Annotated in this window: 51 protein-coding genes and 1 tRNA gene; 17 read left to right on the forward strand and 35 right to left on the reverse strand. The window is 44.5% G+C overall.

The features are described from left to right. The coding region (locus BV372_RS06900) for a transposase (RefSeq protein WP_086685272.1) at positions 1 to 745 on the reverse strand (745 nt) is incomplete at its 3' end. A 244-nt stretch (positions 746 to 989) separates the two neighbouring features. On the opposite strand from BV372_RS06900, the gene BV372_RS06905 reads away from it, so the two are divergent. The 3 genes from BV372_RS06905 (at position 990) to BV372_RS06915 (ending at position 3,599) form a co-directional block, all read left to right on the forward strand. Continuing rightward, positions 990 to 1,868, forward strand: a complete 879-nt coding sequence (locus BV372_RS06905; protein ID WP_086685138.1) for an STM4011 family radical SAM protein — start codon at positions 990 to 992, stop codon at positions 1,866 to 1,868. Positions 1,869 to 2,235: 367 nt separating this feature from the next. Then, positions 2,236 to 2,586 carry a helix-turn-helix transcriptional regulator gene (locus BV372_RS06910; RefSeq protein ID WP_086685141.1) on the forward strand — a complete coding sequence of 117 codons (351 nt, stop codon included), beginning with the start codon at positions 2,236 to 2,238 and terminating at the stop codon, positions 2,584 to 2,586. Between the two features lie 29 nt (positions 2,587 to 2,615). Beyond that, complete coding sequence (locus BV372_RS06915; RefSeq protein ID WP_086685144.1) at positions 2,616 to 3,599, forward strand: SRPBCC family protein; 984 nt, start codon at positions 2,616 to 2,618, stop codon at positions 3,597 to 3,599. Positions 3,600 to 3,851: 252 nt separating this feature from the next. On the opposite strand, the gene BV372_RS06920 is transcribed toward BV372_RS06915, so the two are convergent. From BV372_RS06920 to BV372_RS06965, 10 genes are all read right to left on the reverse strand, one after another. Continuing rightward, positions 3,852 to 5,051, reverse strand: coding sequence for a DUF4159 domain-containing protein (locus tag BV372_RS06920; RefSeq protein ID WP_086685147.1), 1,200 nt, complete (start codon positions 5,049 to 5,051; stop codon positions 3,852 to 3,854). A 75-nt stretch (positions 5,052 to 5,126) separates the two neighbouring features. Next, positions 5,127 to 6,161 (reverse strand): phage tail protein, encoded by a 1,035-nt coding sequence (locus tag BV372_RS06925; protein ID WP_086685150.1) that lies wholly within the window; start codon positions 6,159 to 6,161, stop codon positions 5,127 to 5,129. 11 nt (positions 6,162 to 6,172) lie between these two features. Further along, complete coding sequence (locus tag BV372_RS06930) at positions 6,173 to 8,371, reverse strand: putative baseplate assembly protein (protein ID WP_086685155.1); 2,199 nt, start codon at positions 8,369 to 8,371, stop codon at positions 6,173 to 6,175. Between the two features lie 2 nt (positions 8,372 to 8,373). Further along, positions 8,374 to 8,781: a GPW/gp25 family protein gene (locus BV372_RS06935; protein WP_086685158.1), complete on the reverse strand. Its 408-nt coding sequence runs from the start codon at positions 8,779 to 8,781 to the stop codon at positions 8,374 to 8,376. A 177-nt stretch (positions 8,782 to 8,958) separates the two neighbouring features. Continuing rightward, positions 8,959 to 9,471 carry a PAAR domain-containing protein gene (locus tag BV372_RS36075; protein ID WP_179198003.1) on the reverse strand — a complete coding sequence of 171 codons (513 nt, stop codon included), beginning with the start codon at positions 9,469 to 9,471 and terminating at the stop codon, positions 8,959 to 8,961. 45 nt (positions 9,472 to 9,516) lie between these two features. Next, on the reverse strand, positions 9,517 to 11,262 hold the full coding sequence (locus BV372_RS06945; RefSeq protein ID WP_086685161.1) for a VgrG-related protein: 1,746 nt from the start codon (positions 11,260 to 11,262) through the stop codon (positions 9,517 to 9,519). A 198-nt stretch (positions 11,263 to 11,460) separates the two neighbouring features. Beyond that, entirely contained in the window at positions 11,461 to 12,003 is a 543-nt protein-coding gene (locus BV372_RS06950; protein WP_086685164.1) for a hypothetical protein, read from the reverse strand. Positions 12,004 to 12,205: 202 nt separating this feature from the next. Beyond that, entirely contained in the window at positions 12,206 to 15,331 is a 3,126-nt protein-coding gene (locus BV372_RS06955) for a hypothetical protein (RefSeq protein WP_086685167.1), read from the reverse strand. Positions 15,332 to 15,354: 23 nt separating this feature from the next. Further along, complete coding sequence (locus tag BV372_RS06960; protein ID WP_086685170.1) at positions 15,355 to 15,879, reverse strand: phage tail protein; 525 nt, start codon at positions 15,877 to 15,879, stop codon at positions 15,355 to 15,357. Next, positions 15,879 to 16,118, reverse strand: coding sequence for a hypothetical protein (locus tag BV372_RS06965; protein WP_086685173.1), 240 nt, complete (start codon positions 16,116 to 16,118; stop codon positions 15,879 to 15,881). The genes BV372_RS06960 and BV372_RS06965 overlap by 1 nt, the downstream gene beginning before the upstream one ends. A gap of 125 nt (positions 16,119 to 16,243) precedes the next feature. Between BV372_RS06965 and BV372_RS36080 the strand changes: the two genes are divergently transcribed. Together BV372_RS36080 and BV372_RS06970 are read left to right on the forward strand one after the other, a co-directional pair. Then, on the forward strand, positions 16,244 to 16,390 hold the full coding sequence (locus BV372_RS36080; RefSeq protein WP_179198004.1) for a hypothetical protein: 147 nt from the start codon (positions 16,244 to 16,246) through the stop codon (positions 16,388 to 16,390). 102 nt (positions 16,391 to 16,492) lie between these two features. Continuing rightward, a complete protein-coding gene (locus BV372_RS06970; RefSeq protein WP_086685176.1) occupies positions 16,493 to 17,212 on the forward strand; it encodes a DUF4157 domain-containing protein in 720 nt (239 codons plus the stop codon). Between the two features lie 41 nt (positions 17,213 to 17,253). Here the strand turns inward: BV372_RS06970 and BV372_RS06975 are convergent, their stop codons facing one another. From BV372_RS06975 to BV372_RS06985, 3 genes are all read right to left on the reverse strand, one after another. Beyond that, the gene (locus BV372_RS06975; RefSeq protein ID WP_086685179.1) at positions 17,254 to 18,462 is read right to left on the reverse strand and encodes a chromate transporter; all 1,209 of its coding nucleotides are present in this window, start codon (positions 18,460 to 18,462) and stop codon (positions 17,254 to 17,256) included. Positions 18,463 to 18,594: 132 nt separating this feature from the next. Continuing rightward, a complete protein-coding gene (locus tag BV372_RS06980; protein ID WP_256973105.1) occupies positions 18,595 to 19,311 on the reverse strand; it encodes a Crp/Fnr family transcriptional regulator in 717 nt (238 codons plus the stop codon). An 81-nt stretch (positions 19,312 to 19,392) separates the two neighbouring features. Then, a complete protein-coding gene (locus BV372_RS06985) occupies positions 19,393 to 20,904 on the reverse strand; it encodes an FAD-dependent oxidoreductase (RefSeq protein WP_086685185.1) in 1,512 nt (503 codons plus the stop codon). A 312-nt stretch (positions 20,905 to 21,216) separates the two neighbouring features. Here BV372_RS06985 and BV372_RS06990 point away from each other — a divergent pair, with 312 nt between their 5' ends. The 3 genes from BV372_RS06990 to BV372_RS06995 all read left to right on the forward strand — a co-directional run bounded on the left by BV372_RS06990 (position 21,217) and on the right by BV372_RS06995 (position 22,987). Further along, positions 21,217 to 22,119 (forward strand): class I SAM-dependent methyltransferase, encoded by a 903-nt coding sequence (locus BV372_RS06990; protein ID WP_086685187.1) that lies wholly within the window; start codon positions 21,217 to 21,219, stop codon positions 22,117 to 22,119. A 147-nt stretch (positions 22,120 to 22,266) separates the two neighbouring features. Further along, positions 22,267 to 22,464 carry a hypothetical protein gene (locus BV372_RS35055; RefSeq protein ID WP_143844998.1) on the forward strand — a complete coding sequence of 66 codons (198 nt, stop codon included), beginning with the start codon at positions 22,267 to 22,269 and terminating at the stop codon, positions 22,462 to 22,464. Between the two features lie 169 nt (positions 22,465 to 22,633). Then, entirely contained in the window at positions 22,634 to 22,987 is a 354-nt protein-coding gene (locus BV372_RS06995; RefSeq protein WP_143845000.1) for a hypothetical protein, read from the forward strand. A gap of 2 nt (positions 22,988 to 22,989) precedes the next feature. Here BV372_RS06995 and BV372_RS07000 read toward each other — a convergent pair whose 3' ends face one another. The 5 genes from BV372_RS07000 to gorA all read right to left on the reverse strand — a co-directional run bounded on the left by BV372_RS07000 (position 22,990) and on the right by gorA (position 27,485). After that, a complete protein-coding gene (locus BV372_RS07000) occupies positions 22,990 to 23,325 on the reverse strand; it encodes a XisI protein (protein WP_086685193.1) in 336 nt (111 codons plus the stop codon). Continuing rightward, the gene (locus tag BV372_RS07005; RefSeq protein ID WP_086685195.1) at positions 23,313 to 23,729 is read right to left on the reverse strand and encodes a XisH family protein; all 417 of its coding nucleotides are present in this window, start codon (positions 23,727 to 23,729) and stop codon (positions 23,313 to 23,315) included. The genes BV372_RS07000 and BV372_RS07005 overlap by 13 nt, the downstream gene beginning before the upstream one ends. A gap of 13 nt (positions 23,730 to 23,742) precedes the next feature. Next, entirely contained in the window at positions 23,743 to 25,029 is a 1,287-nt protein-coding gene (locus BV372_RS07010) for a glycosyltransferase family 2 protein (protein ID WP_086685198.1), read from the reverse strand. 8 nt (positions 25,030 to 25,037) lie between these two features. Further along, positions 25,038 to 25,676 carry a nuclear transport factor 2 family protein gene (locus tag BV372_RS07015; protein WP_086685201.1) on the reverse strand — a complete coding sequence of 213 codons (639 nt, stop codon included), beginning with the start codon at positions 25,674 to 25,676 and terminating at the stop codon, positions 25,038 to 25,040. A 423-nt stretch (positions 25,677 to 26,099) separates the two neighbouring features. Then, a complete protein-coding gene (gene gorA / locus BV372_RS07020; RefSeq protein ID WP_086685204.1) occupies positions 26,100 to 27,485 on the reverse strand; it encodes a glutathione-disulfide reductase in 1,386 nt (461 codons plus the stop codon). A 297-nt stretch (positions 27,486 to 27,782) separates the two neighbouring features. On the opposite strand from gorA, the gene BV372_RS07025 reads away from it, so the two are divergent. After that, entirely contained in the window at positions 27,783 to 28,799 is a 1,017-nt protein-coding gene (locus tag BV372_RS07025) for a carboxylesterase (RefSeq protein WP_086685207.1), read from the forward strand. 159 nt (positions 28,800 to 28,958) lie between these two features. Here BV372_RS07025 and BV372_RS07030 read toward each other — a convergent pair whose 3' ends face one another. After that, the gene (locus tag BV372_RS07030) at positions 28,959 to 30,182 is read right to left on the reverse strand and encodes a lipopolysaccharide assembly protein LapB (protein WP_086685211.1); all 1,224 of its coding nucleotides are present in this window, start codon (positions 30,180 to 30,182) and stop codon (positions 28,959 to 28,961) included. Positions 30,183 to 30,495: 313 nt separating this feature from the next. On the opposite strand from BV372_RS07030, the gene BV372_RS07035 reads away from it, so the two are divergent. From BV372_RS07035 to BV372_RS07060, 6 genes are all read left to right on the forward strand, one after another. Beyond that, a complete protein-coding gene (locus BV372_RS07035; RefSeq protein ID WP_086685214.1) occupies positions 30,496 to 31,086 on the forward strand; it encodes a chromophore lyase CpcT/CpeT in 591 nt (196 codons plus the stop codon). A gap of 281 nt (positions 31,087 to 31,367) precedes the next feature. Continuing rightward, positions 31,368 to 31,439: transfer RNA gene (locus tag BV372_RS07040), tRNA-Cys, on the forward strand. A 233-nt stretch (positions 31,440 to 31,672) separates the two neighbouring features. Beyond that, the gene (locus BV372_RS07045) at positions 31,673 to 32,911 is read left to right on the forward strand and encodes a site-specific integrase (protein ID WP_086685217.1); all 1,239 of its coding nucleotides are present in this window, start codon (positions 31,673 to 31,675) and stop codon (positions 32,909 to 32,911) included. Positions 32,912 to 33,799: 888 nt separating this feature from the next. Next, positions 33,800 to 34,276: a hypothetical protein gene (locus BV372_RS07050; protein WP_086685220.1), complete on the forward strand. Its 477-nt coding sequence runs from the start codon at positions 33,800 to 33,802 to the stop codon at positions 34,274 to 34,276. Positions 34,277 to 34,315: 39 nt separating this feature from the next. Then, on the forward strand, positions 34,316 to 34,525 hold the full coding sequence (locus BV372_RS07055) for a hypothetical protein (protein ID WP_086685223.1): 210 nt from the start codon (positions 34,316 to 34,318) through the stop codon (positions 34,523 to 34,525). Beyond that, positions 34,518 to 34,721, forward strand: coding sequence for a hypothetical protein (locus BV372_RS07060; RefSeq protein WP_086685226.1), 204 nt, complete (start codon positions 34,518 to 34,520; stop codon positions 34,719 to 34,721). Before BV372_RS07055 ends, BV372_RS07060 begins: the two co-directional genes overlap by 8 nt. A 275-nt stretch (positions 34,722 to 34,996) precedes the next feature. Here the strand turns inward: BV372_RS07060 and BV372_RS07065 are convergent, their stop codons facing one another. Then, positions 34,997 to 35,533 (reverse strand): hypothetical protein, encoded by a 537-nt coding sequence (locus tag BV372_RS07065; RefSeq protein WP_086685229.1) that lies wholly within the window; start codon positions 35,531 to 35,533, stop codon positions 34,997 to 34,999. A gap of 545 nt (positions 35,534 to 36,078) precedes the next feature. On the opposite strand from BV372_RS07065, the gene BV372_RS07070 reads away from it, so the two are divergent. Both BV372_RS07070 and BV372_RS07075 read left to right on the forward strand, forming a co-directional pair. Further along, on the forward strand, positions 36,079 to 36,219 hold the full coding sequence (locus BV372_RS07070) for a PIN domain-containing protein (RefSeq protein ID WP_373270749.1): 141 nt from the start codon (positions 36,079 to 36,081) through the stop codon (positions 36,217 to 36,219). A 181-nt stretch (positions 36,220 to 36,400) separates the two neighbouring features. Continuing rightward, positions 36,401 to 37,039: a histidine phosphatase family protein gene (locus BV372_RS07075; protein ID WP_086685232.1), complete on the forward strand. Its 639-nt coding sequence runs from the start codon at positions 36,401 to 36,403 to the stop codon at positions 37,037 to 37,039. 244 nt (positions 37,040 to 37,283) lie between these two features. Here the strand turns inward: BV372_RS07075 and BV372_RS07080 are convergent, their stop codons facing one another. The 14 genes from BV372_RS07080 to BV372_RS07145 form a co-directional block, all read right to left on the reverse strand. Continuing rightward, complete coding sequence (locus BV372_RS07080; RefSeq protein WP_086685235.1) at positions 37,284 to 37,928, reverse strand: HAD family phosphatase; 645 nt, start codon at positions 37,926 to 37,928, stop codon at positions 37,284 to 37,286. A gap of 41 nt (positions 37,929 to 37,969) precedes the next feature. Next, a complete protein-coding gene (locus tag BV372_RS07085) occupies positions 37,970 to 38,278 on the reverse strand; it encodes an HAD-IA family hydrolase (RefSeq protein WP_086685238.1) in 309 nt (102 codons plus the stop codon). Between the two features lie 153 nt (positions 38,279 to 38,431). Further along, on the reverse strand, positions 38,432 to 39,808 hold the full coding sequence (locus BV372_RS07090; RefSeq protein WP_086685240.1) for an NAD(P)/FAD-dependent oxidoreductase: 1,377 nt from the start codon (positions 39,806 to 39,808) through the stop codon (positions 38,432 to 38,434). A gap of 90 nt (positions 39,809 to 39,898) precedes the next feature. Then, a complete protein-coding gene (locus BV372_RS07095; RefSeq protein ID WP_179198005.1) occupies positions 39,899 to 40,105 on the reverse strand; it encodes a hypothetical protein in 207 nt (68 codons plus the stop codon). 315 nt (positions 40,106 to 40,420) lie between these two features. Continuing rightward, on the reverse strand, positions 40,421 to 41,821 hold the full coding sequence (locus BV372_RS07100) for an epoxide hydrolase family protein (RefSeq protein ID WP_218776688.1): 1,401 nt from the start codon (positions 41,819 to 41,821) through the stop codon (positions 40,421 to 40,423). 32 nt (positions 41,822 to 41,853) lie between these two features. Then, the gene (locus BV372_RS07105) at positions 41,854 to 42,906 is read right to left on the reverse strand and encodes an alpha/beta fold hydrolase (protein WP_086685246.1); all 1,053 of its coding nucleotides are present in this window, start codon (positions 42,904 to 42,906) and stop codon (positions 41,854 to 41,856) included. Positions 42,907 to 42,959: 53 nt separating this feature from the next. After that, entirely contained in the window at positions 42,960 to 43,145 is a 186-nt protein-coding gene (locus BV372_RS07110; protein ID WP_086685249.1) for a hypothetical protein, read from the reverse strand. 2 nt (positions 43,146 to 43,147) lie between these two features. Then, positions 43,148 to 43,744, reverse strand: coding sequence for a redoxin domain-containing protein (locus BV372_RS07115; RefSeq protein ID WP_086685252.1), 597 nt, complete (start codon positions 43,742 to 43,744; stop codon positions 43,148 to 43,150). Positions 43,745 to 43,803: 59 nt separating this feature from the next. Beyond that, complete coding sequence (locus BV372_RS07120; protein ID WP_179198006.1) at positions 43,804 to 44,730, reverse strand: SDR family NAD(P)-dependent oxidoreductase; 927 nt, start codon at positions 44,728 to 44,730, stop codon at positions 43,804 to 43,806. A 116-nt stretch (positions 44,731 to 44,846) separates the two neighbouring features. Continuing rightward, positions 44,847 to 46,280: an FAD-dependent oxidoreductase gene (locus BV372_RS07125; RefSeq protein ID WP_086685255.1), complete on the reverse strand. Its 1,434-nt coding sequence runs from the start codon at positions 46,278 to 46,280 to the stop codon at positions 44,847 to 44,849. A gap of 55 nt (positions 46,281 to 46,335) precedes the next feature. Further along, on the reverse strand, positions 46,336 to 47,352 hold the full coding sequence (locus tag BV372_RS07130; protein ID WP_086685259.1) for a carbon-nitrogen hydrolase family protein: 1,017 nt from the start codon (positions 47,350 to 47,352) through the stop codon (positions 46,336 to 46,338). A 77-nt stretch (positions 47,353 to 47,429) separates the two neighbouring features. Next, positions 47,430 to 48,788 (reverse strand): epoxide hydrolase family protein, encoded by a 1,359-nt coding sequence (locus BV372_RS07135; protein ID WP_086685262.1) that lies wholly within the window; start codon positions 48,786 to 48,788, stop codon positions 47,430 to 47,432. Positions 48,789 to 48,999: 211 nt separating this feature from the next. Further along, positions 49,000 to 49,725 (reverse strand): VOC family protein, encoded by a 726-nt coding sequence (locus BV372_RS07140; protein ID WP_256973107.1) that lies wholly within the window; start codon positions 49,723 to 49,725, stop codon positions 49,000 to 49,002. Positions 49,726 to 49,832: 107 nt separating this feature from the next. Beyond that, positions 49,833 to 51,530 carry a GMC family oxidoreductase gene (locus tag BV372_RS07145; protein WP_086685269.1) on the reverse strand — a complete coding sequence of 566 codons (1,698 nt, stop codon included), beginning with the start codon at positions 51,528 to 51,530 and terminating at the stop codon, positions 49,833 to 49,835. Between the last annotated feature and the right edge of the window lie 101 nt (positions 51,531 to 51,631).

A 51,631-nucleotide genomic window follows, 5' to 3' on the forward strand; every position in this document is an offset into this window, starting at 1 on the left:
CGCTAACGGCAGCCTCTCCCAAGGCTGGTAAATTAGTAACTAAGCGAAACTCGGTTTTTGTCTCTAAATCACAAAAATTAATTACTCTATAACTTTGAGCATCATCAGATGCACCAACTTTTACCAACCCATTTGAGCCATCAAATTCTAGTTTCCAATTGTTTTTTATCCGCAAAATAAAATATTTATTTTCTTGTACTAATTCTTGGACAAATTTTAATCCAGCGAAACCCCTATCCATTACCCCAACAGCATTTATTGGTAGAGTAGACATCATTTTATAACCAAATTTATAATCATGGTCATGTCCAAAGTTTATGAAGTTATCTGATGGGCTTCCAGTAGCTAGATTTAGAGAACTAAAAAGTTTTACTTGATGGTGTCCTAGTACCCATAACAATTTGCTGGTGAGAGTAATAATTGTTGAATCTATTGGACAAATTGCATATTTATCGTGTAACTTTTTTTGAACTTTATTCTGGACTAATTCATTTAGTTTTTGGTAAATTTCTTGAAAAGGTTTCTGGCTTCGATGTAAGTTTGCTTTTGAGAAAGTAGAAATATCTACCTCAAATCCTGTGTTGTTTAATCTGTTAAACAAATCTCGCATACTTGTTAAGCTGTTATCCAGAGCATAAGATAGCCAGCACTCAAATAACAGACGACTGTTTAATACTGGATAATCGTTTTTTGTCAGTCCTCTCAGGATATCTTTGACAATCTTGGGAAATGAATTTATAATCACTATCAAATAGATATACTTTAATGTTTCGCCCAAAATTTAACATATTTTGGGCTGTTTTTATCCGATTTTTCTTAATATTCAACACTTTTGGATAGTAAGTATATAAATCTAAATAGTCATTCAAACTGTCTTTATTGATTAAATGATAACTAAATTCTCATACTATTATCTTACAATTTGTTGTTTTGATCCAGGCTAAAAATCTAATTATATTAAATTGATTGTTAAAACCTGATGAATTAATATGCACCTCACCATCCTTTATCGCGGTTCTTTAATTAGTTGCAACTACGGTTGTGAATATTGCCCTTTTGCTAAACGCCAACAAACAGCTGCAGAATTAGGAATTGATAAACAATCTTTAGAAAAGTTTGTCAATTGGATTTCCCAAAATTCCCAACATCAATTTTCTATTCTCTTTACCCCTTGGGGAGAAGCCTTAATCCATTCTTGGTATCAGCAAGCACTAATAAAATTAACGCATTTGCCCAATGTTAATAAGGCTGCAATTCAAACTAATCTTTCTTGTCAGCTAGATTGGGTAGACGAATGTAATAAAGATAAATTGGCACTTTGGGCAACTTTTCATTCAGAATGGGTGTCACGTGATCGCTTTTTAGCAAAATGCCTAGATTTAGACAAAAACTCTGTTAAATTTAGCGTCGGAGTTGTTGGTTTTGCCAAATTTAAAGCAGAAATAGCAGCTTTACGTCACGAGTTACCAAGCCACGTATATTTGTGGATTAATGCTGTCAAAGCTGAACTTTCTAATTTATCATCAGCAGACAGAGAATTTTTCCAATCTATCGATCCATTATATGAATTAAATACTCATCATTATCCCAGCTTTGGGCATTCTTGTCAGGCTGGAAAATCAGCGATTTCTGTTGATGGTGACGGTACAATGCGCCGCTGTCATTTTATAAAAGCACCAATTGGTAATATCTATGATCTTGATTGGGAAGCCGCTTTGTTGGATCAACCTTGTACCAACCAAACTTGTCACTGTCATATTGGTTACGTTAATCTGGAATATTTAAAAATGAATAAGGTGTTTGGTTCGGGGATTTTGGAAAGAATTCCTGATAATTGGGTTAATAAAAATTATACTAATCTAGGGTAGTATCCAGGGCAAACGCATCTAAATATTGAATCCCGAACCTTAAAGATAACTTATTCGCAATCAATCGCAATTCTCATACCGTTCCTTTGTGAAGCTACGCCAAATTTTCTCTATATCTCCTTTCTTCGCGTTCTTTGCGTCTTCTCTGCGAGACGCTACGCGAACGTGGTTCCTTTTTATTTCTTGCGCCGAAGGTTGTGGCGCACGGCATGTTTCACAGTAGAGTGCACGCTAAGTTGGTTGTCCTCAGTGCCTACAAACAAAGTTGAAAATTTGAGTACGATCTCTTAATTAACTCTTGACATTCAAGACTAGTACATTTAACCTAGTAGTTAATTAACTGCGCGGTTAAATACTTCCAATCTAAATGTCCACCGATCAATTGAGCGTCACCTTTGCCGCCCTTGCCGATCCTACTCGGCGGGCAATCCTGGCTCATCTTGCTAAGGGCGAAGCATCGGTAACTGAACTAGCCCAACCCTTTGAGATGAGCCTACCTGCCATTTCTAAACATCTCAAGGTGCTGGAGCGTGCTGGATTGATCGCAAGGGGTCGAGAGGCTCAGTGGCGACCCTGCCGACTAGATGCAGAACCACTCAAGGATGCAGCAGATTGGATTGAGCAATATCGCCAATTCTGGGAACAGAATTTGGATCGTCTGGACGAGTATCTACAACAATTACAAGCAGAGGAAAAGAAACGCGATCGCGAAGCATAAACTCCGTTCCCTTCTTAAGGAGAAACAAGATGTTGAGACAAAATGACTCCACTTCCGCTCAGTCCGAACGCGAGATTATCATTACCCGTATCTTCAATGCACCGCGAGAACTTGTATTTCAGGCATGGACAGACCCAAAACACATTACCCAATGGTGGGGACCAAAAGGCTTTACAACTCGTGTAACTGAACTAGATTTGCGTCCAGGTGGTCAATGGCGGTATGTCATGGTTGGCTCAGATGGCACAGAGTACCCTGCTAAAGGTGTTTTCCACGAAATCGTGCCTCCAGAACGGATTGTTAGCAGTGATGAATTTGATGAAGGCTTTGAACAAGTTATCAACGCAGATTTGCCGCAAGGAATCATCATGACAGTGATGTTTGAGGAGTTGAACGGACAGACTAAACTCACTCTCCAAATTCTTCACACATCTGCAAGCGATCGCCGCAAGCATGAACAGATGGGTGTTATTGCTGGGTGGAACTCTAGTTTCGATTGCCTCGACGAATTCCTGGCAAAGCAAGTAAAACAGCAGCACAATGGTTTCACCCTAACGTTGCCATCAGATCGAGAAATCGTCGTGACTCGCATCTTTAATGCTCCACGTAGGCAAGTCTATGAGGCATGGACTCAACCTGAACACGTTAAGCGCTGGTTTGGGGGTTGTAGCACTATGACAATGACTGTTTGCGAAATTGACCTGCGCGTGGGTGGTAATTGGCGCTATGTCTTGCATGACTCTAGTAACAGCACTGAACACGCATTTTCAGGAGAGTACTGTGAAATTGTGCCACCAGAACGCTTAGTTGCTACCGAACGCTACGAGCCTGTCCCTAACAGCGACCATCTAAATACGCTAACCCTGACTGAAATTGACGGCAAAACGACGCTGCACATCCACATCCTACACCAGTCTAGAGAGCAACGAGATGGGCATCTCCAATCTGGCATGGAAGAGGGATTACGCCAGACTCTAAACCGTTTTGAAGAACTTCTCAAATCAACGGGATGACATCAACAAAATCTGCGGTTCGGCAATAATAACCGAACCGCACAATGAACAGGAAACTGCAATCGAGCGCGTGGTGGCAACAAGCTCTTGAGGCTCTTGCAGCTAAGAAGTAACATTTAAACTAAACACTCTTTCTCCCCCTATACTTTCCTCTCCCCCAGCTTGGCATTACCTGGCAATTTTGGGTTGGTGTGGCTAGATGGCATGTACTGGGTGATTGTTGGTAATAAAATCTCCTTTAGCATCTCCTAATTACCACTTTCCTAAATCATCTTCTTGTTGCAAGCCAATGAACTGTCGCCGCTTCCAAGCATAGTGCAGAATATTAATTCCCAATTCCTGGGCTGTACGAATTGTCAATCTGGGTAAATTTAATTCTCTATCTAATCCCCAAGCAGTAGCTAAATCACCAATTACTAAAATAATTCCGCCTCCAATTAACAGTCGAATTAAATGTTGATTAATAATTGGCAAAGCAGCAAATAAGAAGGGTTTAGTTCTTAAAGGATGACTTCTTTGTAACTCTTCTAAAGGTCTTAAGGGATTTTCTAATTGCTGTGCTAAGGCGTGAGTACTATCAATCAGAGAGTTAGCATCTTGAGGTGCATCAACTAAAAGTATCCCACCAGCATTTAAATAATTTTTTAGTGATTCAAATTCAATACTATTAAAAGATAATGCCTGCTGGCCTGTTAAATAAAGTAAGTCGTAGTCCTGGATATTTTCCCCTAAAGAAACTTGTCCTGGCTCATCAATGCCGCGTAAAGACGGGTATAGAGGTTCGATTGATTGCAGTAAATATGAGAGGTTGAAAAAATTCCGGGCACATTCAGAATCGCTATGATTTACCTGCGCGATCGCCACATTTGTTTGGGGCCGTGCTTGTGCATGACGGCGGTAACGTAAATCAATATTTTGATAACCAGGAAAGAAAACATCCGCTGGTAGGCTAATGGCATTTTGTCCTGGTTGCAAAAGTATGCGACACAGTTCTATTTCTGAACCTTCTAGTGTGGAATTTTTTTGGTCAATGCGATATGTTTCTTGGACAATATCTCTTGGTTGTCCACGTCGTAATTCATCAGGATCTACATAACTTACTACTAAGTAAATGGTAGCTGGTTCAGAACTTGCTACTTCTAAATCAATGGGAAAGTCATACGCTTTAGGCACGACAATTAGATTTCCTGCTACATCAATGGCAATTCCTGGTTGAATTTGTACCCAGCGCCCATCTCGATATTTAGCTTCTACTTGGCGGGGCGCAGAAATAACTCTAACGCCTAAACCGCAGACAATCCCTGGTTGGTTTAAGCATTGATAGTGAGTATTTTGTCGCAGCCGATGGTAATCATGAGCTTTACTCCAGCGTTCTGCATTAATGAGTAATCCATCTGATGCTTGCAGACGTTCAAAGGATTTGATATGTGGTGGTGGAAATGGATGGGTCATCTCAATTTTAGATTTTGGATTTTAGATTGTGAAAATAAATTTAAAAATTTGTAGGGTGGGCATTGCCACCAAACTTTAATTATTTTGATTTTCTATCAATAATTCATAAGTACAAAAAGCAGGTTTTTCTTGTTCAATAATTTTTCTTACTAGTTGTTCATTAATGTTGTTATGAGAGTTATTTCTACGTAAGCGAACTACAAAGTGATATGCTTGTCCACCTGCTAAAACTGCGCTACCAATTTGGGCATCGCCTAAGATAAAACTTGGACCAAATGGTTCTGTAATACTAATATGTTTATCAGCTTCGTTAGGTAGATCGTCGTCTAAAGGTAGACCTGTATAAAGATGTAAGTAAAGACGTAATCCTTTACGAGTTCCTCGCCAGCGATAAATTTCTACTGCACGGCTAATTAAACGACGTTGTTGGTCAAGATTCCAAACGGAATCTACTTGCCAAGCTACCCAGTGGGCTAAAAACGGTAGTATTGCTCGTGGTGCTGTCAAGGGATCGAGGTTTGCCCACATGACGTTAAAGCTATCAATTGCAGGTTGATAAGCTTGTTCAAATACCTTGATGAAGCGACCAATAAAGTCTACTTCTCGATATAGAACTGGCAAAAACTCCATGTAGGCACTGTAAGGACGAATATATAAATTAAATGTCTCACTTTGCTGGATTTGTTCTCGTTCTGTCCCAGGGTCGATATTGACAAGTACTAGACTGCGAAAGTTAAGAGTTAATTTATCTTTTTTCCCTGGGAGAATCGCTTGCTGATCTTCAAAAAATGTTGCGGGAACAGTGAAATATAACACTGCATTCATCTGTCCCCCTGGCGGAATTTCGCTACCTTCTGTACCACCAATTTGGCACCACTGGGCTGGAAATTCGCCTTCTACTTTTAAACTCAGTCGCAAGGGGCGTTCTTCCAAGTTTTTTATTTGGACAATCATCTCGCTGGGTTGCCCTGGATGCAAAAGCAAACTATGCCCTGCTTCATCTATACCCTCTGGCCCAGCAAATGCTAAACCTGCCCCAGGTACAGCTTCGGGAATTTGCATTGGGGTTAATTGAATGCCGATGGCTGGGCTATAACGGCTTTGAACCATAAACTTTTCCCTCAGCGAGTGATGATTTGGATGTCATGACCGGAACGCAGATTAGAATCAAACCAGGAACAGACTAAACCTTGCACTCCTGGATCAATTAACTGTTCTGGTGATGGTTGTCGTCTCCAGCTTTCTCCTTGCTTGCGGATGGGAAACAGCAAAACTGGGCCTAAATAACGCACGCCTGGGGTTTGTTGCATTAAGGCGATAATATCTGAGGTATAAACGGGTCGCCCAAAGGGCCAACCTTTACCTTCATTGCCTCCAGTGAGGGGATTTAAATATTTATACAGAGAAATTCTTAAGTTGCGGAGAATTTCTGCCCTAGCTAGGGGGTTGTCATAAGCAGGTTCGAGAATTACTTCTGTTTGGACAGAAACACCAACATAATCTGGTTCTAGGAGCCTGACTTGTACTCCTAATAACTTTCTTTCGTCTAAGTATTGTAAAACTCGCTCTTGCAGTGCGGGACTGAGGGCAAATTGTTCTGGTGCGATACCTTCGCCTTGGGCGATCGCATCTGTATTAGCTTGCGGAACTACAAGTAAACTCACTGTACCCGCTTGGGCACTGGAAAGCGCAGATAAACACCGCACACGCGCGATCGCACCTGCACCAGCTTGCTGCGCTAACACCTCAAAGTCTTCCGCAGTCACAGCGCGATCGCGGGTGCGAAGAATTCGGGGAGCCTTCATCACCGCTTGTTCTAGAGATTCGGCATCAGCACCGTTAATGGCAGCTTTGTAATTTGTGACACTGGCTACGTAGGGAACAGCCGACTTCAAAAACTGGAGCGAGCCAATTTGGACATTGCCCTCTCTGCCTCCACCTGTGCGGTAAGCGAGGATTCTAATCTCGGAGCCACGTGGAGGAACTGCACCGTATTGGTGTTCAAGTGCGTTTTCAATATCACTAACTTGCACTACGGTGTCTTCTGTTCTTGGCTGCTGAATACGCGATCGCACTTGTGTTTGGCGTTGCAGTTGACCTGGTTCCCGAATTAACGGCCCAAACTGGACTACACCAGTGAGCGAATCAATAATATAGTGACGGTCTTGGGGAGTAGAATCGGCAAAATCTCGCACCTCACGCCAAGTTTGCGGTAAGCCACCAGGAGGAGTAACAATGATGTACTCAGTTTCTCGACGTTCTAAAATCGGTGGCGCTTGTAATTGAAAGGTTTGTCCGGGTGTACCGTTACTAATCCCTAAGCGTTCATCTTGAAGCAAGGTACTGTGACTCGCTCTAACTGTACCGCCAATTGATCGCACCGCTAAACCCGTAATGCGTGGCGGACGACTGTAACCTTCTTGATTTGCTTCTGGGCTGGTAAAGCTACAACGCAACCAGCGTCCTCGGTAAGCAGTAAAAGTAGTCACAGGCCAAGATTGCGGTAAATGTAGCTGCACATCTGCACCTTGAGCCGGATTTCCTCCCTGTTGGGTAATTTCGTAAAAACTGAAACCCCGCGTTTGGTCGTCTGACTCTTTCATTAACACTGGCTGCCAATCTTGTCCGTCCCAAGCTTCCCATTTTCGGGGTGGATGATTGGGATCGATACCTGTAGGGGTAGCCGCCGCCCCTTGGATAGTTACTTCCAGGACATTACCATCTAGAGGATCATCAGAATTAATTACTAGATAAAAGCAGTTACCAGCTTGCGGTTGCTCGTTAAATACAGGTTGTTCGCTACCAGTCCAGTAACCGCTAGGCTGACGAGTCCAGATATTCGAGAGCCGTTCTCGCAGAGATTGGGGAATATCTTCGACAGTTTGGGCTGTAAGGAAATGCTGTAACCGAGGTTTACCAATAATTAAAGGCGAATCTGTACTAAAAGTAATCGCTGGTGTTGTTTCGGTGCGGATAGTTGAGACTTCAATTCCTGTAGGAATCGTATAAGCTTCAGGCAGGTCAGAACTTAAATAAAAAGTTAATTCTGTATGTGCTGGGGCGGGGGGTTGGAGGCGAATGCCCAATAATTCTAAAAAAGCTACATAATTTTTTCTTGGTACTTGGTTAAACCTGAGCAACATCTGGTCAGTTAACCAAGCAAATAACTCAATTAGCGTCATCCCCGGATCGCTGAGGTTGTGGTCTGTCCACTCAGGACAGTAGCGCGGGATACGCATCGTACACTCTTCGACCAAATCATCAAAGGTGCGATCGTCTAAGTTGGAAGATGGTAATTGCGGTAAAAAATCAAATTTCACAGTTACTCCCCAGCCGACATTAAATAGTAAGGATAAACAAAGCTGTGAATATTAGGACTGTCTTTAAGTCGATAATTAATATTGATGTCTACTCTGCCACGTACAGGGTCGGGTTCAGTTATCACTTGATCGACAATAATGCGTGGTTCCCAAACTTCCAGCGCTTCTAAAACATAAATACGAATTTGCAGTAGAGTGTCGTTATTCATGGGTGCAAATGCCAATTCCGACAAGCGCGACCCAAAATTCGGGCGATAAACCCTTTCACCGACTCCAGTGCGAAGAATAATCCAAATAGATTCTTTAACTTTTTGCGCTTCACTGCTGAGTTGTATCCCACCTTGCAAACTCAAGCGCAAGGGGAAAGCCCAACCTGTTCCTAAATAATCTCGTTGCTGACCATAAACCATAGTTGTTATATGGCTGTGATATCTATACTTTCAAAGATATCGGCACAGCAGATTTAAGCCTATTCGCCAAAGGTCGAGATGAGAAGGCAGGAGGCAAGACTTATTATTTACTTCCCCCTTGTCTCCCCACACTCCCCACACTCCTTTATCCCCCTTCTACCCTCTGCCTCCCTTCCCTCAGCCCCCAATCAAAACAGTCATTTCACCTTTGGTAATTTTATTAGGTGGGCCTAATGCTTCCAAAACAGTGTCACCCATACGAGAAGCAGGCAGTCCGTTAATTAGTACTGTCTGACTACCGTCAATCACAACACCAGGCCCGTGGGGAGGTAGAGGTAAGGGAGTGGTACATTGATGAATATCAGCACCAGGGATAGCAGCAGCAGCGGCTGTGGAGATCATGCTACTCATACTAGCTCCCAAAGATGCTTTTGTAGCTTGTTCAGCTGCGTAGGCAGCAGGGGCCCCTGGTGTTCCTGCGGCGGCGGCGGTCGCAGCCTCAGCCGCTTGGATAGCTATATCAGCGGCTTGCTTTGCAGACTGCAATGCAGGTACCGCCGCCGCCGGTATACCCCGCCAAGCTGGTAAATTCCCAATTAACACATTGTTACTACCTGGCCCTGGTGAGAGAACTGGCGGTAAGGGATGTGCTACAGAGTCAGTAATTCTTGCTGCTGCTCTTCCGGTCATAATCGATTCTTTGCGCCTCTGCGCCTTTGCGTGAGATAAAAAATCTTAATTCAAACGAATCAGCGTACCTTTAACGGTCACATTCATACCTGCGGAAATATCGATGTTGCCTCTAGGAGCATCTAATGACAAATCGCCTGTGGATTCTACTGAAATTTTGGCTCTACCTTTATCGTCCATTTTGATTTTATGGCCGCCTTTGGTTTCAATTTCTATACAGCGATCGCTATCGTTGAGATAAATTTTGTGACCTCCTTTGGTTTGGACGCGCACCCCTGCTTTACTGCTACCTTTATCTTCTTCGACAAACTGCAAGGTGTGCCCTGTACGGGTTTTGACGGTGCGTAATCGGACTTTTCCGCCCACAACTGTATCATCCACTGCTTCCGGTGGCGCGTCTTTACCGTTCCATACGCCGCCCAATACATAAGGGCGATGAATATCACCATGTTCAAAACCAACTAAAACTTCATCGTTTACTTCTGGTAAACAGTCAAATCCTCGTTGATTTGCAGCTCCCAACGCCACTACTCTAGCCCAATTGCTAGCGTGTTCTTCTGTGAGAGTGGGGAATTTGACTTTTACTCTCCCCCATCCCTTGGGGTCTTTGTTATCGGTGACAATTCCGACTAAAAAAGTTTGACCAGGCTGGAGGCGAGTTTGTGAAGATAGAGTGGTGAATAAGTTCCCAGCCCTTAACCCCCGGATGCTGAATTCTGTGGTATAAACTCGCTGAGTGTAGAAATGGCGCGTTTCGGTCACATAATATTTACCACTATAGCGATCGCCCATACCTGTAAGCTTAATCACTTTCCCAGGTCGGACTTGAGGATTACCTACAGCTTTAGCATCTGCATAAACAAATTCTCCTCCGAGTTCATCACACAAAGCCTGCGCCATCTTCTGTGCTTGTGTCGTGCTAGCAATTGGTTGATCGACAACTGTCATTTTTGGCTGCTTGATGTTGGAGAATTTAGTACTACTACTGCTACCTTTTTTATTTCCTGTGTCAGTTATTACCGTTTCTGCTTTAGCTGTGGAAGCGATCGCTTTTTTCTGGGTATAGTCCCAACCACGCACTTCTACCGCACTCACCTGTTCCGCACTGGTAACACGGGTACTAAATTTACTAATATCAACTAGCCATTTTAGTTCTAGAGACTCTTTACTTTCTGGTTTGCGAAAATATAATTCATCGCTCTGAATAAATAGTTCAAAACCAATGCGAGCAGCCCGTTCTCGCAAAAACTCCATATTAGTTTGGTTTTCTTGAAAGACATATTCATGAACTTCGCCACTGGGGTCTAGTTTCCCAATTTTTATTCCTACTTCTGAAGCTATTTGCTTAACGATATCGCTATCAGTTTTATTTAAAAAAGAACGATTATAACGACCTCTGTGGAGCCTATGTGAGATATCATAACCGCGGATAATCATATGAGCTTCAGATTTTTCATTGAAATGAACTTCCATTGCTGTAATTTCACCTTCAATTAAAAAATCATTCAATTCTTTTTTAAAATTCTGATCTTGGGTAGTACTGGAAATAAAACCTAACTTGACTTTTTTGCCAATTTCAAAAAAGTGTTCATGTCGCCAAGGTTTGTAATCTGTACGATTATTATCAGCAGCAGGAATATAGCTATTATGTACTACCATCGTAAACATAGACGGCAAATGCAAGCTTTCTTCTATAGTTATTTGCAAGAAATCTTTGATTAGCTCAGGAGGAGCAGCTTGTTCTCCTAACACTATTTTAGGTTCGCTTAAATAAAGACTTTGGTTAGACATAAGTAACAAATTAGAATATTCAATTTGTAACAATGCTTTGATTCAGTAAATATGTGTAAATAAATACACAATATTTATAGTTTATTTTTGAAATATATGTAGGGGAGCCAGTGACGAGTACGCAGGGGTCTCCCCAAGTGGAGTAACTGGCGTTGGACACTGTCCACCAGATCAAGGGTATTGGTGGACTTATTCACATTATTTAATTTTATTATCTAGCGGGCGGTTCGGTCCTTTAGGAGTAGATAAGTTCCCACCAGGACTATTAGGTTCATCTACTTGTTGTAAAGATATATCTACCAGTGCTCTGACTGGTGTTCCATCAGTCAAAAACATATTTAATGTGTAGCTGAGATTCGTCATTACACAATAGTGATAATCTGTTCGCCACCTAAATATATAAACAGGTGGACGTTTGTCTGGTTTGTTCTCAATAGTTTCTACCCCTTGTCTAATAATCTTTATATAATCCATTACTGATTCTTTAGTTTCATAAGTATCGAATAGTAGCTGTTTAAGCGTGAACATATAAGGCTGAAGTCCCGCAAAGTTAACCTTAGGAAGTAAAGTAGTACTCCTATTACCGGGTTTGCTTTCCCAATCAACTTTCCGAGAAAAAGTAATATCTGTAGGGTTAAACATCAATACAATATCTGTTGCTTCACCGTTATAAGCTACGAGTTTAGCTTTCTCTAGTTGGGGATTTTTCTTTTGGGGAATAACAATTGTTTGACTAGCCATTTGTGTATTTTTCCTATAATTCAGCAACTCGGCATCAGTAAAGTCAGATTATAAGGAACTTTATATCATGCCTATCAAATTGATAATAATAAAAACACTCCACTCCGCCTGCGGGGATGGGTTGGGGGTGACGTTCGTCGGGAATGAAAGGTAATTTATCAGACATAATATGATTTTTCTTATATACTTCCTACCTCAAAATTTACCAAGGTAAACGACCTAAATAGATACCTTGACGCTCTCGCTCAACTTCTATTCGTTGCCGTAATCTGTTATATATTTCATAAGCTAAAGCTTCCAGGTTTCCAGATTCATCAGCTTCTGGAATAGCAGCAGATGGACTTTGTATAGTTTCCGTTATTGGTTCTATATCACTAGCTATATCGGGTGCTGTGACTTCTCCGCCATTAGCAAAGCCTTTCGGTGAAGTTAGACTTTTAGTAAAAACTTGTGTTGATTGTGATGATTGTGAAGCTTGAGAATATTCTGAATTTTGCCGATTAGATTCTCCACCACTAAAATTAAAAGATGTAAATGGATCGTTGCTTCCATTTAGTAATTGTTCCACACTCGACCATTGGGTGGGTGTGTCATAAGATGTGTTAGTATTAGCACTCGGTTTGCGGAAAATTAATGTGGGTAATGAGTAATGAGGAGAAGATTTATTCCCCGTAGTGGCTTTATTTTCTACAGTATTAAGTTGCAAAGAACTATGTGAGAAAAGCCTTTGCTTACCAATTTCTGTCCCTAATGAAGAAGGAATTAACGAGTTAGATTCTTCAGCTGCACGACTATCAGAGTTTTGACGCTGTAATGAAATGCCATCAAAAGAATCGACTTTAGTCGGAGTCTGTTCAGTAGATATTTCTAAACTAGGAACTATGATATCTTCTGGTGTCCCACCTGTATTGATATGCCGCAGTATGTGAAGATTTTTTTGGGCATCATTAGCATTAATTACAAACTCCCCAGGTGTGAGCATAGCAGGTACAGTATCTGAAGATGCTATCTGCGGATTTTCGACTGAAGACTGTGTTACTTGTCCACCTGTGGCAAAACCCTGAGGTACTGGTAAATTATCTAAGACGGTGTTTTGCTCAATTGCTGTGAAAGTCTGAGTCTCTGAAGTATCAGAGGTGTTCATCAAGCTTTTAACCACAGATGGAAAATCTGGCTCTATAGCTTGTTCTTGATTAACAACTATCGGTAAAATACTCGATGTTGATGTAAAATTTGGTGAAGTAACATCTGCGATCGCAGATGTTACTGATGTATTATCTTTGTTATTTTCAGATGCGTAGACACGCAGTGGCTTGTCGTCAGACATCGCATCCGCATCTAGTGTAGTCACTTCCGTAGTTTCGCGCAATACAGGCGGCGTTACAATAGTCTGAATCTCTTTGTTTGGTTGAGTGACATCTGGCGATGAAACCACACTTTCTGGTACATCCACAAAATTAACTGATTCAGCAGACTGTAATTCTGAAGTGACTATCGGGTTATTTGCAATTACAGGTGAGGTTGGCGCTAACTCAAAGGGTATATTGCTGATGCTGTCAGTTTGCAGAAGAGTCACATTTTCTGACGCATCCACACAATTAACCGAAGCAGGCTGTAATTCTGAAGTGACTATCGGGTTATCTACAATTACAGGTGAGGTTGGTGTTAGTTGAATGCTTACATTGTTGGTGCTGTCAGTTTGTACGGGAGTCACATTTTCTGACACATCCACAAAATTAACCGAAGCAGACTGTGATTCTGAAGTGACTATCGGGTTATCTACAATTACAGGTGAGATTGGCGTTAACTCAAAGGGTATATTGCTGACGCTGTCAGTTTGCACGGGAGTCACATTTTCTGACGTATCCACAAAATTAACCGAAGCAGATTGTAATTCCGAAGCTACTATCGAGTTATCTGCAATTACAGGTGAGGTAGGTGCTAATTGAACAGGTAAATTTCCTGTAGTCTGACTGCTGATAATCTCAGATGTGCTTACAGTTGGGGTATTTCCCGCACCTAAAGAATTAACTGTGGTTGAAGATTCAAGGCTGGGTATAGCAGATGATATTTCGGAGACTAAAGGCTGTTCTTCATTTGCCAAATCACGGAATAAATTAGGCGCGTCTTCAACGCTAGCTGGAGTAGTATCGGATAAAGAATTTCTATCTGGAAGGCTATTTGATATTAAGTCAGTTGCAATGCCTGTAACTTCCTCAAAATTACTAATTTTATGCGGGAAACCTTCCTGCTGTTGTGGAGAGAATACCTTTTCTTGTCTGAGGCTATTTGGATTAGTAACTACCTCCGGTTGTGGTGAAGTTAGACTAATTGAAATATCTGAAACATCAACAGCTTGTGACGCTTCATCTACCACAGTCTTTTCGCTATTATTTAAGTTACCCAAAAGAGTGAATATATCATATTTTTTAATTACATGAGGCTCTATTGATGAAGTTTTCGGTGAATCACTGGCAATAGTTTCTAACGCAGTTTTTTGTGGCGATAGCATTATGCTTTCAGGGATATTAGCAGCATTAACTATTGTTGCCAACTCACTAAGTACTTGTGTTTCATCACTAACAAAATCATCAATTAAGACAGATTGAGCGTCAACAATAGGCGAATTTACCAAGCTATCAATAGGAGTAATGCCAACATAATTGTTATCATCTTTACTGTTATCTACAACAATATTTGATTGTGATGTAGAGGCTTGATAATTTTCAATATTAGCAACGGCAACTGGAGGAGTATCTAGATTGAGTAAACCGACATCGTTAAAATTATTAATAATAGGAATTTCATCAATCTGCCTATTTAAATTATCATTTGCAGATGAGTCGACATTTTTTTGGGATTTAGCTTTTGATTTTGCTTGAGAACTACGAGATTTACCTGTTTTTTTAGATTTTGACTTAGCTTTAATGTTTAATTCTGGCGTAATATTATTTGTGTTATTGGCGTTCTGGATAAATAATGTATTTGGGATATCACTTTGTATATTTTCGTTATTATAGTTATTACTATCTTCTATAAATGAATCGACAGTATCAAATTGAATTAATGGAAAATCAGCATTAATATACTCAGGTTCAGGACTATTGCCATCTATGAATGAGTCACTGAATGCTTGATTGTCATGAGATAGTAAAAATTGTGAGTAGGTGGCTAATGGTAAATGATTTGCTAGAGGCTTAATCGTATTGCTATGCCCATGCAGAGAACTGGACTCTTTTCTTGATAAAAGTCTATTAAAATAACCTAGAGGTTTTCTTACCCCAAGAGGTTCTACTTTAGTTCCTAGTACTGGTTGAATGATGTGCATAGTTATAGTCGGAAAATGCTAAATTAATGAGATAAGAAGAATCCTGACTTCTTCTCTCGCATTTGTGGATTGCCTCCTCCTTTTGCTTTGCCTAATTGCAAACCTTCATAAGCTAAAGTTAATTCTTCTATAGCAACTGCATTACCATCTGCTTGTAATGTTGGTGTTTTCCAAGATATAGGAATAGCACCAATCAATGTCCAACTCATCATAGTTTCGCCACCTTGATTAAAAACCAGAATATTGACATTACGTCGAGTTGTGGCTTTATTCTCATCAAATACTGCATTAATCCAGTTCCAAAAACCAGGGTGGTCAGTAACACCTCGTTTAAGAGTGACATCGGCAAATTCTGTATGCCCTAAATAAATTCTTTGCTGGTCGTTAACACCTCCTTCAAAAAAAACATTTTTCTTCATTTGCAAACTTAGCCCAGAGCATTCAGTAAAAGACGCAGCAATAGAACTATCTATTTCTACATAGAAATGATTGGTAGTGACATACTTTAGCTCATGAGAAATGTTGCCGTTATTATTACTTTCAGCCATTACAACCACCTTTGATGATTATAGTTATTGAACCTTTCGCGCTGGTAACGCAAGTCTTCAAGCAACAGTTCATATACACGCTCGGTGAGCTTGTTCAAAAGCAATGAGTCTTTGAGGTACTTATCGGCCGCTTTAGCTGCTTGGCTAGGGTTAGAGGTGACTGACAACCCCGCGTAACCAACACTACCCCCAACTTCTCCAACAGGTGTAAAAAAAGTTTGCTTTCCTTCTGAGTCCATAACTAAAAATAAAAAATCTGTCCTAAAATCAAGGCTAAAGGTAGTGCATCAGAATCAACACTAGCCAAAAGTCGAACTTAAGTTTCGCCTAATTTAGACTTTGGCAGAATAGTTTGATAAATGCGATGTCTGCGACAAACCCTTCGGGTGACGCTCCTTCTCCCAAGGGGAGACGCTACGCGAACGTCGCTACCGCTACGCTAACAGCAGTTGCTACCCTGCGGGAACGCTTTCAGCGAACAAGCCGGGAAACCCGTCCAACGCACTGCTGACGCTCCTACGTCGCTACCGCTGCGCTAACACCGCTCCGCGGCTACGCAGTATCCTTATCTCTACTGGTAAAAAGTTTGCTTGCTGGGGCATTAGGAGAAAAAATGAAAGAACGCATATTAGCCCAACACCAGAAGGCTGACACTACGCCTGTGTCAATACCTACTCTCAGGCAACCAAAACGTGGCTTCGGTTTACAATCGTCTGAAGCTTCGCCCCAAGCTGTGACTGAGGTGCAATCTCACAGCCAACCCCTCAGTCATGACATTAGCCGAATATCACTGCGACCACAAACAAAACTCACAGTTAGCCAGCCAGGAGATATTTACGAGCAAGAAGCGGATAGAGTTGCACAGCAGGTAATGCAGAGTGTGAGCGAACCTGCCAATCAACAGTCTATCCAACGGGAAGCAACGCTAGAAGAAGATGAGGATGAACTGCAAATGAAATCTGTAGGAGATGCCATCACTCCCTTAGTGCAACGACAAGAACTACCAGAAGATGAAATACAGGCTAAATCTAGTGGAGATGGAACAGAAGCCTCATCTAATTTAGAAACTTCTATTCAACAAGCACGGGGAAGTGGACAACCACTTGCAGATAATATCCGACAACCAATGGAGCAAGCATTTGGGGTTGATTTCAGTGGCGTCAAAGTTCACAACGATACTCGCTCCGACCAGATGAACCAATCTATTCAAGCCCGCGCCTTCACTACCAAGCAAGATATCTTCTTCCGTCAGGGTGAATATGCTCCTGAAAGTAACGCAGGTAAAGAGTTACTCGCCCATGAATTGACCCACGTTGTGCAGCAAAATCATTAGGAGCCTGTAAATCTCAAGTGCAGGTTTACATAATTTAGCAATCAGCCAATGAATCCTAATATATGTGAGCCGAGTCCGATCGCGCCTCCTGCCAAGACTAACCAAGCAGAATTGATTTTGAATCGGAACACTGCGATCGCACTGACAATTGCCACAATAATTGTTAACCAATCTACCAGTGCAGCTCGTCCCAAGGTGTAGGTGACTCCTGCCATTAATCCCATAGAAGCCGCATTCACACCATCGAGAAATCCGCTAGCCCAAGGAGATTGGCGCAACTTAGAAACCCAAGGGTTAACTACCCATACCAAGACAAAAGCTGGTAAGAAAATTCCAATTGTACCAGCGATCGCCCCAGCATTTCCTGCCAGCAAATACCCAATGAATGTTGCGGTGGTGAAAACAGGGCCAGGTGTAAACTGCCCAATTGCCACAGCATCCAATAACTGCTGTGAGGTCAACCAATGATTACGCTCGACTAAATCCCGTTGTAGGAACGCCAGCAACACATAACCACTACCATAAAGAACACACCCAATCTTGAGAAAGAATAGAAAGACGCTGACCCAACTGACTGATGTGACTGCGGCGGCTGTACTACCAACCTGTGCCAAAACACCTGAGAAAGGTAAGAGGAATGCCCCAGTTGTGTGTCCTCTATGCCAATTCTTTACTAGCATGACGGCGATACCTAGTAAAATCAGCACCAAAATTTCATTCAATCCCGCAAAGTAGGCAGCGATCGCCGCCACCCCGGCAATAATCGTTGGCAAGTCTTTGGCTGCCTTTTTACCTAAATTCCACACAGCTTGCAGCACAATTGCAATAATCACAGGCTTGATACCATAAAGCAGCCATTCCACCTGCGGCACTGTCTGGTAGCGATCGTAAATTGCTGCTAGCGTCCAAACGATGAGCATAGCAGGCAGAATAAAGCAGCTTCCTGCAATTAGTAAACCACGCCATCCGCCTCGTTCGTAACCAATGTGAATGGCTAATTCTGTTGAGTTGGGTCCTGGAATCAAATTTGTGACCCCCAGCAGGTCTAGCAGTTTCTCCCGGCTCATCCACTGACGGCGATTCACTAGCTCATTGTCCATCATGGCGATGTGAGCAGCAGGGCCACCAAAGGCGATCGTCCCTAGTCGCAAAAACACCCTTGCCAGTTCGATTAATCGCTGCTGCTGCTGGCTGCGAGTCAGAGCGTTATAGGAAGGCTCTCCTTGGATACCCTCAGTTTCCTGCGTCACTGTGATTCTCCTGATTCTGTCAAGGCATTGACAGAAATAATATATCGAAATCCGATAACGAAATCCTATATTTTAGAATTTCATCTCTGCGCATCTTGGCAATCAGCGGCATCGAAGAAACTGAGTTGTACCTTAATCAAACAAGCGCTTGTATTCTGCCTTAACTACGCCATAACATTCGCAAGCGGTTTTTTCCAAGCTTTTTCTGTCAACAATCTGTATCTGTCCGCGGTGGTAAGAGATTAAGCCTCTGCTCTGAAGTTTACTAGCAGTTTCGCTGACTCCAGAACGGCGAACACCAAGCATTGTGGACATAAATTCTTGGGTGAGGGCAAGTGAGTCTGAATCTATACCATCACTGCTCATTAACAACCAGCGGCTCAGCCTTGCTTCTATATGATGAAGACGGTTGCAGGCTGTGCTTTGTGAAGTAAGGACAATAAATGTATGTATGTAACGGTGGAGAAGCTTTTGCAGCGAGCCGCCAGTGTCGAAGGCCTGTTTGATGATAGAAGCTTTGACACGCACGGCTTGTCCTGGGATTTGTGCCAAGATCTGCATCGGTGTTGTGTTTGTATCTAAAAGTATTGACACACCTGCCATCCCCTCACGCCCGATACAGCCGGCTTCGACTGTTGAGCCGTCTTCCATCACCGTGACCGCAGAGAGCAATGAGTTAATCGGAAAATAGACAAAAGAGATCGGCTCATTAGGCAAGATGAGCACCTGGCCTAGTGAGAGCGAGACTATCTCCAGATGAGGATGCAAGCGTTTTAGCTCATCAGGAGCTAATTTGGCAAGCAGTCTATTTTGTATAAGTGTTGGTACATCTTGATAGGTAGTCATCATAGATGCCTCAGTAGGTATTCAAAAATCAAGCAGTAGAGAGGGTAATTTAAAAGATACGAAATTTTGGAGTTGAGCTAAGCGCTAAGGTAACCAGAAGTCAGGCAGAATAGATTTGCTCAAGTGACGGACTGTTTGATTGAGCGATCGCGCTACTTGTATATGCGTTTCATCCGCTTCTACAGGTAAAATTTCAGATGCCTGACCCTTCCCTAAATAAGATACTACCAAGTTCGCTGCTTCCAAACCAGTAACGTAAGCCTTTTCCTGCGACCATGAACCGTGACGGTTAACAATCCAATCCCCACTCATAAATACATTTGTAAAACTTGTCTTGGCTGGCAACATATAACGATAACTTCCAGGTGCAAAATGCGTTACCGCATTTGGTAGACGAATTACACTACTGTCGATTACCTTTGCTTCTTGAAACCCTGGTATGCAAGTTGTTAAATAACGCTGGACTATTGGCACAATCTCCTCATCGCTCAAATTGAGAAACTGATTTGCATGATAGAAATCAGCTTCAATTACCGTTCCTGCTTCATTTTTATATTCATCATGAAGTGTATTTAAATCAAAAAATGTCCATCCTGTAGTGGCATCAAATCCAAAACAAGCATTAGAAGGGCGAGGAATATTAATTTTGCGGTCAAACCATAACCGAGTTGCTAAAACATCAATTGCTCCTAAATTATTTAAATTGCGAAACTCTTGACGACTTTGTAAGCTAGGACTATTGGCAACAATTTTTTTCATGCCAGTGATACCAACTGCAAAAATTACAGCGTCAGCGTTAAACACTTCATCACCACAAACTACACCTGTTGCCCGATTATTACTATCAACAATTAAGTCAGTTACTCGCCGCTTAGATAAAACTTTGGCACCAAGTTTTTCAATACATTCTACCCAAGGACGAAATATTTTTTCTCCCACAGTTCCCCGACACCAAACCACATCAAAATCAGGCTGGTGAGCCAGAATAAAAAAGTACAACATTCCTAAAGTTGCTGCGGCTGAACACTGTTCGCCAGGAGCAAACAAGCCTACTAACAACATCGGTTCAAACGCTTCTTTATATAGTCGCGCCGAAACACCAAAATCTTTGAATAATTCCCGTGCCGTTACAAAATCGTAACGCCGCCAAGCATCATGAGAATTATCAAAATCAACCACAGAGTAAAGTAAAGGTAAGGCACTCAGACGGTCAATTAATGGTAGACGCTGAAACTGAGTGTAAAGAAAAGTTCCTAACGGTGAGGGGAGTCGCGGTAAATCTTGAAAAATTGGCGATTCTACTTCCAACCCCGCAGGAGAATATTGGGCAGAACGAGTCCAAGATGTAAAAGGATTAATTTCTAATTCATTGATCAGGGCAAAAATGTTCCTGTAAGGATACCAAAAGCCATGTATACCTGCTTCTACAGAACGTCCTGCGGATGTTTTCCAACCAGCCACCAGTCCGCCAGGATAAGACCCTGCTTCTAGAAGCGTCACATCATATCCTTGTTTTGCCAAGTGGTAGGTTGCGCCTAAACCAGCCCAACCTGCACCTACCACTACTACCCGTTTTTTTTGTGACCCTTCATCCATTCCAGCACAGTCTCCCAGAATTGCAATCTATAATTAAATTTAAAGTATTTGTAAACCGATTTAAGCCTTTGTGCGTAAATCTACTGATAATCAAAAATTATTTTATTTTATCTTATTGAGCAAATATCGTTTTTTACCAAATTTAATGTCAGCAGACCACCGCGTTTTTGAGTAATTGTTCAAGCTAGCAATAATTTTATAATTAGTTTGTGTATTTTTGATTAATACATATAGATAAAATGACGCTTGCACTTAATCATGAGTTAAGGATATAACAAGAAAAATAGCTAGCTATACATCAAAAATACTCTTATGACTCAATTAGAAAAATCCAGAAGTAGTTTGAGTGAGTTTCAGCTTCAGGATGGTATTTATTTTCCTAAAAACTACGAACAGTTAAACAGTACTGAGCATAAACAAAAATGGGACGAAATTGGTAAGACCTACTATGGTTCCCAAAAAATTGAGCAGGTTGCAGAGACATCCCCAATTAAACAAGATTACACTTTATTAGGTGGAAAACCTGGCGGGACTTGGAATAAATTTCCGATGAATAAATCTGTTGATTCTATTCTGGAGATTGGTTGTGGTTACGGTCGCGCTCCCTTACATCTTTCAAAAGATAAAAATCTTCAATGCCAAAAATATTTCGCAATTGATATTTCTGAATCTTTATTGCGACGCTTAATCAGGGTTAAACAAGAATATGATTTTTTCCCAGGAGCACAATTTAATATAATTTGCAATTCAGCAGAAATATTACCTTTAGAAGATAATTCAATAGATTTAGTAATTTCTAACTGCGTATTTATGCATATACCAGACGCACAGTTAAGAAACTTATTATCTGAGATGTTTCGTGTGCTGAAGCCAGGTGGAATTTTCGTTTTTAATCATTCTTTTCATAACAAGTCTTGTCCTTCTCACATTATCCATAATTTCATTAGAAGTATAAATATATTTGGTAAAAACCCAATTTATCTCAAGCAATATTCAGCCGTTGAAATTCAAGAAATGTTGAATACTGCTGGCATAAAAAACAAGTGTCCACAATATACAGTGGAAGCAACAACAGAATATGCAATCTTACCGGAAACTATTAAAGGGATTCCACTACCGTTTGCGAAAGCGATTAACAGAAGCCTGAAGCCTGCCAATGCTTGGAAAGAAACTTTGGCTTATGGCTTTAGTGCCTACAGCAATCCCCTTGAGTAAACGATAAAATATCCATAGCATTCTTAATTACATTGAAACCATTGTCAAACAGTGGTTTCTTTTGTTTTATATGGGTATCTGGCGATCGCATTATCTAGCAACGTTATCGAGGCGATCGCCCAAAATCTCTAAAATAACGTCAGTGTTATGTCAACGCGATCGCCTGCAATGTTAATACGTCGGGTTGTTATGCCATTGCATCGAGTTGTTATGCCATTGCATCGGGCTGTTATGCCATTGCATCGGGCTGTTATGCCATTGCATCGCCTTGTTATGCCATTGCATCGGCTTACATTGCGAATGCATCGGCTTGGTAGTAATTTCGTCTGGCGATCGCTAGTGTAAAGTAGATATCGTTAGGGATGTTGAGTGAGGCGATCGCTTGCACCAGATCAAATAATGTTCAATTTGTTTGATCGTGATGTTCGGTTTTAACACTTTTACAGCTATGAGGTCAGCCGATTCATTTTATACAATTCTTCTGAGATTGCCTGAGCCAGCCCTCAAAGGATTTATGAGTTGGGCAGTCCTCGATATGGCAAAGCAAGTAGGTTTTCCCCTTGTCCTCGATCGCAGCAAGCTGGATCATCTTCCACTGTGCACCTATATTAAACAACTGCAAAAACAATTTGAGGCTCATGTGGATACTGATTCATTAAGTGATGGCATGGCATTATTAGTTGCTGCACAACTTGCTGATTCCAGAAGTTTACCAAATGCGATCGCTTTGATTGATGCGCTGTTACTATATGTCCAATTTTCCTGTATTGCAACTATTGAGGATGAGGATGCAGCACAAAAGGTGGCGGCAGAAATGATTGCTCGCCAACACGCCACACTCGAGAAGATTGCTAGAATTTATAGTTAAGCTTATGCAACAGCATATCCCGTATATTTCCTGGCATCTTGCGGGTGAAATCCTAAAACTATTTGATCTTTGGGAATTCCGGCTGCTTCTAATTCGTAAGTCACGCCATCTTCTGTGTCATCCCGTTGCACCCAGATTTTGCCATCAATAATATCAATATGAACTAAGCAACCGTGAATTCGCTTAACACCATCCCAGCCAAGAGTTACCAGCAAATAACTATCATTTTCGCTATCAAAAACTGTTTTGCACTCAATAGCGGCGTAAGAATAAGGAATTTGTGTGTAAGGTACTAACACTTCTTTGATGATACGTCGATAATTATCTAAGGTATCCATTGGATAATCCTCTCATTCTCTGGATTAAAAACGAGTAACTTTAGATTCTCACTTTCTATTAAAAGTGTACCAATTGGTTCCTCAAACAAAGTGATAAATACGCTATCACGTATTGCTAAATATAATATTCTTTCTGGTTCCAGGCGATTGATAACAGCACGGTACATGATAAATCCCCCAATAGCATCTTTGAGGTCTGCCATTTCTGAGGGACTCACAAAACTTTTAATTTCTACAGCTATTTTTCTAGTGCCTTGTTCTGCTGCTAAGAGTTGTTTGGCTCCTAAATCTACATACATATCTTTTTGACCCCACTTTAAATGTAAAGGATCATCTGTAATTATCCAGCCGTCTTGAATTAACGCATTCTTAACAGCATCGTGATAAATATCTTTTGCAGGCATATAAAGTGTTACCTTATTTACTTGCAGAATCACCGTAAATAGTTTTACCGCGATGTTCAGTTTTAACCCAACACGATCGCTGTTTTTGCACACACATCTTTAAAGTTGTCACCATCATCACCGGAACCCAATGCACCATGTAGAAGGAGCCTTGAATTGTTGCCCACAGCAAAGACAATCCTCGTAAATTTTGATATTGGTAAAGTCCGGCGATAAACGCAACTGTCAAAATGATGCTGAGTAGTGTCTGAAGTGGAAATAGAACTGGGCGATCGCTATTAAATATTGTCCAAAGTAAGTCAGGAATCAGCCCAATTGGCAGCAGAAATTGCAATAGAAAAAACAATAGTAAATCAATTTCTTTAGCCCAGCCCAAAGTTAGAATTTGGGGAAAGTAATCAAGGTAACGCTGATAGCCACCTTCAGCCCAACGGCAATGTTGATGCCAAAGTTGTCTCCAGGTTGTCACTCCTTCTTCTTGAATGGATGGAACGGTAACAAACTCAATTTCCGTGCCTATCAGATAAAGCTTGAAGCAGAGATCCAAATCATCGGTAACTGTGTCCTCATTCCATCCTTGACACTTTTCTAGCAGTTCTCGCCGAATTAGCATCCCGTTACCCCGCAACTCAGTCATTCCGCCAACAGCAATGCGATGAGTTTGCAGAAAGCTATCACAGATCATTTCCATCTGCTGACAACGGGTGAGGAAATTGGTGTCTGCATTGGCGATCGCTTTTCGCACTTGTACCGCACCGATGGCTTGCTTCTGGAATAGAGGTACTGTTTGCCGCAGAAAATTGGCAGGAAGCAGAGCATCAGCATCGCAGACTAGAATAATCTCTCCTTGAGTGAAGGGAAAAACCGCATTCAGCGCTCCGGATTTACCTCCTCTTGATTCCCGTTGATAAACTTGTAACGCTGGAAATTGAGTTTGTAATTTACTCAATATCTGCGGAGTTTCATCAGTACTACCGTCATCAACGAGCCAAATATCTAAGCGATCGCTTGGATAGTTTAAATGGAATAAGCTGTGAACTAAATCGGCTAAGACTGCACTTTCATTTTTAGCAGGAACTAAAATCGAGACTTGCGGTAAATAAGTATGACTCTCAATTACCAAAGTGGCTGGTTTTGCTATCAACATCCGTAGCATTTGCACAGTCAGCACAAACGTTAATCCCACAATCAACCACTGCGTCTCTGGTAGCCAGTGCAGCAAACTGACAAAACCCCAAATTAGTAGAACTACTAGGCTGGCCTTGAGACGGCGATCGCGATAAAAGGTATTTCTTCCCACTTTATTTACTATACCTTCTCGGTTTTTTGCTTGGGCTGGCGACGTAACAGCAGCATCGTGACTGCTCCTAACGCAAAGCCGCCCACACCTGCGGCAATTGCCATAATCCGTCCCAACCGTTGCGCCCCATTCAATAGCGGATTATCCAAGAGGTTAGACGAGAAATGCAGCGATTGAATCGTCCATTTATCTTGGAGTTTTAGCAGTACTGCTGTCCACCGCATTCCCATATCAGCCACTTTGCCATCTTTAAAAGAGAAAGTTGCGATCGCATCTCCAGCAGAAACTACTGTTTCTGGTGAGAGAAACGTTCTCACAGGCTCTCCTTTGAGATTCATTTTGATGTCTTGGATCGTAGTGGAGAACTGCTGATTCCAGTACTTCTCAAATTCAGGTACTTTGCGAAAAACTTGGTTATCAACTGTTGTGATCGTAAAGGTTGGGTGCAAGTAAGGTTCAATTTTAGAAAAATCGCGATTGTTCAAAGCTTGCAGAGCAATTTCTCGCGTGCGAATAATCGCGTTGATTTCCTGTTGGTTAGTATCCGCCGAAGCATATTGAGGTATGTTCCAAATTGCCAGCGCCAACAAAATACTGCAAAGTATCTGAGTACATTTGTATTTGCTTGCCCATCTCTGTTTCAACATATAAAAAAACCTGTAGATTTGGTTACATTGACGGATGATTTTTCTAACGCTAATAACAGGATGGATTTTAAGGTGTTCTCTAGTCAACTAATACCAATTTAATAAAAGAATGCAACAGATGCGTAGGTTGGGGAGCCACTCACGTGGGCGGGTTTCCCGACTTGAGTGAAGTGGCGTTTGAACGAAGTGAAACCCAACATATACAAGGTTTTGACCAAGAAGGAGTCAGGAGCCTGGAGTCAGAATGACGAGTGTGCGAGTGGTGGATGACTTAGGGGTATCAAGCCCCTACTAATTGCATTCTGAATTCTGAATTCTGAATTCTTCTTCTTTGACTACATCTGTAGCTACCACAATGACGCAAAGAAAGGAAATATAGAGAGAATTTAGCGCCTTCTGCCTCCTGCCCTCTGCCTTTCTTGTCTAATTTGCCATCCAGCAAGGCTGTATTGGATCTTCTGGCGTTGCGGTGATTTGCAATGTGACCAATTCTTCTGCTGAAGTTGGATGAAGTGGCATTGTTGCATCGAAGTCTTTTTTGGTCAGACCTGCGGTAACAGCGATCGCGGCGGCTTGAATGATTTCGGCGGCGGATTCTCCAACCATGTGCGCTCCCAGTACGCGATCGCTATTTTTGTCTACCACCAATTTCATCGCTGTTTCTTGCTCTCTATCTGTAAGACTATAAAACAATGGCTGGAACTTGGTGCAATAAATCGTGATGTTATCAGCTCCCAATTTTTCTTTAGCTTCAAGTTCTGTTAGTCCCACAAACGCTGCCTGGGGTTTGCCAAATACGGATGAAGGAATGTTACTGTAGCGAACTGTGTGCGGTTGATTCCCAAAAACAGTATCAGCAAAGCTTTTCCCTTCAGCGATCGCAACAGGAGTGAGTTGTTTACGATTGGTGCAATCACCTACTGCATAGATATGAGGTTGGCTGGTTTGACTATATTCATTCACAGCGATCGCCTTGCGGTCAATTTCTACATCCGCGTTCTCCAATTGCAACTCATTGACATTAGGTGTTCTACCTGTAGCAATCAACAAGGCATCGACTGTTTCTTGAGAACCATTCGAGAGTGACAATCGCAATTGCTCAGGCGTTTTTTCAATTGACTTTACTTCCGTATTCATTAAAAAGCGAACACCATGCTGAGTCATACCTTCATGAACACCAGTACGGATGATTTCATCAAACTTATCTAGAATCGTTTCTTCTCGAACAATCTGAGTAACCTGAGTTCCTAAACCTTGCATAATGGCTGCAAATTCAACTCCGATATAGCCGCCACCCACAATTGCCAGATGCTTAGGCTGTTGCGGTAGCTGAAACATCTGGTCAGATATCAGCGCATATTCGCTGCCTGGAATGTCTGGTTTAATTGCTTTTCCACCAACTGCAATCAGAATTTTGTCGGCGGTAATTTTACGCTCACCAACTTCTACCGTATGGGAATCGATAAAAGTTGCTTTAGCATGAAGTACAGTAACGCCAGCACTATCTAGAGCTTTAGCGTGAACTGTGTCTAAGTGTTGGATTTTGTTGTTGATGGCGGCGATTAGCCGTTGCCAGTTGAATTGTGATTCTGGTTTGCTCCAACCATAACCTACAGCATCTTCAAATAGCTGAGAGAAGCCTGATGCATAAACCATTAACTTCTTTGGAATACAGCCACGCGCTGCACAAGTACCGCCTAAAAAAGACGGTTCTGCGATCGCCACTCGCGCGCCGTAGTGAGCTGCTCGCTTGGCTGCTGCCAGTCCTCCAGAACCTCCACCAATTACAAACAAATCGTAGTCAACCACAGACCTGCTCCCATATTTAGCACTTTGTCAACTTTGAGCGATGGAAACCGATCGAGAAACTTCTGACTCTCTGCGTCACTCCTCGGTCTACATCCGTCAATTCAAACTCAACAAAAACTAATATCCTTCAACTTCAATGAATTTTCCTGCTCCTTTAGGAATGAGCTAATGTCTTTCTTGCGAACGGTTTACGACTTTTGACAGGTTGTAATCAACAATATGCCAGATGTTAGATACGCAAGGTTGATTAAGTTAAGACAATGTATAAATACATGCATAAGAGCCGCAAGTAAGAATATGACACTTGGTATTCAGACTACAGCAGAAATTCTTGAACAAGTTCAGCAATCAGAAACTACACTTGGGCTGAGGAACGAAGCTTGTCGTTCCAAATTCTTTGTTCATCCCCACACTACGTCAAAAGTGTTTCTGTTCTTACATGGCTTCACAGCAGGCCCTTACCAGTTTGAGCCGATTGGCAAAGCCTTTTTCAATAAAGGATACAATGTTTTGATTCCTCTACAACCTGGTCATGGACTCTCAGGTAACTGGAAGCGTCAAAATCCGCCGCCGCTTCCAACAGACATTCAGGCTTATCAAGAATTTGTGCTGAACTGGTTGCAGATTGCCAAAACCTTAGGTCAAAAAGTCGTAGTCGGTGGATTATCAACAGGTGGAACCTTAGCAGCCTGGTTAGCTTTAGAGTATCCCCAGCTGATCGATCGCGCTTTATTGTTCACGCCTTATTTGGGGAGTCATCATTCGTTATTCGATAAGCTGATTAAAATCTTGCCAATTTACTTTGAATGGTTCAACAAAGACGCATCTGGTAATTTTGGCTATAAAGGTTTTCGGATTCCAGCATTACGGATATTTCTGGAATTAGGAGAAAAGCTTTTAGAACAAGCTCAAAGGAGCGTTTCTGCTCCGATATTAATGGTTTCTAGTGAAAGCGATCGCGCTGTTAGTCTCTCTAAACAGCAGGATTTTTTCAGCATGGTACTCAAGCAGCAACCACAATTCTGGTATTACTGCTTTGATGATTCGCTGCACATTGAACACCGAATGATGACCAAACTGGAAGACAATGATTATGAGGAACTAGTGATTACCCTTGCCAAAGCATTTGTTGAAAGTGATTTAACCTGGGCACAGTTTCAGCAAATAGCCAAGCGGATAGTACAGGGAGAAGCTTATAACCAGTTCAAGCAAGAATTGAATTTAGATAGTCAAGTTTCTCAACAGTTATCTGCAATGATGACTCAACGTTTTGGTTGCGATAATCTCAAGTGTATTAAGCCTTTTAATTCATAATAATAAAAATTCAGAATCTAGAATAACTCACAAATAAATGAGAATTAAGGTGGGCATTGCCCACCTTAATTAATCTCTAAACAATAGATAAATCTGCCTTTTGGAAACCGCGATTCTTGAGCAAATTACACAGAATATTCTGAATTATTTCTCACTTAATTACAAATTTGCTTTCGACAGTTTTTCAATTTGTTGAGCAAAGTAGCTTTCATCATACTTGAGTTGTTGTGCTAACTCTAATCCTTTTTGAAACGCTGCTAATGCTTGAGGATTCTGTTTGCGTTCTAGATAAATTTGTCCCATTTGGTCGTAGGCTTGCATCATGCCGTAAAAGTTGCCAGCTTTAGTCTGCGCCTCTATTAAAATTTGGCTAGTTTGTAAAGCATCGTCTATTTGTCCTTGAGAACGATACAGTGCGATTAACTGCTGTAAAGCTTCACCAGCATCAACATACTGCTGCAATTCCCAAGCCGTAGTATAAGCGTCTTGATAGTTTTTAAATGCTTCTGCTAGTAAACTAGGATTTTCCTTAGCTAATAATTGGTAATTTGCGGCGATCGCCAGTTTTAATTTTGGTAATGGAGTCGTATTATTGTCACTGACGTAAGTTTTAGCCAGCTTGCTCAATATATTTATCGATTGTTGGGGTTCTTTTGCCTGTTCGTAAATATAAGCTAGCTGTTGTAAGTATGCTACCTCATTTAAGTGATCGCCGTTGGCAGTAGCTAAACTCAACAATTCTTGGTAAGTGGCTGCGGCTTTAGGATAATCGAACCAAGCCAAATGTACTTCCCCCATCGTTTTGAGAGTATCGACAATTGCGGCTGTATCTTTTTGCTGTCGCACTGTTGCTAAAACTCGATCGTAAATTTCCAAAGCGAGTTGAGGCGATCGCACTTTTTGATAAGCTTCACCTAGCGATCGCAACAGTTGTAAATCAATAAGTGGCTGAGATAGTGTCTGTTGTTGAATAGTTTGCAAGCGTTGAGTGATATATTGTACCTCCTCGCGCTCGTTTTGATTAAAAGCGATCGCACCCACTCGTGATAATGCTTGTACCTCAGGTAACGAACCATATAAACGGCGCAAACGTAGTTCTCGGTTCCATATCTCAAACGCAGCCACCCGATTTCCAGCTTCTAACTGCGCCGCAGCCGCTTCATTTAACTGATCTATTTGCGGTGCTAACTGTTGCAGTTGTGCGGGAGTTAACTTTTGTGGATCGACCAAAGGTAATAGTAATGGATCGGGAGTAATTTTCTCTAGAGGACTAGGAGGAAATTTATCTGGCTGTTTTGGCTTTTGGCTGTCTGCCAGCGTCAACGAACAGCTAAACTGCCAGAGTAGAGCAGTAGTAATAATTACACTTAAGCGACGTAGCATAGGTACTTTACTTTGAGGAATTTGCAGTAGTGGTAATTAGGCAATTGGCATTGGTGATTAAGTTTACACGCTAGCAATCATCCCTTACCCAATAACCTTAACTACCAATTTGTTGGACGCATAAAGCCATAGTAATTATCCCTGTACACCATTTATTATGGCTAGATACTGGGAAGACAAGGAAGACAAAGGGGATAAGGCAGAAATGACGACTACTAGTCCAAAATCCCTGCCCTGAGAAAGGGTAAGATCAAGCACAACAAGCTTTACAATACCTCAAGAGGATTTTCCAGCAACTATTTGATTATTTGTAATGACTCACTCTACGGACATTGCTACCTTAGCTCGCTGGATGGCAGCTGATTTTAGCAATCAAGAACAAGCTTTTGAAAACCCCCCTTTTTATGCCCATATTCGCGTGTGTATGCGTCCCCTGTCTTTGGAAGTTTTATCAGGAGTGAGTTTGTTTCTTGAACAAGCTTATGACTATGCACTTCATGACCCCTATCGTGTACGGGTATTGAACTTAGTCAACGCAGGCGATCGCATTCAAATTGAAAATTACACTGTTAAGGAAGAAAAAAATTTTTACGGTGCTTCCCGCAATCTGCAAAAACTCGCCACTTTAAAGAGCGATGACATAGAAAAGTTACCAGGCTGTAGCATGATTGTCGAGTGGACTGGCAACAGTTTCAAAGGTAAAGTTGAACCGGGTAAAGGCTGCATCGTCTTTCGCAAAGGTCAAAAAACCTATCTCGATAGTGAATTTGAAATTAATGAAGAAAAATTTATCAGCCTGGATCGTGGAAGAGATCCAGAAACAGATGAACATCTCTGGGGATCGGTTGCTGGGCCATTTCAGTTTGTGAGGTGGAGCAGTTTTGCTGATGAAGTGAAAGTATAAAAAATTCAGGGTAATGGGTTAGCACTCATTACTCATTATTTATAATCGTCTTGAGCAAAAGCTTTATTGATTATCAGGTTTTCAGCGAAAAATATCCCCAATTCTACATTTCCTGATGAGCAAAAAGTAAGTATTTATTGCTAAATTTAAAAAATTTTGTAGATATAAAACACTGTGATATCTCTAAGTAAAGAGACTTAATCGAGAGCCAATTCGGAAATTCTTCAAACAAAGGATGTAATTTTGGAGAAAATCTTGGTATGATGAGTAATCGCAAATATGGCGGCATAGCCAAGTGGTAAGGCAGAGGTCTGCAAAACCTCCATTCCCCGGTTCAAATCCGGGTGCCGCCTTTAACAAAATCAAGTATTTCAGGGCTTTTCAAGCCCTTTTTTATTATATGTGAAAGGTCTTGTTTTACAAGCCTTCAGAGATTTTTGGGGTTATTTGGGGTAGTTTGGGTAAAGAACTGGGGTAAAACTGGGGTAAAAATGTAGGGTAGAGGTTTTTACCCCAATTAGCGTTTCTGGGGTAAAACTGGGGTAAAGTGAAAGGATAAAGGTCTTTACCCCAGTTAATTAACCTTATGAAACCTGAAAAATCCGAAAGTATTGCCCATCGCGGTTCAGTGCAGGTCAAAAACTCTAACGGCAGACTCCAATTAGTTTTTTCTCATCCTATTATTACGCTGACGGGAGAGCTACAAACCAAACGTTTCTACGTTTCAACAGGGCAGTATGATACGCCTTTTGGAAACCTTCAGGCATCAACTTTAGCGAAAACAATTCAGAGAGATATTGACTATGGAGAGTTTGATGCCAGTTTAGTTAAGTACAAAACAGCAGCTTCATTAAGCACTGTTAGTCCAATTACCCCAAGTACGCCTTCAGTTAGCACCCAATACGACTTGGGAGAATTATGGGAAAAATATGCTGAATTTAAAAAACCACAGGTTAGTCCTTCGACTTATGCCGTTGACTATCGCAAGTACCGCAATCATATTGCTAAGTTACCAACAAAAAATTTGGATGATGCAATCGCAATTCGAGACTATTTACTTGCAAATCTCAGCGCTAATGCAGCTAAACGTACTTTGACAAATATAAACGCTTGCTGTGATTGGGCACTCAAGAGTCACCTAATTGAATCAAATCCCTTCCAAAGTATGGCAAAAGATATTCAGATACCGAAGTCAGAATCGGCAGAGTATGAAATTAATCCCTTTACTAAGGAAGAACGGGATAGCATAATTCAAGCGTTCGAGGAGAGCAAACTCTACAGCTACTATGCTCCGTTGGTAAAATTCTTATTTTTTACTGGGTGCAGACCATCCGAAGCGATCGCCCTACAATGGAAGCATATCAGTGATAAATACATTACCTTTGAGCAAGCAATTACAATCAGTACTAAAGGGTTAGCTCTCAAAGATGGATTAAAAACCCAAAGCCAAAGACGTTTTCCGATTGGTCCTCAGCAACGTGAAATTTTAGACTCTATCAAACCTGAAAACTGTAACCCGGATGATTTTATCTTTAGAAGCAAGAAAGGCGGCATAGTAGACTTTGGAGATTTCCTCAACCATGCTTGGAAAGGCTACAAAAATCAGCGTGGAACACATATAGATGGAATCGTAACTCAACTTGTAAAACAGGGTGTAGTCAGCGAATATCGCAAACCTTACCAATGCAGGCATACTTTTATTACTCTTTGCCTGGAAAATGATGCTGATGCGAAGGATGTAGGAAGCTGGGTTGGTAACTCTCCAGAAATTATTTACAAGCATTACGCAGGTAATAAACGTAACCTACAGGTGCCAGAGTTATAAATTTGTTGAATTCAAAGACAGGCGATCGCTTACACAGCAAGTGTGTCAATAAAAAAATACGGTGATCTGATAAAATTAGCTTTTTCATTGAATGCCACTACTAATGATCACCTTGTTCATTAACTCTTAGCATTTGTGTAAATAACGCAATGACGTGATCGCGTTTTATTCGGTATCCGCCTGCCGTTGCCCGAATCAACCACAGATGCACTTTGCTCAAGGGTGATGTCATCGGTGCTAGGGGTATTAGACCTAAGCTGTCATCAGGGCACACAACACTAAAGGTAAGCAAGACACCAGAGGAATTTGTGTACATCTCTGACTAAAGGAATTTTTAGAGGAGTACAGCATTGAGCTAAAAGAGAGAAATCTGCATTTATATCATGTCCGTTCAAATACCCGTCATTACGAACGAAGTGAAGCAATGACATATTAAGGGTAATTTGCTGGACATCATATTACTCCCTGGAAGGCATGGACTTGGGCATATTCATAAAGCTAGTGCTGATCGGATTTACGGCACTACGTTGTGTTTATTTTGGATGAGTGAGAAATATCTATGCATTTGTTTAGAGGGCAGCGTTGGCTCGGATGAGTTCGCCAGAAATATCTGGTGTGGAATGAACAATTGATGCTGTTAAAAAATAATGCGTATTTATCCTATGTTAGTTGGTCAATAAAATTTAGTATTCAGTACTTACACTGTTGAACAAAATAATTAGTTCAACTACTTTTAAAAAAGTAATTTTTGCGTATTTATATACTTCGCAATTACGTTGTAATCAAGATTTAATTCCTTTATTTATGAAGTGAAAATACTTTTTTGTATTTACTGACAAATCCTAATAAAATACCTAATATCGACTGAATCGCAATCAGGATTCCTATATGAATGAACAAAGCTATATCATTTATTTACAAACCCTATCTGAATTAGATGTAAAAGAGGAAATTAGCGATAAAATTTCAAAAACTCTTCAACAAATTCTAAATACTGAGGAGGCATCGAGTGCTATGACTACAACAAATGCTTTTGATTGGTACGTAGAAAATTTTGAACTAGAGGATGAAATAAATATTGATGAATATCAATGTACTGTAACGGTGAATTATCAAGCTTCTGGAGAACAGGACGAAGAAAGCGGGATTTGTGGGTATGAAATAACTGGAACAGCAGAAGCTGTTATAGATGAGTTTGGTGAAGTGACATATCAAAATGTCACGGCTGATATTGTTGGTATAGATGGGAGTGATGACTATGATCACGATTATGAAGAGAATTTAACGGAAGATGATGGTAATGAAGATGAAATTGAAAATGAAGATTCTGTAGATGTTATAGTTTATGATGAAGAGCCTTTTTAATTGTTTTTGCTAACAAAATTTTGAGTTAAATATTAAATTATGAAAGAAGGATTAGGTATTATTGTAGGAACTTTGACATTTGCTGTTTTAGCAGGAATAGTAGGTAAAATTTTTGAAAAGCCACCTGAACAGATAGCAAAAGAAAAATGTATTGGATTAATGGAAGTGGCAAAAGCTGTTAACCAAGGATCTTTGCAATTATCTATTACAGTTAATGGAAGAATTTACGAATGTAAAGACAATGAATGAAGCCATAAAAGCATTTAAGTACACTGTTGGATTTTTTATTTTACTTAGCTTGTTATCTTTAGGCTGGAATTTATATGAGAAGAAAAAGGCTGAAGCTTACTGTCAAGAATTGAAAGGAATTCAAGTTAAATTAGAGAAATCGCAGATTTCATCATCTACTCTTAAAGTAGAGAAAGCATTACATAACTGTTATTAACAAAAATGTAGATAATCACTTGGACAAAAAATGGGCGATCACCTTTTTTGATTTCAGGCAGAATTATGTTGTGTGTGATCGCACTAAGGAGAAATGCCAGAGTATTAATGTGATCGCAGTTTCCCTGTTAGCAACTAAATGTCAAGCATTTCCAAGGGATATTGCCAGATGGCAGTAATACAATGTGAATTTATCCTGTAAGCAAATACTAATATTAATTTATTAAGATTGATCGTTTTTAAAATCTGCAAGTTATCTATTAAACAGTCAAACAGTTAGCTTGCTGTTTCTTGTGCTTTCTGCAAGTATTGACAAACTCCTTCACTCATTTCTTGAAAATTAGGTGTAATCTGCTTAAATAATGAATTTTCAACGATGCGAGCTATCTTTACTGTTAACCCCTGCGGTGTATTCTTTATCTGCATTGGGTCAATGATTAGTTCTCCCTGGCTTTCAATTAATGTTCCTCTACCATCTTCTAAAAACTGATTTTTACCTGTACAGTAAACTGCTTCAGTAAAAATATGAGTTTTGATCTGCCAAGTAGTTGTATATTCAGAATTATTCCAGGTAGAATATTCCGTCCAATTCAATAAATTTTCGCTAATGAAAGCACGCGCCAAGGCTGGAATATTGGCACCCCCATACCACTCGTGTTCTAAGTATATAAGCCCGTCTTGCTCTTGTCTTGACTTGAACTTAATTTGTCTAACTTTTGGCATATAAGTGACAAATTCTGTTAGTTTGTCTCGATATGTCGCATATACCAAAGGTTGAGGGAAGGGAATACGGGTGTTGAGACTAATTAGCATGGAAAATCGTACAGTAACTCAATTAGTTGCACAAGGTATTATTTAAGTTTTACTCAACAAAATTTTCCGTTACTTCTGTCTTAGTGCATAGTTAGTTTTTTCACAGTTTAATATACATATTCGTTCATTTAATGAGACCTATAAAATAATTATTACAAGTCAATGTGTTTTGGGTAAGTAGAGGAAGCAGCAACAAGATTCTTCATCTAAAAACTAGATCCTGCCCAAGATTCATCTCCTCTCTTGGATTCTTTCACCTGGGGACTTCCTGTAAGAAGTGTTAAACAGATGAAGGAAAAGTCTCTGGTGATTCAGTTGTATCTAGATGAGGAGTCCGATCAAGCGGTTGCACGGGAGCATCCCACTTTTTTAATTACCGTCATTGCGTTGGCGGAACGCCTTCCCGCAGGGTACGAAACGAAGTAAAGCGAAGCAATCGCAGAATCACTAACTAAGAACGCGTCTATGCGATCTACGGGCAACTAAAAGCCGCTTTATTCAATTAGTTTGCACAGAAGGAGAAAAGTAAGCGGAGAAAAACGAAAATAACTGATCTAGGCTTTGATGAAAATGACCTTTGGATTGCGGCTGTAGCCTTACAATATAGTCTTATCGTTGTGTCAGCCGACAGCGACTTTCAGAGGATTCAACAAGTGAGAAAATTGTCTGTTGAATCTTGGCTATAAATTTTATGTGTTAAGAGAGATTAAGGGCATTAGCAAGATTTAAGCTAGATACAAATTCAAAAATTTGTGGTTGATTGACTTTTTTGGTTGATTACTTTGTCCTGGTATCACATATTCGATTGCGAGATTGATGGTACTTTATGTTTGCACAAACTCCTTTATTCCAATCGCGATACAAGCTATGACACTCAATTTATATTTACTGCGACATGGAGAAACTACTTTTAGTCAAAGTGGTAATTTCTGCGGTGAAACTGATGCGGAGTTGACTTCTGAAGGGATGCAGATGGCATCCGGTTTTGCCGATGTTTATCAAAAATTGAAGTGGGAGGCTGTTTATGCTAGCCCGATGAAGCGCACAATTGCAACTGCCAAGCCATTTTGTGATGCTATCGGTATGGATATGCAGTTGCGTGACGGACTTAGAGAAGGTAGTTACGGCTCTTGGGAAACTTTGAGTAAATCATTTGTCCAAGAGAATTACGCCCAAAACTATGTAAAATGGTTGACAGAACCCGCTTGGAATGCACCACTAGGTGGAGAAACTGCGGTAGATATTGCTAACCGTTCTATGCCTGTAATTGCTGAAATTCAAGAAAAACATCCCCAAGGTAATGTTTTAGTAATTTCTCATAAAGCCACAATTCGGATTATGCTTTGCAGTTTACTAGGAATTGATTTGGGACGCTATCGCTATCGGGTGAATATTTTGGTCGCGTCAGTAAGTATGGTTAAATTTGACGTTAATGGCCCTTTGTTAGAAATATTAGGCGATCGCCATCATATACCCGATCATATTCGCTCTCGTCCGGGAACATAATAGTCGCTAGTAGTAGTTTGTCAAGAAACTATTGAGATGATATCTGCGGAAGCTGCAACAAAATCTAACTTTCCAGCTTCAGTTTTCCCTACACAACCCAAGTCATTTTAAAGCTCGTGCCATTGGGGACTACGAAATCAACAACAAACCACTGCCGACGAGAGGATTTTTCTAAAGTCAGCTAATTAGAGGGGATGAGGGGAAAAGGGGGACAACATAGACTGCATTCTTTGGTAACCAACGGCTAAAGGAGCTGAGATAGCTGCCGCATATCGTGAAAAACTATCTTGGCTCCAGCCTCAGTCAAAGCAGTGCAATCGCTATGTTGGGCATAACCAAAAACGGTCATTCCTGCCGCACATCCTGCTTGCACACCCGTTACAGAGTCTTCAATCACAGCACAATCTTCTGGATTTGTATTCATTTGCTCGGCTGCATAGAGATAGACATCGGGAAAAGGTTTAGGGCGCGAAACATCATTAGCACTGTATAACTTGCCATCAAATTTATGCAGAAGCCCCATTAATTTCAATACCATTTCAATATGGCGGTGGCTACTATTTGATGCCACACATTTGGGTAATGTAATTTGCTCCAATAGTTCGGTAATTCCTGAAACTGGCTGTAATTCTTGCTGCAAGGGAGCAATTTCTCGTTCCTTGCAAAGTTCGACAAAGTTTTTGGGCAATGGTTTCTTGTAAGATGCTTCGATAATCTCTAAACAGGTTTTTAGAGACTTGCCGATAAATTTTTGAGTTACTTCTGCATAGGTGATAGGAAAACCAGCTTCCGTGAGCGTTTCTGCAAAAATACGATTGATGATTGGTTCACTATCAACCAAGACTCCATCACAATCAAAAATCACAAGCTCGAACCGATTTTTGCCCATAGTCTTATCTCAAATTTAGCATTTTACCATAGGAGTACTAATTATATATTCTTTACTATCGATGAGCGATCGCATTTCATAAAGTAAATTTTATCGAGCAGTTTTACCAGGTATTTCATGTAAGAAAATACATTGTTTTGTTTCTCTGCTTCCTCCTCCCTAGAATATTTCAAAGCATAAATTCCTGCTGAATGTGCAGCTTCAATTCCCACATCGCTATCCTCAATAACAACACAATATTCAGGCGAGAATCCCATTTTATTTACTGCGTATAAAAATAAACCGGGATCGGGTTTCCATGAGCCTACATCATAAGAACTAAACAAGCGATCGCCAAAGCAAGGTGACAGAGAAGTTACACTTAAAGCCTACGCTGTTTTGACAATCAAGCTGCTCTTGTTATTTCTGCAATGTGCTGCGCTTAATCGCATGATCCAGTTGGGCAAACCAGACAGTCATAAAGTCGAAGGCTAATTACTCACTCTGTTAAGAGAAGGTGTATCTTACATATTGGGACAGGTTGGCATATCATCTCCAACGAGTAGCCTTGCGAGACTAGGCAATGCCTCACCGTAAGTTGGGTGAATGTGAACCGATTGTTCGAGTACCTGCCACGTTGCTTTAGCTTCCATAAGTGACAAAAAGACATGCACGAGTTCAGCCGTTTCGTACCCAACCAGCGTTGCTCCTAAAATCAAATTCGTGTGGGTATCGATTACCATGCGGTAGAAACCCAGATCGTGCCCCCACTCAATGCTGCGAGCGATATGAGCCATCGGCAGGGTGACTTCGCGGGCACTAATGCCCTGTTTGTGAGCCTGCTCTAGCGTCATCCCTACCCGGCCCACTTGCGGCTCAGTGTAGACGGCATAGCCTAACACCCGATCGTTGCGTGTCCGGTGTTCGCCACACAGAATGGCTTTCAAGCGGCGATAGTCTTCCCAAGAAACATGTGTAAAAGCAGGCTGTTTGGCAGCATCCCCGATCGCATAAATTCCAGAATGAGTAGTCTGAAACTGATCGTCGATTTTGATAAAACCCTGTGCATCTAATTCAACACCTGTCACCGCAGTATTTAATGCTCCAGTATTCGGTTTGCGCCCAGTTGCAATCAGCAATGCTTCCCCGTCGAGTACTTCACCATTGTTCAGCGTTAGGGTAAACACACCGTTGGTATAAGCAACCTGCTGAACCGTCACGTTGAAATGCAGTCCAATTCCGTCTTGCTTAAATGCATCCAAAAGCACAGCACTGACATCGGATTCTTCTTGAGCCAGCAAGCGATCGCCCCGCACAATCAATTCAGTTTGGCTCCCTAAACGCGCTAGACCCTGCCCTAGCTCCAGGGCAATATAGCCACCGCCGACCACGAGCAACCGGGGCGGAATCTGCTGTAAATCAAAGAAATTTCGGTTGGTGAGATAAGGCGTCCCAGCTAAACCGGGAAAGTCAGGAATGGTGGAGGATGTCCCTGTATTGATAACAATGATTGGAGCCTGCACCGTTACGCCTCCTCCGCTTACAGTTCGCTCTCCGGTGAAAGCAGCTTCAGCGCAGACGACTCTAACCCCTGCACTCTCTAATCGCCGCTTGGTACCCTGGTTAAACTGGCTGCGAATGCTACGCACACGCTCCATCACCGTAGAAAAATTGACTTCAACCTGCGCGTGTATACCTAGCTTTGCGGCTTGTCGAGCGCGACCTGCGGCATGGGCAGCGGCTAAAAAAGCTTTAGAAGGAGTACAGCCATAGTTTATGCAACTGCCGCCTAATGCATCGCGCTCAAATAAAACGACGTTCTTACCTGCTTTGGCAAAGTCAGCCGCAAGTGGAACTCCGCCCTGACCGCTTCCAATCACAATTACATCTGCTGTTTCCATTGTTACCTCTGTTGATAGCTGATTATTACAGTTTGTCGAGTTAATTTTTTGTTTTGGGCTGCCAGAATTGCTATGTTCTCACAGCCTGTGCTAAAGGTAGGCTTCGTGTGGACCCAAAATTTCGTCACCAATCTCGACAGGAATGCGTTCAAATAGTGCCATATCCGGTGCTGCTGTTTCATCCACTGTGCCGACTGCTGCAATCAGCCGAGCAAAGCTACTGGGCGCAGCAACAACTAATCCACGAGCAAGTTGATCATTGAGGCGAGAACCAAAAAACCAGAAAGATTGTGTCATGAGATTGCTCCGATTAATGCGTGAGTTATTGATTACAGTTGCTAGATCAGCCTCAACGTTTGCGTAGGGTGGCACCAGCTTTATGCCCTGCTTCTTCGAGACCCCAGCGATGTACTCAATGTCTAATTGGGTATCCAGCTGTGTTATCTGCCTTTCTTGGTTTGCTTTAAGCGATCACGATAGAAACTGCAAAACTCGTTAGTTGAACTTTTCTGAATTCTCAATGAATGTGAAATGTCTGCCGCCGACCTCCGCTTCAAAGATTTCCAAGGAGAGAGTTAGGAATGCCTTGATCCAGATCTGCGATCTCTCTAACTAACGCAGTGACCTGAACGCCGCGCGGATCTCCTCAGAGAAGAGCTGCGGCTGCTCCCACGCGGCGAAGTGGCCGCCCTTATCGACCTCATGGAAGTAGCTCAGGTTGCGATAGGCGCGCCGGGACCAGGTCTCTGGAGCTTGATATAGCTCCTCTGGAAATACCGTGATAGCCACCGGGAGCGATATCTCGGCGGTCTTCTGCGCGGCCGCGTTCAAAAGGCTGGTGCTGCCGTTCTCCCAGTACAGCCGAGCTGACGAGACCGCGCTGTTCGTCAGCCAGTACAGCGTGATGTCATCCAGCACCTCGTCTTTCGTCGGAGACTTTTCGGAATCGCTGCTGCTTGCCCACTGCGCGAAACCTGGATGCCCGAGCATCCACGCCGCGAGACCGGCCGGCGAGTCTGTCAGGCCATACCCGACCGTCTGCGGCTGCGTGCCCATCATCACGGCGTAGGCCCGTTTCTTCTTATTTAACGTGTCGAGTGAGTTGAACGCCGCGCGTTCCTTCTCAGAGATTCCCGGCGGCGCGGACCCGCCGCTGGCGAGTACTGCGGCCACGTCGGGCGGTATCGTCGCTGGCAAGTTGATGTGGATGCCGAGTAATCCCGCTGGTGCCTGGCGCGCCATCGCGCTAGAGATGGGAGATCCCCAGTCACCGCCCTGAGCGACGTAGCGGGTGTACCCGAGGCGCTTCATCAGCTCGGCCCAAGCTCGCGCGATGCGATCGGGGTTCCAACCGGTGCCCGTCGGCTTGCCGGAGAAGCCGTAGCCAGGAATTGACGGGATGACCAGGTCAAAGGCGTCCTCCGGACGCCCCCCGTAGGCCGTCGGGTGGGTCAGCGGGCCGATGATCTTTAGCTGTTCAAATACCGATCCGGGCCATCCGTGCGTTACGATCAACGGCAAAGCGTTACGATTTTTGGAGCGGACGTGGATAAAGTGAATGTCCAGACCGTCGATGTTCGTTACGAACTGCGGTAAAGCATTCAGCTTCGCCTCGGCTTTCCGCCAGTCATACTTCGTTCCCCAGTAACGGACAAGATCCTTCATCGTCGCCAGTTGCACGCCCTGCGACTGGTCGGCGACAGTCTCCTTGTCAGTCCAGCGGGTCGCTGCAATGCGTCTGCGGAGATCGACGATCGCCTCTTGCGAAACGTGGACGCGGAAGGGGCGGATGGCGTTGTCTTCAGCCGCGATCGCCTGGGCTGCACTCTGCGCTTGTGTAGCGGTCTGGGCAGATTGCTGGGCAAGTACGCAAGCGGACGATGCCAGAAACACTATTGCTACAAACAGCCCGACGAAGAGTCGCGGGAGCAGGAAAAAGGCACCTGCGGCGCGGACTTTGGTTTTGTAACGTACTTTTTTCAATTTGGTCATGGTGTTTTTTCCTTGCTGCAAATTGTTCGTTCCACGACGCAGGCTAAACACAATCAGTAACTGTCAACTTCGACGACAGCTTTGGCAAACTCCTGCGGCGCTTCTTGAGGCAGGTTGTGCCCGACGCCACCTTTGATAGTGCGGTGTGAATATTTACCCGAGAATTTCTTGGCATAGGAACTGGGATCTGGATGCGGCGCGCCGTTGGCATCACCCTCCAGCGTGATGGTAGGTACGGCGATCACAGGGAATGCAGCGAGTCGCTTCTCAAACTCGTCATACTTCGACTCGCCTTCGGCCAGGCCGAGCCGCCAGCGATAGTTATGGATCGCGATGGCGACATGATCCGGGTTGTTGAACGACGCTGCGGTGCGATTGAACGTAGTGTCATCGAAGTGCCATTTCGGCGAAGCAAGCTGCCAGATGAGCTTGTTAAAGTCATGTCGGTATTTTTCGTAGCCCGCGCGCCCGCGTTCCGTCGCAAAATAAAACTGGTACCACCATTGGAGTTCGGCCTGCGGCGGCAGCGGTGTCTTGTTGGCTTCAGGGCTGCCGATCAAATAACCACTCACGGAGACGAGCGCTTTGCAACGTTCGGGCCAGAGCGCCGCGATAATGTTGGCAGTGCGCGCTCCCCAATCATAACCAGCGAGGATCGCCTTCTTGATCTTGAGAGCATCCATCAAAGCGATGATATCGACAGCGATCGCCGACTGCTGCCCATTCCGGAACGTCTCGCTCGAAAGAAAGCGCGTTATGCCATAGCCGCGCAGGTATGGAACGATCGCGCGGTACCCCGCTGACGCTAACAAAGGGGCGACATCGATATAGCTGTGAATGTCGTAGGGCCATCCGTGCAGAAGGATTACCGGACGGCCATTCGCGGGACCCGCTTCAGCGTATCCGATATTCAGCACACCAGCATCGATCTGCTTCAGTGAACCGAACGACGTATTTGTCCCTGACTTAGTCATGGCTAGAACTACTGGTTTTGTCTTGCTCGATTGTGCGTTTGCAGAACCGAATCGGCCTAGCTGTGTAGTCGCAATGGTCATTGCCGCAGTACCCAAAAAGCGGCGGCGTTGATAGTTGATTTTTTCGGACATTTATCTTCTTCCAATTGGATTCAACTCAACTTGCTTTAGCCGACGACAAAACTCTATGCAGGATATTCCAAAGAGAGTCCAGCCCACCGAAACAGCAGATTGCCCATCTGCATGGCTTCCACATAGGCACCGAACGACTCAGGCAGCGCCGGAAGCTTGATGCCAAGTGCTTGCAACTGCTGTTCGGCGCTTACCGGCCCAGAGCTTTCGCGGGTTACCATCTGCTCTTTCAAATCCATTTCTAATCCTGTTCGCCGAGCGTTTGGACGAACGTTTTGCCGTACGGATAGAATAGTTCTTTGCGGTCTTCTTGCCACGCCGCTTTCAGTTCAGCTGTTGTAATGTCCCAGTCCGGTCGACATTTCTTGAGAATGGCACGCAGATCCTGGCGGAGCTCTTCCAGAGTGGGCCGCCCGAAGAACCAGTAGCCCATGTAGATTTTATAAATGACCAGACCGGGCTCGAGGACGATCGTGTAGGGGATCATGGGATTGTGGAGAGGGTCCGTGTATTCGGCGATGTCGAGGTCTTTTTGGATTTTGCGTCCCGCGTCGGAGAGGAAGGGCCAGTGGGCACCGACGCCGGTGCGATATTCATTTGTCTCCGTGATATTGTCAGTGCTGATTGTGACCAGTCGGCAATAGCCGACCTCGATCTCACGATGGAGTTGAACAAGTCCTTCAGCTTGTCGGCGATCCTTGGGGCAGTACCCTCCACGGCTGAGGACGAGAACCATTGGATGTTGTCCTTGCAGATCGGAGAGCTTCCGGCGCTTCGTGGTGTGGTCGGGCAGTTCGTAGTCGGGGAAGACAGATCCTGGAACAATGTCGGAACGCATTGGAAAACTCCTTTCTTGTTGAAATTGACAACCTCAGCATGAGGAACCGACAAAGCCCCTCAAGCCGTGGCTTCACTGGGCGTGAATTCAGCAGCGTGCAATTTCACGAAGTCGTACATGCTCGTCGGCGTCTTGCCGATGAGCTTGAACAAGTCATCCGTCATGCGGTCATACCGCCCCTGCGCGTGAAGTTCGGCCATCACCGCGAGGTGGTTCACGAGGTGCGTTGGCAGCCCAAACTCACGAAGACTATCAGTCCACCCGGAGAGCGGCACGTTACGATAGCGGATCGTTCGGCCGAGTGCTTCGGAAAAGACGCGCGCGTAGTGGTCCAGGTCGGCTGACTCAAATCCGGTCAGATTGTAAACATGACCAATGTGCGAGGCAGGATCGTCGAGGATCGCAGAAACGGCGCGCGCCACATCAACAGCCGAGATCGGCGAAGTCTTGCTGTTACCCAACGGCAGCGCCAGTTCGTCGCTATCCCGGACACCAGCAGCGGCGAGACGCAGGAAGAAGCTCTCGAGGAAGACCGTCGGTCGCACTGTGACGACCGGCAGCCCCGACCACGCCAATGCCTGTTCCGCAAGCCAGTGCAGCTTGTGCTGCGGGCTCGGGGTGGTCTCGGTGATGCTCATCTGCGTCACAGTCATCTGCGACATGTTCACAAAGGCTTCGACACCGTAGTGGCGCGCTACCGCGGCAACGTTAACCGTGGCTTCGAGATAAGCCGCCGAGACCGACATTCCGAAATAGATGCGCGCGCAACCTTCGATCGCGCGGTGCATCGAGGCAAGATCGGTCAGGTCGCCCTCCACGACCTCGGCACCGAGCTGGCGCAGACCTTCAGCGCGTTCATCCTCTCGTCGGACCAAGGCGCGCACCTTATGCCCTTTGGCAAGCAACATTGCGGTCAGGTGGTGGCCGATATCGCCGGCTGCTCCGGCCACGAGAATTGGGCTGTCATGTGTGGATTTCATCGTCATATCATTTCGCATAGGTATCGATGGGATGAGTAACGTATTTTCCGTTACTTACGTTGTCTGCTGCGTCAAGCTCCTCTCTCTCGCTCTTCTTGACGACTGAACCGCAATCGCCAAAACTAGCTAGCCAAAGCAGCCACCCGTTGGAGCGCCTCAACTTGAGTTGGGTAACAATGAATCACTGCGGCTAGATCGGCTGGTGCCATTTTCTGCATCACTGCCAGAGTGAGTATGGGAAGAGACTCACCCGCATGGGCAGCAACGAACGTCGCCCCGACGATCGCTCCCTGATGAGTATACAGAGCGACGAATCCATCTGCCTCCCCGTCGATCATTGCTCGCTCGACCTGCGCTAACTCTAAGCGGTGGATGTCAATATCGATCCCGCGTTCTGCTGCTTCCTGGGGAGTGATCCCAACCTGAGCAACTTCTGGGTCAGTGTAGGTGCAGTGGGGGATGACTAGCTCTGATAGTCGTTTCCCATTGCTGTTGAGCGCGTTGGCGAGCGCCAATTTAGCCGTTGCGATCGCTGCATGAGTGTATTTCTCCGACAGAGCTACATCCCCAGCCGCATAGATGGCAGGGTTTGTTGTCCGCAGATAATCATCGGTTTCAACCCCAGCGGCACTAAACTTTACCCCAGCCACCTCTAAACCCATTCCATCGACGTTAACCTTTCTACCAGCGGCAATAAGAAGTGCGTCGTAGCTCAACTCCGATCCGTCACTCAGAGTCAGCCGCTTTTGCCCACCATCTACGTTCGTCGGCTTCACTCCCAAGTGTAACCGCACCCCTTCCGCTGCCAGTCGCTTGGTTACCACCTCAGATGCCTCAGAAGCATCGGCTGCTAGTAGATGTTCCCTACTACCAATCAAATTAACCTCGCTGCCCAGCCGACGAAACGCTTGAGCTAGTTCGCAGCTGACGGTGCCACCACCGATGCAAATTAACCGGCGGGGAAGTTCGGTTAACTCAAACACCGTTTCATTGGTCAGATAATGTGCGTTGCTCAGTCCTGGCATGTTCGGAACTACTGGTCCACTACCTGAAGCGATCAAAGCCTTCTGAAATCGCAGCTGCTGACCCTCAATCTCAATTGTGTCAGAACTTACGAAGCAGGCATCACCGAGAAATACATCAATCCCGGCTCCGGCTGCGACCGACACCGCATCAAAGCTGCCGCTAAAGGCTCGCATTTCCCGAACTCGCGTCATGACCGCAGCAAAATTGACTTGAGGTGCAGCAGGGAGAGTGTAGCCAAATTTCTCTCCATCCCTTGCCTGATATACGGCCCGGGCAGCCCGGAGGAGGGATTTACTCGGAGTACAGCCAAAATTGACACAGGTGCCACCCGTCAGATTCCGCTCGACCATCGCAACCGTGTGTCCTGCTTTAGCCGCCGTTACCGCTGCCGTCAAACCACACGGACCACCCCCAATCACTACCAAATCATACACATCCTTCGGTTGGGGAGGTTGCCAATCGGTCGGGTGACCCTGGGCGATCGTTTGACGATTGGGCACATCGAAGGGAGTGATAGTTACAGCAGACATAAGTTACCTCATTCAGATTGGTAGAGGACAAAACGTTGAAAAGCAGAATTTGGAATTAAAGAACTTCGACGGTCCTCTCCTCGACGACCGCGCGCGAGCCATTAGCATTAGGGTATGCAGTGCGCTCATGGACGTTTGATGTGGGCGTCCGATCGATCAGCAAGCTGAGCAGTTCGGGGCGGCTGTAGTGACCACGCGCATCCATGAGCCGCTTGCGGGCATCGATCTGTGCAAAGTCGAGATCAGCGATTACTTCGCCTTCACCAGCCTGGAGCGGCCCGTCAATGATCCTTCCGTCCGGACTCACGATGGCAGTGAAGCAGCCACCCGAAATCGGTTCGATCGCACAACCCGTGTCCTTCATGATCTGGGCCTGCTGATCGGCATCCAGCCACGCGGTCGCACAGACGACAAAGCAGGCAGATTCAAGGGCGTGCTGGCGGACGTTAATTTCCGCCTGCTCCGCGAACAGCGGGCCGGCGAACGATCCGGGATACATCGCCGAATGGATTTGCTCACCATCGGCGATCATCGCGTACCGTGCCAAAGGATTGTTATGCTCAAAGCAGGCAAGTTGTCCGATGCGCCCAACGGCACTATCGATGGCACGTAGCCCCGAGCCGTCACCCTGGCCCCAGAGTATCCGCTCGTTATAAGTCGGCGTAAGCTTGCGGCGGCGCTGAATCAGCGTACCGTCTGCGTCGAAGAGAAGCTGTGTATTGTAGATCGAGCCGCCGTCGCGCTCATTGACGCCGATCGAAACGACCATGTTTGCTTCCTTCGCGGCTTCGGCGATCGCCCGGGTTTCCGCAGACGGTACCGTGACCGACTCTTCAAGCAATCGCAGCTGTTCCTTTGCCAACGCAAACGGGGCTAGCACATAGGAGAAATAGGGGTAATAGGGAATGATGGTCTCGGGAAAAGTGGCGAACTGGACGCCTTGTTTGCCCAGATCACGAATCTTCTTCACGACCTTCTCGACGGTACCCTGCCGACTGTACAGCACGGGGCTGATCTGCACGGCGGCGGCCTTAACGCTCGTGCCGGCAAGGTTGGTTTTAGTCTCTTTCATTGCTTTATAACTTACTGTTCATGTCAGGTGATAAAATGAGCTCCGGTAAGAGCTGGTTTCCAAAGACGCAACAGGGTTCAGCGCAGCGACCTGAATCCCGCCCTGAGTTCCTGAGCAAAAATCCTTGGTTGCTCCCACGCCGCGAAGTGACCGCCTTTGTCGAGCTGGTTGTAATAAAGGAGATTGGGATACGCCCGCTCGGTCCAGCTTCGCGGGGCCTGATATGCCTCGCCGGGAAAGACGCTTACCGCCACCGGAATGGAGACGCCCTTGGCGTTCCAAAAGCCACCCTTATATTCCCAGTAGAGACGAGACGCGGAGACTCCCGTGTTCGTCAGCCAATAGAGCGTGATGTTATCGAGGATCTCGTCCCGCGTCAGTTCGCCGGTGGTGCTCGTGGTCCGGTTCAGAGCCGCGACGACCGCCGCCGCTGGCTGACCGCCATCATCATCGTGGTCAAGCAGCCAGGCGGCCAGTCCGACGGGTGAATCCGCAATGCCGTACAACGTTTGCGGGCGCGACGCCATGTACTTGGCGTAGGCAACTTTTTGCTTCAACGTTTTGTCCAGCTGCTCATAGGCGCGTCGTTCCTCAGCTGAGAGACCGGATGGCACCGGGTCGCCAGCCAGGAGCGCCTCATAGACGTCGGCTGGAACAGCGCCAGGATAGTTGGTGTGAATGGCGAGCAATCCCGCAGGTGCCTGCACACCCATCAGGTCAACAACAAACGCACCCCAGTCACCACCCTGGGCGACGTAGCGGGTGTAGCCGAGACGTTTCATCAACACGTCCCAGGCACGTGCCATGCGCTCCACGCCCCAGCCCGTAGTAGTCGGCTTGTCGGAGAAGCCGTAGCCCGGCATTGACGGAATCACCACATGGAAAGCGTCTGATGCGCTCGCGCCATATGCCGTGGGATTGATCAGTGGATCGATAATCTTTAGCTGCTCGATGATTGAGCCGGGCCATCCGTGGTTGACAATGAGCGGCAATGCGTTTTCGTGCTGCGATCGAACGTGAATGAAATGAATGTCCAGCCCATCGATCTGGGTGATGAAGTGCGGTAGGGCTTTCAGTTTCGCCTCGACCTTACGCCAATCGTAATCTGTCGCCCAGTAGCGCGCGAGTTCCTGCATCGTCGCGAGCTGCACGCCCTGCGACTGGTCAGCGACAGTCTCCTTGTCAGGCCATTGGGTCGCCGCAATGCGTCGGCGGAGATCGACGAGTGCCGCTTGCGGGATGTTGATGCGGAAGGGGCGGATTGCGGTTGTATCGGTGGATTGCAAGGTTCCGGGTTGAGTGGTGGTGGTCTGTTTTGGCTTTGTTTGGCTCGATTGTGCGATCGCAGAACCGAATCGACCTAGCTGTGTAGCAGCAATCGTCATGGTCGCAATGCCCAAAAAACGGCGGCGTTGATGGTTGATTTTGTTGGACATTGAGCTTTCTCCAATTGGATTTAACTGAGGTTACGTATTGTCTATCCACATGACTCAGCTGTGATAGTGGGGCGAGTTGTGGGTTTGAGTTCCGTCGCTCGCCCCATCGCTCACTTCAGCGAGGAAAAGGCGAGCAGTGCCAGCAACGTGTTAGTGATGTTCTGCGCGAGTAAACCGTCCTTCTCAGTCTTGGTGTAGATTGCAATCCGTATCATTTGGAAAGAACCGACAAAATCTTCTCCATGTAACGATCAGCTGCGGCGGCGGCCTCTTCGGGACTGCTGCCATTCTGACGCGCACTTAGGTAGGGCGCGTACCAGTCCCACCAGTCATGCTTGGCGTGAGTCTTCTCGTAGGAGTCGTGGTGCTCTGCCGTCTCCCGGAGGAGGTTTGCCACGGTTGCAATGTCCAGGTCTCCTGCTTGCGTGGAGTTCCACTCACGACCGGGGAGCCGCGTTGTGATTTCCTGGAGCAGCCAAACGTTTCCGTCCGGGTCCTCAAACGAGGCAAAAGAGAAGTAGGAACGACCTTCCGGGTCACGCCCGCTGACGTGCGAGTTCTCCACGGTGTTGTTGAAGGGGCCGCCAGCGTAGTGGAAGATCTCGCTGACGTTGACACCGCGATCGCTCAAGTCTTTGCGGGCGGCATCGAGGTCGTCTACGGCAAGGACCAGGTTTTGCATCGAGTCAGAATTAGCTGGAGTCACTCCCTTACCAATGATGATCGAGGCTTGCGAGTTGGGCGGTGTCATCTGGATGCCACGAAAGTCGCCATTCACCACATCAATGTCGAACCGCCAACCCAGATTCTCGTAGAATGCTTTAGCGCGATCGACGTCGGAAACGTTGAATAACACGACTTCGAGCTTCATGTTTGGACTGTTTACGCGATCGCTGCTCATCTTGTTCTCCTTGAGGTTGGTAAGTTTGATGTTCAAATTGGTTACTTTTCATTCTGAGAGCGATCGCCCCATCAACACCACTCAAATTCTTTGAGTTAACACGCGACTTAGATGTGCGTCCGCCAATGAAAAGTGCGGCGGTTTTATTGCGCGCCTGAGTCTGTTTTTACAATGGTTTGCAGCTGATGTTCGAGATGTAGAATTTCCGCTGCCCGCTCCCCGATGATCACGCAGGGAGCCATCGTGTTACCGGTCGTTACTCGCGGTAGAATCGATCCATCAGCGATCCGGAGATTGTCGATTCCATACACTCTCAGGTTGCTATCGACCACCGACAGGTCATCCCGACCCATCTTCGCGGTACAGGTTTCGTGCCAGAAGCTCGTCGCAGCATCCCGAATAAAGCGTTCGAGTTCGGCCCCTTTCAAATTACCTGGCATCACTTCACGCTTGACAAACGGACGAAGCGGAGCGGAGTTACCGACTTCACGGCAGAGTTCTACGCAGGCGATCGCGGTTTTGAGATCGTCCGCGTCAGACAGCGTGTTTGCATCAATCAGAATCGGATCGGATGGTGAGGCTCCTGTCAAGCGCAGACGGCCTCGGCTTTTGGGGTGCGCGATCGCCCCAAATAACGTCCACCCTGCATCAGGTAGCCCAAACCGGATGGCATTCTCAGCAGTAGATTTTGGCACCTCGGCCTGACAGACAAATAAATCTGGACTGTCAAGCCCGGACTGGCTGGTTGAGAAAAAGATTGCCTCGGACAAGTTGTTTCTCGGTTCGAGAGCGGTTTCATATTCCCAGACACAATCAAATGCAACGTGGTCTTGAAAATTTTGCCCCACACCGGGAAGGTGCTGCACGACAGGAATGCCAAATCGTCGCAACTCAGCCTCATCGCCGATACCGGATTGCATCAGCACTTTCGGCGTATGAATTGCACCGAGCGACAGCACGACTTCGACTGCCGCACCAATGCGATAGATCGCGTCACGATAAGAAATCTCCACGCCAGTCACCCGCTTGCCCTGGAACGTCAGCCGTGTGACCAGTGCATGACTGAGAACCGTCAGGTTTGGCCGATCCATATATGGGAAGACGTAGGAGCGGAATATCGATTCGCGTTTGCCATTGCGGACTCGCACATCGCTGATAGAAGCACCCTTCGCCGCTTCCATCATGCGTCCGTTCGGATTTTCAAAAGTAGGAATACCCACCACCCGCGCTGCTTCGACCGTTGCGGGTGCAAGCGGGTTTGGATCTGGCGCAGGCTGGACAAATATTGGTCCTCCCGTACCGCGATACATCGGGTCTGGTACGCCATGCCAATCTTCCAGGCGGCGATAAATCTTCAAGACGGATTCATAACTCCATGCCGGATCGTTGGCAACGGATGCGAAGAAATCCCAGTCATGCTGGTGTCCGCGTGCCCAAACCATAACGTTGATGCTCGATCCACCGCCGAGTACCTTGCCCATCGAGAATGGAATCGAACGACCGTTCAGATGACGATTCGGCTGTCCCTGGAAGCTCCAGTCGCGATCGCTTCCCAGGTTCATCGGCCATTGATTTGCTTCCATGACATTTGGCACATCATCGCTGCCTCCAGCTTCCAGCAACAGAACGCTGACATCCGGATTCTCGGCAAGTCTGCGGGCAACCACCGAGCCAGAAGATCCCGATCCGCAAACAATAAAATCGTACTGGTGCCTTAACTGGGAGGTGAGCTGGCGCTGGTTGCTGCGGACACGTTCGGCGAAAATATCGCGGCTATCAGTGCTACGTTGATAGTTCTCACGTTCATCCTCAAAGGACTTGTTCTCAAAATTCGTCTTCATCGCGCCTACCTCGCTTTCAAAATCGAATTAACTGAGGTTGCTTCTTGTCCGTTTCCCCCGCTTTGGGAGAACTTGAAGTTCTGCCTGCGCCGTAGAATCAT

This window comes from Nostoc sp. T09 (genome assembly GCF_002154695.1).
Classification (GTDB): domain Bacteria; phylum Cyanobacteriota; class Cyanobacteriia; order Cyanobacteriales; family Nostocaceae; genus Aulosira.

Excerpts from the sequence above, each read along its gene's own strand:
- BV372_RS06920 (WP_086685147.1), bottom strand. The coding sequence starts at position 5,051 with ATGACCCATCCATTTCCACCACCACATATCAAATCCTTTGAACGTCTG.
- BV372_RS07015 (WP_086685201.1), bottom strand. The coding sequence starts at position 25,676 with ATGTTGAAACAGAGATGGGCAAGCAAATACAAATGTACTCAGATACTT.
- BV372_RS07045 (WP_086685217.1), top strand. The coding sequence starts at position 31,673 with ATGAAACCTGAAAAATCCGAAAGTATTGCCCATCGCGGTTCAGTGCAG.
- BV372_RS06945 (WP_086685161.1), bottom strand. The coding sequence starts at position 11,262 with ATGTCTAACCAAAGTCTTTATTTAAGCGAACCTAAAATAGTGTTAGGA.
- BV372_RS06965 (WP_086685173.1), bottom strand. The coding sequence starts at position 16,118 with ATGGACTCAGAAGGAAAGCAAACTTTTTTTACACCTGTTGGAGAAGTT.
- BV372_RS07055 (WP_086685223.1), top strand. The coding sequence starts at position 34,316 with ATGAAAGAAGGATTAGGTATTATTGTAGGAACTTTGACATTTGCTGTT.
- BV372_RS07105 (WP_086685246.1), bottom strand. The coding sequence starts at position 42,906 with ATGTCCGAAAAAATCAACTATCAACGCCGCCGCTTTTTGGGTACTGCG.
- BV372_RS07145 (WP_086685269.1), bottom strand. The coding sequence starts at position 51,530 with ATGAAGACGAATTTTGAGAACAAGTCCTTTGAGGATGAACGTGAGAAC.
- BV372_RS07075 (WP_086685232.1), top strand. The coding sequence starts at position 36,401 with ATGACACTCAATTTATATTTACTGCGACATGGAGAAACTACTTTTAGT.
- BV372_RS07030 (WP_086685211.1), bottom strand. The coding sequence starts at position 30,182 with ATGCTACGTCGCTTAAGTGTAATTATTACTACTGCTCTACTCTGGCAG.
- BV372_RS06985 (WP_086685185.1), bottom strand. The coding sequence starts at position 20,904 with ATGGATGAAGGGTCACAAAAAAAACGGGTAGTAGTGGTAGGTGCAGGT.
- BV372_RS06995 (WP_143845000.1), top strand. The coding sequence starts at position 22,634 with ATGAGTTGGGCAGTCCTCGATATGGCAAAGCAAGTAGGTTTTCCCCTT.
- BV372_RS07000 (WP_086685193.1), bottom strand. The coding sequence starts at position 23,325 with ATGGATACCTTAGATAATTATCGACGTATCATCAAAGAAGTGTTAGTA.
- BV372_RS07090 (WP_086685240.1), bottom strand. The coding sequence starts at position 39,808 with ATGGAAACAGCAGATGTAATTGTGATTGGAAGCGGTCAGGGCGGAGTT.
- BV372_RS06990 (WP_086685187.1), top strand. The coding sequence starts at position 21,217 with ATGACTCAATTAGAAAAATCCAGAAGTAGTTTGAGTGAGTTTCAGCTT.
- BV372_RS06970 (WP_086685176.1), top strand. The coding sequence starts at position 16,493 with ATGAAAGAACGCATATTAGCCCAACACCAGAAGGCTGACACTACGCCT.
- BV372_RS06980 (WP_256973105.1), bottom strand. The coding sequence starts at position 19,311 with ATGATGACTACCTATCAAGATGTACCAACACTTATACAAAATAGACTG.
- BV372_RS07135 (WP_086685262.1), bottom strand. The coding sequence starts at position 48,788 with ATGTCCAACAAAATCAACCATCAACGCCGCCGTTTTTTGGGCATTGCG.
- BV372_RS07130 (WP_086685259.1), bottom strand. The coding sequence starts at position 47,352 with ATGAAAGAGACTAAAACCAACCTTGCCGGCACGAGCGTTAAGGCCGCC.
- BV372_RS06960 (WP_086685170.1), bottom strand. The coding sequence starts at position 15,879 with ATGGCTGAAAGTAATAATAACGGCAACATTTCTCATGAGCTAAAGTAT.
- BV372_RS06915 (WP_086685144.1), top strand. The coding sequence starts at position 2,616 with ATGTTGAGACAAAATGACTCCACTTCCGCTCAGTCCGAACGCGAGATT.
- BV372_RS06950 (WP_086685164.1), bottom strand. The coding sequence starts at position 12,003 with ATGGCTAGTCAAACAATTGTTATTCCCCAAAAGAAAAATCCCCAACTA.
- BV372_RS06955 (WP_086685167.1), bottom strand. The coding sequence starts at position 15,331 with ATGCACATCATTCAACCAGTACTAGGAACTAAAGTAGAACCTCTTGGG.
- BV372_RS35055 (WP_143844998.1), top strand. The coding sequence starts at position 22,267 with ATGTCAACGCGATCGCCTGCAATGTTAATACGTCGGGTTGTTATGCCA.
- BV372_RS07115 (WP_086685252.1), bottom strand. The coding sequence starts at position 43,744 with ATGCGTTCCGACATTGTTCCAGGATCTGTCTTCCCCGACTACGAACTG.
- BV372_RS07080 (WP_086685235.1), bottom strand. The coding sequence starts at position 37,928 with ATGGGCAAAAATCGGTTCGAGCTTGTGATTTTTGATTGTGATGGAGTC.
- BV372_RS07095 (WP_179198005.1), bottom strand. The coding sequence starts at position 40,105 with ATGACACAATCTTTCTGGTTTTTTGGTTCTCGCCTCAATGATCAACTT.
- BV372_RS07050 (WP_086685220.1), top strand. The coding sequence starts at position 33,800 with ATGAATGAACAAAGCTATATCATTTATTTACAAACCCTATCTGAATTA.
- BV372_RS06925 (WP_086685150.1), bottom strand. The coding sequence starts at position 6,161 with ATGGTTCAAAGCCGTTATAGCCCAGCCATCGGCATTCAATTAACCCCA.
- BV372_RS07025 (WP_086685207.1), top strand. The coding sequence starts at position 27,783 with ATGACACTTGGTATTCAGACTACAGCAGAAATTCTTGAACAAGTTCAG.
- BV372_RS07125 (WP_086685255.1), bottom strand. The coding sequence starts at position 46,280 with ATGTCTGCTGTAACTATCACTCCCTTCGATGTGCCCAATCGTCAAACG.
- BV372_RS06935 (WP_086685158.1), bottom strand. The coding sequence starts at position 8,781 with ATGGTTTATGGTCAGCAACGAGATTATTTAGGAACAGGTTGGGCTTTC.
- BV372_RS07110 (WP_086685249.1), bottom strand. The coding sequence starts at position 43,145 with ATGGATTTGAAAGAGCAGATGGTAACCCGCGAAAGCTCTGGGCCGGTA.
- BV372_RS07065 (WP_086685229.1), bottom strand. The coding sequence starts at position 35,533 with ATGCTAATTAGTCTCAACACCCGTATTCCCTTCCCTCAACCTTTGGTA.
- BV372_RS36080 (WP_179198004.1), top strand. The coding sequence starts at position 16,244 with ATGTCTGCGACAAACCCTTCGGGTGACGCTCCTTCTCCCAAGGGGAGA.
- BV372_RS07005 (WP_086685195.1), bottom strand. The coding sequence starts at position 23,729 with ATGCCTGCAAAAGATATTTATCACGATGCTGTTAAGAATGCGTTAATT.
- BV372_RS36075 (WP_179198003.1), bottom strand. The coding sequence starts at position 9,471 with ATGACCGGAAGAGCAGCAGCAAGAATTACTGACTCTGTAGCACATCCC.
- BV372_RS06910 (WP_086685141.1), top strand. The coding sequence starts at position 2,236 with ATGTCCACCGATCAATTGAGCGTCACCTTTGCCGCCCTTGCCGATCCT.
- BV372_RS07120 (WP_179198006.1), bottom strand. The coding sequence starts at position 44,730 with ATGACGATGAAATCCACACATGACAGCCCAATTCTCGTGGCCGGAGCA.
- BV372_RS07035 (WP_086685214.1), top strand. The coding sequence starts at position 30,496 with ATGACTCACTCTACGGACATTGCTACCTTAGCTCGCTGGATGGCAGCT.
- BV372_RS07060 (WP_086685226.1), top strand. The coding sequence starts at position 34,518 with ATGAATGAAGCCATAAAAGCATTTAAGTACACTGTTGGATTTTTTATT.
- BV372_RS06905 (WP_086685138.1), top strand. The coding sequence starts at position 990 with ATGCACCTCACCATCCTTTATCGCGGTTCTTTAATTAGTTGCAACTAC.